The organism is Kitasatospora sp. NPDC058048 (genome assembly GCF_042885555.1).
Classification (GTDB): Bacteria; Actinomycetota; Actinomycetes; order Streptomycetales; family Streptomycetaceae; genus Kitasatospora; species Kitasatospora lactacystinica.
The window spans coordinates 1-56,835 of record NZ_JBHVRT010000040.1 but is presented as its reverse complement, the minus strand read 5'-3'; the positions used below and the strand labels follow the sequence as shown (position 1 = coordinate 56,835).

Annotated in this window: 45 protein-coding genes and 1 pseudogene (1 of these 46 only partly in view); 21 read left to right on the top strand and 25 right to left on the bottom strand. The window is 74.1% G+C overall.

Annotation, left to right across the window (positions count from 1 at the left end):
• Nucleotides 1-155: the beginning of a helix-turn-helix domain-containing protein gene (locus ACFVVA_RS32640; RefSeq protein ID WP_387694398.1), read on the bottom strand. 418 nt of this gene lie to the left of the window's left edge; 155 of the gene's 573 nt are visible here — the first part of the coding sequence; it begins with the start codon at nucleotides 153-155; its stop codon lies off the left edge, out of view.
• Between the two features lie 200 nt (nucleotides 156-355).
• Between ACFVVA_RS32640 and ACFVVA_RS32635 the strand changes: the two genes are divergently transcribed.
• The 3 genes from ACFVVA_RS32635 to ACFVVA_RS32625 all read left to right on the top strand — a co-directional run bounded on the left by ACFVVA_RS32635 (nucleotide 356) and on the right by ACFVVA_RS32625 (nucleotide 3,977).
• The gene (locus tag ACFVVA_RS32635) at nucleotides 356-1,345 is read left to right on the top strand and encodes an alpha/beta fold hydrolase (RefSeq protein WP_387694366.1); all 990 of its coding nucleotides are present in this window, start codon (nucleotides 356-358) and stop codon (nucleotides 1,343-1,345) included.
• Nucleotides 1,346-1,680: 335 nt separating this feature from the next.
• A complete protein-coding gene (locus ACFVVA_RS32630) occupies nucleotides 1,681-2,736 on the top strand; it encodes a hypothetical protein (protein ID WP_387694365.1) in 1,056 nt (351 codons plus the stop codon).
• Nucleotides 2,737-3,308: 572 nt separating this feature from the next.
• Nucleotides 3,309-3,977 carry an acyl carrier protein gene (locus tag ACFVVA_RS32625; RefSeq protein ID WP_387694364.1) on the top strand — a complete coding sequence of 223 codons (669 nt, stop codon included), beginning with the start codon at nucleotides 3,309-3,311 and terminating at the stop codon, nucleotides 3,975-3,977.
• Here ACFVVA_RS32625 and ACFVVA_RS32620 read toward each other — a convergent pair.
• Nucleotides 3,926-4,573, bottom strand: a complete 648-nt coding sequence (locus ACFVVA_RS32620; protein ID WP_387694363.1) for a TetR/AcrR family transcriptional regulator — start codon at nucleotides 4,571-4,573, stop codon at nucleotides 3,926-3,928. The two genes, ACFVVA_RS32625 and ACFVVA_RS32620, sit on opposite strands and share 52 nt — an antisense overlap.
• Nucleotides 4,574-4,769: 196 nt before the next feature.
• Here ACFVVA_RS32620 and ACFVVA_RS32615 point away from each other — a divergent pair, with 196 nt between their 5' ends.
• Both ACFVVA_RS32615 and mca read left to right on the top strand, forming a co-directional pair.
• Nucleotides 4,770-6,215 carry an MDR family MFS transporter gene (locus ACFVVA_RS32615; protein WP_387694362.1) on the top strand — a complete coding sequence of 482 codons (1,446 nt, stop codon included), beginning with the start codon at nucleotides 4,770-4,772 and terminating at the stop codon, nucleotides 6,213-6,215.
• Between the two features lie 60 nt (nucleotides 6,216-6,275).
• A complete protein-coding gene (gene mca / locus ACFVVA_RS32610) occupies nucleotides 6,276-7,193 on the top strand; it encodes a mycothiol conjugate amidase Mca (RefSeq protein ID WP_387694361.1) in 918 nt (305 codons plus the stop codon).
• Nucleotides 7,194-7,324: 131 nt separating this feature from the next.
• Here mca and ACFVVA_RS32605 read toward each other — a convergent pair whose 3' ends face one another.
• The 4 genes from ACFVVA_RS32605 to ACFVVA_RS32590 form a co-directional block, all read right to left on the bottom strand.
• On the bottom strand, nucleotides 7,325-8,836 hold the full coding sequence (locus ACFVVA_RS32605) for a PHB depolymerase family esterase (protein WP_387694360.1): 1,512 nt from the start codon (nucleotides 8,834-8,836) through the stop codon (nucleotides 7,325-7,327).
• Between the two features lie 377 nt (nucleotides 8,837-9,213).
• Entirely contained in the window at nucleotides 9,214-10,212 is a 999-nt protein-coding gene (locus tag ACFVVA_RS32600; RefSeq protein ID WP_387694359.1) for a YdcF family protein, read from the bottom strand.
• Nucleotides 10,213-10,318: 106 nt separating this feature from the next.
• Nucleotides 10,319-11,281 carry a prolyl aminopeptidase gene (gene pip / locus ACFVVA_RS32595; protein WP_387694358.1) on the bottom strand — a complete coding sequence of 321 codons (963 nt, stop codon included), beginning with the start codon at nucleotides 11,279-11,281 and terminating at the stop codon, nucleotides 10,319-10,321.
• A 71-nt stretch (nucleotides 11,282-11,352) separates the two neighbouring features.
• Entirely contained in the window at nucleotides 11,353-12,051 is a 699-nt protein-coding gene (locus ACFVVA_RS32590; RefSeq protein ID WP_387694357.1) for a TetR/AcrR family transcriptional regulator, read from the bottom strand.
• A gap of 125 nt (nucleotides 12,052-12,176) precedes the next feature.
• On the opposite strand from ACFVVA_RS32590, the gene ACFVVA_RS32585 reads away from it, so the two are divergent.
• Nucleotides 12,177-13,742, top strand: coding sequence for an MFS transporter (locus ACFVVA_RS32585; protein WP_387694356.1), 1,566 nt, complete (start codon nucleotides 12,177-12,179; stop codon nucleotides 13,740-13,742).
• 94 nt (nucleotides 13,743-13,836) lie between these two features.
• Here ACFVVA_RS32585 and ACFVVA_RS32580 read toward each other — a convergent pair whose 3' ends face one another.
• The 9 genes from ACFVVA_RS32580 to ACFVVA_RS32540 form a co-directional block, all read right to left on the bottom strand.
• Nucleotides 13,837-14,658 (bottom strand): lysophospholipid acyltransferase family protein, encoded by an 822-nt coding sequence (locus ACFVVA_RS32580; RefSeq protein ID WP_387694355.1) that lies wholly within the window; start codon nucleotides 14,656-14,658, stop codon nucleotides 13,837-13,839.
• On the bottom strand, nucleotides 14,655-15,488 hold the full coding sequence (locus tag ACFVVA_RS32575) for a GNAT family N-acetyltransferase (RefSeq protein WP_380547933.1): 834 nt from the start codon (nucleotides 15,486-15,488) through the stop codon (nucleotides 14,655-14,657). Before ACFVVA_RS32575 ends, ACFVVA_RS32580 begins: the two co-directional genes overlap by 4 nt.
• Nucleotides 15,489-15,781: 293 nt before the next feature.
• Nucleotides 15,782-17,164, bottom strand: a complete 1,383-nt coding sequence (locus ACFVVA_RS32570; protein WP_387694354.1) for a serine hydrolase domain-containing protein — start codon at nucleotides 17,162-17,164, stop codon at nucleotides 15,782-15,784.
• A gap of 149 nt (nucleotides 17,165-17,313) precedes the next feature.
• On the bottom strand, nucleotides 17,314-18,639 hold the full coding sequence (locus ACFVVA_RS32565; RefSeq protein ID WP_387694353.1) for a M1 family metallopeptidase: 1,326 nt from the start codon (nucleotides 18,637-18,639) through the stop codon (nucleotides 17,314-17,316).
• A gap of 47 nt (nucleotides 18,640-18,686) precedes the next feature.
• Entirely contained in the window at nucleotides 18,687-22,652 is a 3,966-nt protein-coding gene (locus tag ACFVVA_RS32560; RefSeq protein WP_387694352.1) for a Pls/PosA family non-ribosomal peptide synthetase, read from the bottom strand.
• A 390-nt stretch (nucleotides 22,653-23,042) separates the two neighbouring features.
• Nucleotides 23,043-23,909 (bottom strand): NmrA family NAD(P)-binding protein, encoded by an 867-nt coding sequence (locus ACFVVA_RS32555; RefSeq protein ID WP_387694351.1) that lies wholly within the window; start codon nucleotides 23,907-23,909, stop codon nucleotides 23,043-23,045.
• A complete protein-coding gene (locus ACFVVA_RS32550) occupies nucleotides 23,906-24,502 on the bottom strand; it encodes a hypothetical protein (RefSeq protein ID WP_387694350.1) in 597 nt (198 codons plus the stop codon). The genes ACFVVA_RS32555 and ACFVVA_RS32550 overlap by 4 nt, the downstream gene beginning before the upstream one ends.
• A 115-nt stretch (nucleotides 24,503-24,617) precedes the next feature.
• On the bottom strand, nucleotides 24,618-25,139 hold the full coding sequence (locus ACFVVA_RS32545) for a MarR family winged helix-turn-helix transcriptional regulator (RefSeq protein WP_387694349.1): 522 nt from the start codon (nucleotides 25,137-25,139) through the stop codon (nucleotides 24,618-24,620).
• Nucleotides 25,140-25,196: 57 nt separating this feature from the next.
• On the bottom strand, nucleotides 25,197-26,372 hold the full coding sequence (locus ACFVVA_RS32540; protein WP_387694348.1) for an FAD-dependent monooxygenase: 1,176 nt from the start codon (nucleotides 26,370-26,372) through the stop codon (nucleotides 25,197-25,199).
• A gap of 204 nt (nucleotides 26,373-26,576) precedes the next feature.
• Here ACFVVA_RS32540 and ACFVVA_RS32535 point away from each other — a divergent pair, with 204 nt between their 5' ends.
• Nucleotides 26,577-27,182, top strand: a complete 606-nt coding sequence (locus ACFVVA_RS32535; protein WP_387694347.1) for a TetR/AcrR family transcriptional regulator — start codon at nucleotides 26,577-26,579, stop codon at nucleotides 27,180-27,182.
• An 80-nt stretch (nucleotides 27,183-27,262) separates the two neighbouring features.
• Here ACFVVA_RS32535 and ACFVVA_RS32530 read toward each other — a convergent pair whose 3' ends face one another.
• Nucleotides 27,263-27,937 carry a TetR/AcrR family transcriptional regulator C-terminal domain-containing protein gene (locus tag ACFVVA_RS32530; RefSeq protein ID WP_387694346.1) on the bottom strand — a complete coding sequence of 225 codons (675 nt, stop codon included), beginning with the start codon at nucleotides 27,935-27,937 and terminating at the stop codon, nucleotides 27,263-27,265.
• Between the two features lie 480 nt (nucleotides 27,938-28,417).
• Between ACFVVA_RS32530 and ACFVVA_RS32525 the strand changes: the two genes are divergently transcribed.
• Nucleotides 28,418-30,037, top strand: coding sequence for an alpha/beta hydrolase (locus ACFVVA_RS32525; protein ID WP_387694344.1), 1,620 nt, complete (start codon nucleotides 28,418-28,420; stop codon nucleotides 30,035-30,037).
• Nucleotides 30,038-30,392: 355 nt separating this feature from the next.
• Entirely contained in the window at nucleotides 30,393-32,015 is a 1,623-nt protein-coding gene (locus ACFVVA_RS32520; protein ID WP_387694343.1) for an FAD-binding oxidoreductase, read from the top strand.
• A gap of 121 nt (nucleotides 32,016-32,136) precedes the next feature.
• Here ACFVVA_RS32520 and ACFVVA_RS32515 read toward each other — a convergent pair whose 3' ends face one another.
• Nucleotides 32,137-32,877, bottom strand: coding sequence for an ABC transporter ATP-binding protein (locus ACFVVA_RS32515; RefSeq protein WP_387694342.1), 741 nt, complete (start codon nucleotides 32,875-32,877; stop codon nucleotides 32,137-32,139).
• Nucleotides 32,878-33,296: 419 nt separating this feature from the next.
• On the opposite strand from ACFVVA_RS32515, the gene ACFVVA_RS32510 reads away from it, so the two are divergent.
• The 3 genes from ACFVVA_RS32510 to ACFVVA_RS32500 all read left to right on the top strand — a co-directional run bounded on the left by ACFVVA_RS32510 (nucleotide 33,297) and on the right by ACFVVA_RS32500 (nucleotide 40,631).
• Nucleotides 33,297-36,617, top strand: a complete 3,321-nt coding sequence (locus tag ACFVVA_RS32510; protein ID WP_387694341.1) for an FtsX-like permease family protein — start codon at nucleotides 33,297-33,299, stop codon at nucleotides 36,615-36,617.
• Nucleotides 36,614-39,460, top strand: a complete 2,847-nt coding sequence (locus tag ACFVVA_RS32505) for a hypothetical protein (RefSeq protein WP_387694340.1) — start codon at nucleotides 36,614-36,616, stop codon at nucleotides 39,458-39,460. The genes ACFVVA_RS32510 and ACFVVA_RS32505 overlap by 4 nt, the downstream gene beginning before the upstream one ends.
• A gap of 184 nt (nucleotides 39,461-39,644) precedes the next feature.
• A complete protein-coding gene (locus tag ACFVVA_RS32500) occupies nucleotides 39,645-40,631 on the top strand; it encodes an ABC transporter ATP-binding protein (RefSeq protein ID WP_359903773.1) in 987 nt (328 codons plus the stop codon).
• A gap of 160 nt (nucleotides 40,632-40,791) precedes the next feature.
• Here the strand turns inward: ACFVVA_RS32500 and ACFVVA_RS32495 are convergent, their stop codons facing one another.
• Nucleotides 40,792-40,974, bottom strand: coding sequence for a hypothetical protein (locus ACFVVA_RS32495; RefSeq protein ID WP_387694339.1), 183 nt, complete (start codon nucleotides 40,972-40,974; stop codon nucleotides 40,792-40,794).
• Between the two features lie 166 nt (nucleotides 40,975-41,140).
• Entirely contained in the window at nucleotides 41,141-42,691 is a 1,551-nt protein-coding gene (locus tag ACFVVA_RS32490; RefSeq protein ID WP_387694338.1) for an AMP-binding protein, read from the bottom strand.
• Nucleotides 42,692-42,886: 195 nt separating this feature from the next.
• Between ACFVVA_RS32490 and ACFVVA_RS32485 the strand changes: the two genes are divergently transcribed.
• The 7 genes from ACFVVA_RS32485 to ACFVVA_RS32455 all read left to right on the top strand — a co-directional run bounded on the left by ACFVVA_RS32485 (nucleotide 42,887) and on the right by ACFVVA_RS32455 (nucleotide 50,000).
• On the top strand, nucleotides 42,887-43,492 hold the full coding sequence (locus ACFVVA_RS32485) for an AAA family ATPase (RefSeq protein ID WP_387694337.1): 606 nt from the start codon (nucleotides 42,887-42,889) through the stop codon (nucleotides 43,490-43,492).
• 193 nt (nucleotides 43,493-43,685) lie between these two features.
• Nucleotides 43,686-44,438 (top strand): thioesterase II family protein, encoded by a 753-nt coding sequence (locus tag ACFVVA_RS32480; RefSeq protein ID WP_387694335.1) that lies wholly within the window; start codon nucleotides 43,686-43,688, stop codon nucleotides 44,436-44,438.
• Nucleotides 44,439-44,668: 230 nt separating this feature from the next.
• A complete protein-coding gene (locus ACFVVA_RS32475; protein ID WP_387694334.1) occupies nucleotides 44,669-45,907 on the top strand; it encodes a styrene monooxygenase/indole monooxygenase family protein in 1,239 nt (412 codons plus the stop codon).
• A 177-nt stretch (nucleotides 45,908-46,084) separates the two neighbouring features.
• Nucleotides 46,085-46,540, top strand: coding sequence for an archease (locus tag ACFVVA_RS32470; RefSeq protein ID WP_387694333.1), 456 nt, complete (start codon nucleotides 46,085-46,087; stop codon nucleotides 46,538-46,540).
• Between the two features lie 50 nt (nucleotides 46,541-46,590).
• Nucleotides 46,591-48,018, top strand: a complete 1,428-nt coding sequence (locus tag ACFVVA_RS32465) for an RtcB family protein (RefSeq protein ID WP_387694332.1) — start codon at nucleotides 46,591-46,593, stop codon at nucleotides 48,016-48,018.
• 156 nt (nucleotides 48,019-48,174) lie between these two features.
• Nucleotides 48,175-49,170, top strand: a complete 996-nt coding sequence (locus ACFVVA_RS32460; RefSeq protein ID WP_387694331.1) for an ABC transporter ATP-binding protein — start codon at nucleotides 48,175-48,177, stop codon at nucleotides 49,168-49,170.
• The gene (locus ACFVVA_RS32455; protein ID WP_387694330.1) at nucleotides 49,167-50,000 is read left to right on the top strand and encodes an ABC transporter permease subunit; all 834 of its coding nucleotides are present in this window, start codon (nucleotides 49,167-49,169) and stop codon (nucleotides 49,998-50,000) included. The genes ACFVVA_RS32460 and ACFVVA_RS32455 overlap by 4 nt, the downstream gene beginning before the upstream one ends.
• Before the next feature lie 20 nt (nucleotides 50,001-50,020).
• Here ACFVVA_RS32455 and ACFVVA_RS32450 read toward each other — a convergent pair whose 3' ends face one another.
• Nucleotides 50,021-50,602: a TetR-like C-terminal domain-containing protein gene (locus ACFVVA_RS32450; protein ID WP_387694329.1), complete on the bottom strand. Its 582-nt coding sequence runs from the start codon at nucleotides 50,600-50,602 to the stop codon at nucleotides 50,021-50,023.
• Nucleotides 50,603-50,669: 67 nt separating this feature from the next.
• Here ACFVVA_RS32450 and ACFVVA_RS32445 point away from each other — a divergent pair, with 67 nt between their 5' ends.
• On the top strand, nucleotides 50,670-52,004 hold the full coding sequence (locus ACFVVA_RS32445; RefSeq protein ID WP_387694328.1) for an alpha/beta fold hydrolase: 1,335 nt from the start codon (nucleotides 50,670-50,672) through the stop codon (nucleotides 52,002-52,004).
• Between the two features lie 115 nt (nucleotides 52,005-52,119).
• On the opposite strand, the gene ACFVVA_RS32440 is transcribed toward ACFVVA_RS32445, so the two are convergent.
• From ACFVVA_RS32440 to ACFVVA_RS32430, 3 genes are all read right to left on the bottom strand, one after another.
• Nucleotides 52,120-53,463, bottom strand: a complete 1,344-nt coding sequence (locus ACFVVA_RS32440) for a hypothetical protein (RefSeq protein ID WP_387694327.1) — start codon at nucleotides 53,461-53,463, stop codon at nucleotides 52,120-52,122.
• 157 nt (nucleotides 53,464-53,620) lie between these two features.
• Entirely contained in the window at nucleotides 53,621-54,319 is a 699-nt protein-coding gene (locus tag ACFVVA_RS32435) for an NUDIX domain-containing protein (RefSeq protein ID WP_387694326.1), read from the bottom strand.
• Nucleotides 54,316-54,699, bottom strand: a complete 384-nt coding sequence (locus tag ACFVVA_RS32430) for a DUF4406 domain-containing protein (RefSeq protein WP_387694325.1) — start codon at nucleotides 54,697-54,699, stop codon at nucleotides 54,316-54,318. Before ACFVVA_RS32430 ends, ACFVVA_RS32435 begins: the two co-directional genes overlap by 4 nt.
• Nucleotides 54,700-54,748: 49 nt before the next feature.
• On the opposite strand from ACFVVA_RS32430, the gene ACFVVA_RS32425 reads away from it, so the two are divergent.
• A complete protein-coding gene (locus tag ACFVVA_RS32425; protein WP_387694324.1) occupies nucleotides 54,749-55,507 on the top strand; it encodes a DeoR/GlpR family DNA-binding transcription regulator in 759 nt (252 codons plus the stop codon).
• Nucleotides 55,508-55,599: 92 nt separating this feature from the next.
• On the opposite strand, the gene ACFVVA_RS32420 is transcribed toward ACFVVA_RS32425, so the two are convergent.
• Nucleotides 55,600-56,244: a transglycosylase family protein gene (locus tag ACFVVA_RS32420; RefSeq protein WP_387694323.1), complete on the bottom strand. Its 645-nt coding sequence runs from the start codon at nucleotides 56,242-56,244 to the stop codon at nucleotides 55,600-55,602.
• Nucleotides 56,245-56,664: 420 nt separating this feature from the next.
• A pseudogene (locus ACFVVA_RS32415) lies at nucleotides 56,665-56,835 on the bottom strand (lytic transglycosylase domain-containing protein); the annotation flags it as partial.

Below are 56,835 nucleotides of genomic sequence, written 5' to 3'. Positions count from 1 at the left end.
TACGCCTTCGCCAGTTGCAGCAGCACCTCCAGGGTCGGCTTGCGCCGGCCGGTCTCGATCCGCGACAGCGTGCTCAGCGAGATGCCGGTCGCGCGGCTGACGCCGGTGAGTGTGGCGCCGTGCCGCTCGCGCGCGGTCCGCAGCCGGGGGCCCATGGCCGTCAGCGTGTCGGCTGTGCTGTCGTCCGTCACCGTCACCGTCACTGCCACCGTTGCCCCGCTCCCTCCGGCCGTGCTGCCGCCTCCACCGTTCTGTCCTGCCAGTTTGCCACGATGGCAAGGGTGTTCGCGTCGCGCGGATGCCGCGCCGCATGATCGGTGGGTAACCGCGCCCGCCCGTGAACCGAGGAGAAGCGATGCACCAGCCCGCACCGTCCGCCGACCTGCGCCACCGCACCATCGAGGCACCCGCCGGGCGCCTGCACCTGGTCGAGCAGGGCACCGGACCACTGGTCCTGCTCGTCCACGGCTTCCCAGAGTCCTGGTACTCCTGGCGCCGCCAGCTCCCGGCCCTCGCGGCGGCGGGGTACCGGGCCGTGGCGCTCGACGTGCGCGGCTACGGCCGCTCCTCCAAGCCGGCCGCGACGGACGCCTACCGGATGCTCGACCTGGTGGAGGACAACGTCGCCCTGGTGCGCGCCCTGGGCGAGGAGGCGGCGGTGGTCGTCGGGCACGACTGGGGCTCCAGCATTGCGGCGGCCTCCGCCCTGCTCCACCCCGAGGTCTTCCGCGCCGTCGGGCTGCTGAGCGTCCCCTACGCGCCGCCCGGCGGCCCCCGGCCCACCGACGTCTTCGCGCAGATGGGCGGCGACCAGGAGTTCTACGTCTCGTACTTCCAGGAGCCCGGCCGGGCCGAAGCAGAGATGGAGCCCGACCTCCGGGGCTGGCTCGCGGGCTTCTACGCGGCCATGTCCGCCGACACCATGCCCGCCCGGGGCGAGCCCGACCCGCACTTCGTGACCCGCACCGGCGGCCGGCTGCGCGACCGCTTCCCCAACGGCAAGCTGCCCGCCTGGCTGACCGAGGACGACCTCGACGTGTACGCCGGGGAGTTCGAGCGCACCGGCATGACCGGGGCCCTCAACCGCTACCGCAACATGGACCGCGACTGGGAGGACCTCGCCCAGTACGGCGGAGCCCCGATCAGGCAGCCCTCCCTGTTCATCGGCGGCGCCCTGGACGCCTCCACGACCTGGATGGCCGACGCGATCGACGCCTACCCGACCACCCTCCCCGCCCTGGCCTCCACCCACATCCTGGACGGCTGCGGGCACTGGATCCAGCAGGAGCGTCCCGAGGACGTCAACCGCCTGCTGACCGCCTGGCTCGCCTCCCTTCAGGGCTGAACCGGCGAGTGTGCCGGCCGGCCTCCGTCGCAAGGGCTTGCCGCTGTTCGTCATGGTCACCCCCGCCACACCGAGCGCGTCGACGTGACGGGCCGGTTCACCAGGCTTCATGCAGTGGGATGGTTTCGGACCGGTGCCTGTGACCGGTGGCCGACTCCGTGGAACGACCTGTGCGGGACGCGGCGTACCTCCGCCCCGGAACACCAGCGGGTCCGCCGGCCGCGGCGCGGGGTCGCCGGGTGAGCGCACGTGCCGGCCAGCGCAGGGCGCCTCCTCTCGTCCGTCAGATCACAGTCCCCGGCATCAGGCCGTCGGTGCGCACAGGAGGAACCACCATGCCCAGAACGAAGACAACCCTGGTCGGCACGGCCATCGCCGTCGTCGCCGCCCTGACAGCCCTGAGTACCGGCCCGGCGCACAGCGCAACGGGCCGGGCCGGCGACAAGGGGACCACCCCGGCAGTCTCGGTGAACAACGGCGGCCCCACCCCGGACGGGACCGCGCCCGCCCAGGTCACCTGGCCACCCGCCGATCAAATGCTGAGCGACGCCCAGCCGGACATCCTCTGGTACAACACCAGCCTCGACCAGCTCCAGATCTGGTACATGGACGACAGCCGCGTCATCGGCCGGCAGACCGTGGTCGGCCCGGACGGCAGCCCCACTGGGGCCCCGGCACCCTGGCAGATCGCCGGCGCGGCAGACTTCGACCACAACGGAACCGCGGACGTCATCACGCACCTCACCGACACCGGTGAGACCGTGATCAGATACTTGGACAGCAACGGTCGCAACCTCACCAGCCGGATCGTGCGCGACGAGAACGGCAACGCCGCGCACGCCGGAGCGCCCTGGCAGATCGCCGGCGTCGCAAACTTCAACCGGAGCGACTCATACCCGGACATCCTCTGGCACAACACCAGCACCAACGAGACCCAGATCTGGTTCATGAACGACATGAGCATCATCGGCCGAGCTGATGTGCTGGAGGAGAACGGCAGCCCCACCCGCGTCGGAGCACCCTGGCAGATCGCCGGCGTGTCAGGCCTCAACCCGTACGGAGGCCCGGACATCCTCTGGCACAACACCAGCACCAACGAGTCCCAGATCTGGTCCATGGACTACGCCCACCGCATCGCCCGACGGCAGAGCGTGCTGGAGGAGAACGGCAGCCCCACCCACGTTGGAGCACCCTGGCAGATCGCCGGCACCGCAGACTTCGACAGCGACGGAAGCCCGGACATCCTCTGGCACAACACCAGCACCGATGAGACCCAGATCTGGCACATGGCCGACAACAGCATCATCGGCCGAGCTGATGTGCTGGAGGAGAACGGCAGCCCCACCCATGTCGGAGCACCCTGGCAGATCGCCGGCATCGGGTACTTCTAGTCTCGATCCTCGACGACGGGTCGTCAGGACGGGCGCAGGTCTCGCACCGGCGTGTGGGACCTACGCCGAGTAGACGGGCGGCTCCGTGTCACCTGCCGAGGAGCTCAGACCCTCTGCCCCCGGACGGCGCCGGATCTACGGACAATCCACGGGTGCCACCGCCGCGGCCATTCAACCTCCTCCTCGCAGCGCCGATCCGCCTGTTCGATTTCTGACCTCGGCAAGCACCGTTAGGACCTTGGAACGCAGGCACTCACTGCGGATCGGGACGATCCGCCCGTGCTGAAGGTGTGTCTCTCCTGGCGCGAGGGGCGCGGCGTGGACTATCCGGTGTCGCTGGTACCTCTGCTGAACCTGAGGCTGCGCCATCTGGTCGTTCGTGGACCTCAGCGCCCGTGCCGACGCAGGAGGCCCTCGACCGCGTCGACGGGGAGGCCCGGCGCCTCAGGCCGATCCTGCGGGAGTCCCTGCGGAAGCTCGCCACCGAGGCGGGGCTGAACTCCTAGGAGGTCCCGAGGGACCTCCTCGTCGAGACCGAGCCGTTCACCCAGGAGAACGGGCTGCTCTCCGGGGTGCGCAAGCCGTTGCGCCCGGCCCTGACGAAGCGGTACGGCGAGCGTTTCGAAGCGTTGTACACCGAGTTGTCCGACCGTGAGGCCGAAGAGGGCCGGACGCTGCGTCGCACCGGCGCCGACCAGCCGGTACCGGCGACCGTGTTCCGGGCGGCGCAGGCGCTTCTGGGGTTGGAGGAGGGTGCCGTGGAGCCCGGCACACGCTTCCTTGAACTCGGCGGTGACAGCCTTACGGCGCTGTCGTTCTCCCGGCTGGTGAAGGAGATCTTCCACGTCGACGTCCCCGTCGACGTGATCATCAGCCCGGTCGACCTACTGCAGCGGGTGGCCGATCACATCGAGCGGGCGCTCGCGGCGGAACACCGTCGTCCCACCGCCGACAGCGTGCACGGCCCGGACGCGACGCGGCCTTCGACAGCGGCGACCCGGAACTCGTCGCCACGACGCGGCCGGGGCGGCCGCGGCACGAAACGCCAGGGACTCCGGATCGAGGGGCTGTCCGGGCTTCGGGCGATCCGGTTGCCGTGGTGGGTGCAGCGGTCGAACCGCAATGCACGGTGTGAAGCGGCGGGGACTGGAAACGGTGCATCAGCCACCGCGCCAGCCCCCGGCCCTACTCAGGCGTCCCGGACGGCGAAGTTCCCGAGGGGGCTCTCCAGGCGGTCGTAGGCCCGGAGGGCCGAGGGGCGGACCGCGGCGGCGATCGCCGCCCGCTCCTCGCCGGCCAGGGTGCGGCGGAACACCTCGGCGAACACCGCACGGTCCACGGCGGCGAGCAGGGCGGCGGCGACCCGGCACTCGAAGCCGACGGGTCTCTCGTGCACCGCCTCGGCCAGCGTCTCGGCGAGTGCCGTCTCGCTCTGCTCGTGCAGCTCGCGCAGCCGGGCGCCCAGGGCGGGGCTGTCGAACACGGTGCGGGCGAACTCCGGGCCGGAGAAGCCGAGCCGGGCGTCGTGCCGGTCGAGCCCGGCGAGGCAGTCGCGGCGCAGCGCGGCGAGCGCCGACTCGCCCGGTGCGCGCTCGGAGACCGTTGCGGCGAGCCGGACGACGAGCTCCTCGTGCAGGTCGAAGAAGAGGTCCTCCTTGCGCGGGAAGTGGTTGGTGACGGTCATCTTGGCGACGCCCGCGGCGGCCGCGACCTCGGCGATGGTCGTGCGGTCGAAGCCCCGCTCGATGAACAGCCTGGTCGCGGCGTGCGAGATCGCCTCACGGGTGCGGCGCTTGTTGAGCTCGCGCAGGTTCGGAGTCGTCCCGGTCTCGGTCATGCCGGGAGCCTAGCGCAGGAAGCTGGGTCGAGTACAGAAATTAGATTTGACCTCATCGATGGGTCCGTCCTAAGTTCTTTCCGGGGCGGCCGGAGCGGCTGCCCGGGTGGGCGTCCGAGAGTGTGCCGGGTGAGCGTCGAAGTGGCGGCACGCGGTATCGGGGGCGACTCGCCCAAGGGCGACCAGGGGAGGGCGCATGACCGCATCCGTTGCTGCGAAGGGCCGGCGGGGAGAAGTCCGGGAGGGGGAGCCGGAGCCGATTCCGCCGGGCCTGTGGAAGATGGGCGGGGTGCTCGCGCTGGGGCCGGTGCTCGCGCTGCTGGACAGCACGATCGTCAACGTCGGCATCGACTCCGTCGGGCGCGATCTGCACGGCTCGATCGCGGAGATGCAGTGGGTGGCCACGGGGTACCTGCTGGCGATCTCGCTGACCATGCCGCTCTCGGGTTGGGCCGCCGGCCGCTTCGGGGGGCGGCGGGCGTGGCTCGCCTCGGTCGTCCTGTTCGTGCTCGGATCGGCGTTGTGCGGCCTGGCCTGGTCGACGGGCAGTCTGATCGCCTTCCGGGTGCTGCAGGGGATCGGCGGCGGGATGATTCAACCGCTCGGCCAGGCGATCATCATACAAGCGGCCGGGCCGTCCAGGGTCGGGCGGGTGATGGGCACGCTGATGCTTCCGATCAGCCTGGCCCCGGTCCTGGGGCCGATCCTCGGCGGGCTGGTGCTGGAGCACTTCGACTGGCGCTGGATGTTCCTGCTGAACGTGCCGGTCGGGCTGGTGATCCTGCTGCTCGCCGCCCGCTGGCTGCCGTCCGACGAGACGTCGGACGCACCGAAGCCCCGGCTGGACGTGACCGGTCTGGTGCTGCTCTCGCCCGGCCTGACCGGGCTGGTCTACGGGCTCGCGACGATCGGTGACGGCGCAACGGCCGGCTGGGTCGCTCTCGTGGCGGGCGCGGTGCTGGTGGCGGCCTACGGCTGGTACGCGCTGAGGGTGGGGCGCGGGGGCGTCCGGACACCGCTGATCGACCTGCGGCTGTTCGCCCGGCGCGGCTTCAGCGTGGCGACGGCGAACAGCTTCCTGCAGGGCGCGGCGCTCTACAGCTCGATGTTCCTGGTGCCGCTCTACTACCAGCAGGTGAAGCACGCCGGCGCGGTGGAGGCCGGTCTGCTGCTGGCGCCGCAGGCCCTCGGCACGGCGGTCACCGCCATGCTGGCCGCCCGGATGACCGACCGCATCGCGCCGCGTCCGCTGATCATGATCGGCATCGGCTGCTCCCTGGTCGGCACGATCGCGTTCACCCAGCTGGGCAGTGGCTCCGAACCGGCCGCCTGGCTGATCGCCGGCTCGCTGGCACTGCGCGGCGCGGGCATGGGGATGATCGCGATCCCCGGCCTGTCAGTGGTGTACGGGAGCGTCGAGAAGGACCAGGTGCCGGCGGCGGCGGGTGCGGTCAACGTGCTGAACCGGGTGGGCGGGGCGCTCGGCACGGCGGTGCTGACGCTGGCGCTCCAGCAGGCGCAGGACGGGCACCCGGGCCGGCCGGGTGCGGCCTTCGGCGAGACCTTCTGGTGGGTGCTGGCCCTGTCCGCGCTCGCCATCGCTCCGGCGCTGCTCTACCCGAACACCCGCCGGTCCGGCTGACCACCCGCCGCTCCGGCTGACCACCGGCCGGTTCCCGACCACCCAGACCTGGAGGCACCCGTGTCCATCCGTCACCCCGACGGCCTTCGCCTGCTCAGCGTCCACGCGCACCCCGACGACGAGTCCAGCAAGGGCGCGGCCACCCTCGCCCGGTACGCGGCCGAGGGCGTGGACGTCCTGGTCGCCACCTGCACCGGCGGCGAGCGCGGCTCGGTGCTCAACCCGGCCATGGACCGGCCCGAGGTCCGGGCCGACATCGCCCGCGTCCGGCGCGAGGAGATGGCGGCCGCCCGGGAGATCCTCGGTGTGCGCCAGCGGTTCCTCGGCTTCGTCGACTCCGGGATGCCCGGCCCGGACGAACCCCTTCCCGAGGGCTGCTTCGCCGCCCGGCCGGTGGAACTCGCGGCGGCGCCGCTGGTCGCACTGATCCGGGAGTTCCGCCCGCAGGTGGTGATCACCTACGACGAGACCGGCGGCTACCCGCACCCGGACCACATGATGACCCACCGGGTCACGGTGGCGGCCGTCGAAGCCGCCGCCGACCCGGGGCACGATCCCGGGTCGGGCGAGCCCTGGCAGGTGTCCAAGCTCTACTACCACCTGGCGCTCTCCCGGGCCTGGTTCCGGGCCCTGCACGAGGCCATGACGGAACGGGGCGTCCCCTCGGGGATGGGCGAGCTGCTCGCCGGCTGGCCCGACACCCCGCAGGCCCTGGCCACCACCACCCGGGTGGCGTGCGCCGAGCAGTTCGCCGTACGGGACGCGGCGATGCTGGCGCACGCCACCCAGGTCCAGCCGGGCGTGGCCTTCATGGCCCACCCGCGGGACATCGAGCGCGAGGTCTGGCCGACCGAGGACTACCACCTGGCCCGGAGCCTGGTGCCGGTGGTGGGCTCGGCGGCCGGGGAGGGCGTGATCGAGACCGACCTGTTCGCCGGGCTACGGGCGGAGGCAGGGGTGGAGGTGGGGGCGGGATGAACCGGACGACGGGCGCGGCGGGCGCGGCGGACACGGCGGATTCGACGGATTCGACGGGCGCGGCGGCGCGGGCGTTCGCGGCGTCACCCGGTAGCGCGGTGGCCACCGTCCGCTCGGCAGCGGCCGTCCGCTCAGCACTGGCCGTCGGCGAGCACGTAGTAGCCCGGGCCGGTCTGCTTCAGGGTGTGGGTGACGAAGGTGTTCCAGAGCCCCATGCTCTGGCCCGAGCCGAGCGCGTAGGTCTGGCCGCCGGTCTGGGTCGCACGGCCGGCCGAGACGTGCGCGTAGTTGCTGGCGGTGAAGCACTGGGGGGTGCCCCCGCCCGGAGTGGTCGCCGTCACCGCCGCCGACCGGGGGCCGGCGGCGCCCGACCCGTCGACCGCCGCCACGGTGTAGCGGTACGTGGTGCCGGCCGCGAGTCCGGTGTCGGTGAAGGCCGTGCCGGTCGTGCTGCCCACCTGGGTGTCATCGCGGAAGACCTGGTACGAGGAGGCGCCGCTGACGGACTGCCAGCCGAGGGCGATCGACCCGGCGGCCGCGGTCGCGGTCAGCCCGGTCGGGGCGGGCAACCCGGGGTCGGTGGGGCCGGAGCCGCCGTCCAGCCCCCAGAACTGCGCGGTGTAGTAGCCGGAGCAGATCGTGTCGAGGAAGTAGGCGCCGGTCGCCCCGCACTGGTCGGCCCCGGAGCCCGGGTCGACGGCCAGGCCGTGGCCCATCCCGCTGATCGTGAACACGGCCACCGCGGGCCTTCCGTTCGCATCGGCGTAGAGCTCCTGGATGGTGCCGCCGGGCAGGCTCCGGGTGCCGGTCGGCTGACGGCCAAGACCCTGGACGTTCGTCCACTGGTCCCGCAGCTCGGCCGCGTTCACCGGCCTGACCACGGTGTCGGCGGTGCCCTGCCAGACCGCCACCCTGGGCCACGGCCCGGTGTAACCCGGGTACGCGGCCCGGACCTTGTCGCCCCACTGGGCCGGAGTGAGCCCCTGATCGGAGTTCTGGCAGCCGGAGGCGGCGGCCTGGGTGGTGGCGCAGTGCGCGGGCAGCCCGGAGTCGATCGCCCCGCCGGCGAACACGTCGGGGTAGTCCGCCAACAGGTCGGCGGCCATCCCGCCGCCCGCTGAGAGCCCGGTGACGAACACCCGGTGGGTGTCCGAGCCGTACAGGGACTCGGCCTTGGCGACCATCTCGACCACCGACCTGGCCTCGCCGACGCCCCGGGCGGCCCTGCTCGCGTCGAACCAGCTGAAGCAGGAGAGGCTGTTGTTGACACTGCTGGTCTGCGGGAACACCACCGCGAAGCCGTACTGGTCGGCGAACTTGGTCCAGCCCGAGTTGCGGTAGTAGTCGGTGGCGCTCTGGACGCAGCCGTGCAGCGCGACCACCAGGGGAGCGTTGCCGGGCAAGCCGGCGGGGGTGTAGGTGTACATCGCGAGGTTGCCCGGGTTGGTGCCGAACCCGGTGACCTGCTGGAAGCTGCCGCTGGCGGCCGCCGCCACGGAGGATGCGGCGGAGGCTGTGACGGGGGAAACCGTGGTGGGTGGGGTGGGTGCGGTGGGGGAGGCGACGGCTGCGGAGGGCGCGGCGGTGCCGAGCGCGAGGGCGACGGCGGTGAGCAGCGCCGCGGCGGTGGGGCGCAGTGGCATGGGGACTCCAACGTGAGGGAGGAGTGGGGGCCGGTCCCGTGCAGCGTGGCGCGCCCGCAGGCCCGGTGCCATGTGACGGTCATCCGGGGTCCACTGCCCGGGCATGGCGCAGGCCGCCATGGTCCTGCGGTTCGCGGTTCGCGGCTCGCGCCCTGCGCCCCGCGCCGTGGTCCTGCGACCCGGCCGCGCGTCCTGCGGAGCGCCGAAGGCCGTACCTGCCCCGCACCGGAACGCACTTGAGGCGAGGTGACGTCGGGGACGGCGGTGTTCCAGGGCGAACCCGGGGACCACCTCCACAACCCGATGGCGGATGGGAAAGGACCGGCCCCGGCCGCCCGAGCGACCGGGGCCCGCCCGGGTGGGAGTCCCGGGGCGGCTCACAGGGCCGCGAGCACTCCGCAGAGGGCGATGAAGCCGCAGATCCCGAAGTTGACCAGCTTGTGGGACAGGAAGATCGCGGCGAACTCGCGGATGGTGGCGCTCGGCCAGTAGTACCGGGCGGTGGGAGAGCCGAAGACGTGGCCGTTGACGCCGGTCTGGCGGGCGAGCAGTGCCGCCCGGAAGGCGTGGAAGTTGTTGGTGACCACGACGCAGCGGTAGTCGGGTTTGGCCTGCTCCATGATGGCCTTGCTGAACAGCAGGTTCTCCTCGGTGGTGCGCGAGCGGTCCTCCCGCTCGATGTGCTCCTCGGGGAAGCCGCGTTCGACCAGGTAGTCGGCCATCGCGTGGGACTCCGGCAGCTTTTCGTCCGGTCCCTGGCCGCCCGAGGTGATGAGCACCGGCGGGTTGCCGCGGGCGGCCTGCTTCTCGTACACCTCGCGGCCCCGGTTCAGCCGGCTGGCGAGCAGCGGCGGGACGCGCTCGCCGCCGATCAGCCCGGAGCCGAGCACGATCACGAAGTCCACGTCCCGGCGCGGCCGGTGGCGGCTGTACAGGAAGGCGTAGCCGACGAAGCAGGTGAACAGGAAGGAGACGTAGCCGACCACGAGCACCGCGGTGCCCGCGAGCGCGGCCAGCGGCCGCGAGTGGACGATGAGGGCGGCGATCAGCAGTCCGATGACGCCGAGGATGCCCAGCCCGGCGAGCAGCGACAGCAGGTTGGCCGGCCGTCTGCCCTCCTTGCGGATCATGGTCAGGCCGTTGGCGAGCAGGAACCAGACCAGGGCTGCCGTGCCGAGGGCCGGGAGGAGGACGATGACCGCCGCCGCGAGTGTGATCACCATGCTGGGTGCCTTGCGGAGCTCGGCGAGCAGGGCGAGGGACAGGAGGGAGACGGCGATGCCGAGCAGGACGGCGTTGCTGAACTGGCGACGGTCGCGTACTACCCCGATTCCGAACAACAGGAAGAACAGGGCGGCTGGGGCATAGGCGAGCATGCGTCGTATCGTAGGGGAATCCCACCTGCACGAACCGGCCGGGCGTTCGGAGGACCCGAGGGCCCCGGTGAGCGCCCGGCGGGTGCCCCGGACGCCCGGCCGGGGTTCAGGCGAAGCGCTCGATCGCGGCCAGGATCGCGTCCCGCATCCGCGGGCTGCCGGTGTGCCCGGAGTCGTCGATGACCGTCAGCCGGGCGTCCGGCCAGGCCTTGACCAGCTGCCAGGCCGTGTCGACCGGTCCGCCGAGGTCCAGTCGGCCGTGGATCAGTTCGCCGGGGATTCCGGACAGCCGCCCGGCGTCGCGCAGCAGTTGGCCGTCCGGCAGGAAGGCCCGGTTCGAGAAGTAGTGCGCGGTGATCCGGGCGAAGGCCATCAGCGCGTCGGAGGGCCGGTCGGTGTACGCGTTCGGCTTGCCCAGCGTCTCGTGCGAGATGACCGCATCCTCCCAGGTGGCCCAGGCGTTGGCGGCGGCCCGCCGGACCGGCTCGTCGGTGCTGTTGAGCAGCCGGCTGTAGGCGGCGAGCAGTTCGAAGGTGTCCCCGTCGCGGTCGGCGGGCGGAAGGAAGTCCCGGAACGCCTCCCAAGCCGCGGGCAGGAAGCGGCTCACGCCGCGGTACAGCCAGTCGGTCTCCTCGGGACGGGTCATGGTGACCCCGCAGATCACGATCGCGGAGACCCGTTCCGGGTGGGCCTGCGCGTAGGCGAGGATCAGCGTGGAGCCCCAGGAGCCGCCGTAGAGCAGCCACTTGTCGATGCCGAGGTGCTCGCGCAGCCGCTCCATGTCGGCGATCAGGTGCGCGGTGGTGTTGTGCTCCAGGCTGGTCGAGGGGTCGGCGGCGGCCGGGCGGCTGAGCCCGCAGCCGCGCTGGTCGAACTGGACGAGGTGGTAGCGCTCCGGGTCGAAGTACCGCCGGGTGCCCGGGCTGTGGCCGGAGCCGGGCCCGCCGTGCACCACCACGGCCGGCCTGCCCGCCGGGTCACCGGAGGCGTTCCAGTGGATCAGCTGCCCGTCGCCGACGTCCAACAGGCCTTGTGCGTACGGTTCGTAGAGGGGGTACGGCTCGGGCATCGGTGACTCCTCCGTGGTCGTACGGGGTGGGCCCGGCGAGCCTACCCCGGTGTCGAATCCCGAGGAGGGGCTCAGCGGCGCTCCGGCGGGAGCAGGGCGGCCAGGCCGTCGAGGACCCGCTGGAGGCCGAACTCGAAGCGGGCGTCCATGTCCGGCGCGGTGAGGTCGTCGGCGAGGGCGACCAGGTTGGGGAAGGTCTCGGCGGGCAGAGCGCGGAACAGGTCGCCGGCGGCGTCGGCGATGTCCCGGCGGCTGGTGCCGAGGACCTCGGCGGCCGAGATCGGCGACTGTTCCTGGAGCACGAAGCCCTGGACGAAGGCGCCCAGCAGGTAGCTGGCCATGGCGGCGTCGGCGTCGGAGAAGCCGGCCGCGCGGAGCCGGTCCAGCTGGTCCTCCATCAGCCCGAGCAGGTGGGGTCCGGGGGCGAGCCGGCCGGCGACGACCTTGGCCGCGTCCCGGGTGTCGAGCAGCAGGCGGCGGTAGCGCCAGCAGTACGCGTGGAACTGTTCGCGCCAGCCGCCGGTGCGCGGCGGGGGCTCGGCGGAGCCCAACAGCGCGTCGGTGAGCAGGTCGAGGAGCTCCTGCTTGTTGCGGACGTGCCAGTACAGCGAGGCCGCCTTGACGCCGACCTCGGCGGCGACCTTGCGCATGGACAGCCCGCCCAGTCCGTCCCGTTGCAGGACGTGCAGGGCGGCCTGGGCGAGGGCGTCCCTGGTCAGGGCGGGTGTCGTGTCGTCGGTCCCGGGCGTGTCGGGGTGGTTCTGCGGCATGGGTGTGCGGACGCCTCCGGCCGTGTGGTGGATTCCCGCTTGCAATCTAACACCGTTAGGTGCAATCTGTGGCTGTCGCGCCGACCCCTAACAGTGTTAGGGGCTCATGACCGGGAGGGAACCCCATGGAGGAATCGAGCGCCCGCCGCCGACGGCTCGCGCTGCTCACGCTCTGCGTCACGATGTTCATGTCCATGCTGGACAACGTCATCGTCAACAACGCCCTGCCCCGCATCGGCCAGGAACTGGACGCCGGGATCAGCGGCCTGCAATGGGTCGCCGAGGGCTACAGCCTGGTCTACGCGGCCTTCGTGCTGACCGGTGGCGCACTCGGCGACCGCTACGGCCGCACCCGGGTGTTCCGGCTCGGCCTCGCTCTCTTCACGGTCGGATCGGCCCTGGCCGCGCTCGCCGACACGATCGGCGTGCTGGTCGGCGCCCGGATGCTCCAGGGCGTCGGCGCCGCGCTGCTCACCCCCGGCAGCCTCGCCCTGCTGCGGCACGTCTTCACCGACGAGCAGGAGCGGGCCAAGGCCATCGCCACCTGGTCCGGGGTCTCCGCGCTCGGCCTCTCGGTCGGACCGGTGGTCGGCGGCCCGATGGTCGAACACCTCGGCTGGGCCAGCGTGTTCTGGATCAACGTGCCGATCGGCGTCGCCGGACTGCTGCTCGCCGCCCGGGTGCTCCCGGACATCCCGCCGCGCGCCCGCCGGATCGACCTCGGCGGCCTCGCCCTGTCCGCCACCGGACTCGGCCTGCTGGTCTACGCGCTGATCGAGGGCCCGTCCCGGGGCTGGACCGACGCCCGGGTGCTCGGCTGCGGCGCCGCGGCCGCCGTGCTGCTGATCGCCTTCCTGCTGCTCGAACTGCGGCTCGCCGAACCGATGCTGGAGCTGCGGCTGTTCCGCGACGGCATGCTGGGCGGCGCGCTGCTCAGCGGGTTCATGGTCAGCTTCGGGATGTTCGGCGCGCTGTTCTTCCTGCCGCTGATGATGCAGGGCACCCTCGGCTGGTCCCCGGCCGCCGCGGGCTACGCGGGGCTGCCGATGACCGCGATGCTGGTGCTCGCCGCGCCGCTCTCCGGCCGGCTGACCGCCCGCCACGGGCCCCGGCCGCCGCTGGTGCTCGGCCTCGTCCTCTGCGCGGCGGGCCTCGGCGGCCTGTCACTGTACGGAGACCACGCGCACTACCTCGAATACCTGTGGACGCTGTTCGCGATGGGCCTCGGGATGGGGCTCACCTTCACCCCGGTGTCGATCGGGGTGATGCAGCGGGTCGCCCCGGCCCAGACCGGGATGGCCTCGGCGGCCATCAACACCCTGCGCGAGCTCGGCGGGGTGCTCGGGATCGCCGTGCTGGGCGCCGTCCTGACCGGACGGCTGACCGACTCCCTGACGGGCGCGCTGCACCGGCTCGGCGTCCCGCCGGACGCCGTCGGTCCGATCGCGGACGCGCCCACCGGCGCGGTGCACGGCGGTGGCGCAGCCGCGGCGGCACTGCCCGGTCCGCTCCAGGAGGCGGTGGACGGCGCCTTCATCGACGGAATCCACCTCGCCGTGCGCTGCGGGGCGGTCGCGCTCGCGGTCACCGCCGTCCTGGTCGCCATCCTGCTCGGCCGGGCCCGTCCGATCGCCCCGCCGGAGGCCGTCCGCCCGCGGCCGGCGGAGCCGGCCGAGGCCCGCTCCGCCTGATCGGCGATCCGGTCGGCGATCCGGGTCGGCGGCCCGGCCGGGCGCACGGTACGCCCGGACGCGCCCGCCGAACGGGCGCCGCACCGGCGGCCCGTCAGTGGATGCCCTCGATCGCCGCCTGCGCCCTGCGGGCCAGCTCGCGCCGGGCGCCCGCCCGGGCGGGCTGCGGGCCGGGCGGCGCGATCGGCGGCAGGAAGGTCACGTCGGCGACCAGCCCGCGGGCCGCGACCACCCGGGCGAGCGAGGTGAGCAGCCCGTCGTCCCCGATGAAGGCGGGCACGCTGGTCGGCCGTCCGTCCGCCAGCCGGTAGCGGATCGTCACCGGCTGGACGTCGGCGCCCGCCTCCACCGCCGCCTGGAACAGGGCGGGCCGGAACCGGCCGCTCTCCCGCCCGCACCAGGTCGACCCCTCCGGGAAGACGATCACCGGTTGCCCGGAGCGCAGCACCCCGGCCACCGCGGCGACGGTGTCCGGCAGCGTCCGCAGCCGGTCGCGGTCCAGGAAGACGGTGCCGCAGCAGGCGATCAGCGGGCCGAGCACCGGCCACTGCCGGACCTCCGTCTTGGCCAGTGACCGGCCCGGCCGACCGGCGGCGAGCAGTGGTATGTCCAGCCAGGAAACGTGGTTGGCCACCACCAGCACCCCGCCGTCAGCGCCGGGACCCGGTCCGTCGGGCCCGGCGAGGTGGACGGTCACCCCGAGGGCGCGCAGCACCGTCCGCGCCCAGAGCCGGACCAGCGGGATCCGGGCGCGGTACGGGAACAGCCGGACCGGCAGGCCGAGCACGACCCCCGCCAGCACGGCGGCCAGACAGGCCGCCAGCCGCAGCGCCCGCCGGGGGTGGGAGACCTCCGGCGAGGCCTCGGCCAGGCAGGTCTCGGGCCGGCAGGTCGCCGTGGGCAGCCAGACGCTCATGACGAGGCGCCCGAGGCGGGTACGCCGGACAGGAAGTGCCGCAGGTAGCGCGGGTCGGTGCGCTCCAGCGACAGCAGCACGTACAGGTCGGCGCAGTCGAAGTCCGGGTCGTACGCGGGCTCGCCGCAGACCCAGGCGCCCAGCCGCAGGTAGCCGCGGAGCAGGGCCGGCAGCGCGCCCCGCTCGGCGCGCGCCACCCCGGTGGCGTCCCAGCGGCGGTGCGGGGTGACCCGGTACTCCTCGGGCGCCAGGTGCTTGGCGCTGACGGTGTCCCAGACCCGGGCCGCGGTGGCGCCGCCGTCCGCCAGCTCGATCGAGCAGCAGCCGCCGACCCAGGTGTTGCCGGTGTCGGCCAGGTAGCGCGCGATGCCGCCCCACATCAGGTTGATGACGGCGCCGTTGCCCCGGTGGTCCGGGCGGATGCAGGAGCGCCCGAGCTCGACCAGGCCGGGGCGCACCGGCGCGAGCGCGGAGAGGTCGAACTCCCCGTCGGAGTACAGCCGGCCGGCCCGGCGGGCGGCCTCGGGGCGCAGCAGCCGGTAGGTGCCGACGACGGCGCCCTGCTCGCCCTCGCGGACCAGCAGGTGGTCGCAGTACTCGTCGAACGGGTCGACGTCCAGGCCCTCGACCGGGCTGTGCAGCACCGCGCCCAGCTCGGCGCCGAAGACCTGGTGACGCAGCCGCTGGGCGGCGCGCACGTCGTCCTCGTCGCGGGCGAGGGAGACGGTGTACGCGGCCGGGGCGGCGGGCCGGGGGCGGGGCGCGGGGACCGCCCGGGCGTCGTGGGTGGGGGCGACTGCGGACGGAGCGTACGTGGGGACGGTGGTCATGGCGGACCCTCCAGGGCAGCACGATCGGCGGTGCCGTGGATCACCAGGGCACCGTCCCGGTCCGCAGGCGGTTGGGCATGGACGCGAACCGGTCCCCGTATGTCTCTCCGAGCCGGTTGGCATTTATGTTGCGGCCCGGCGGAGCGCAGATGTGCACCTGTTGAATGGGAACACCCGTGGCCCGGCGGTCACTTGTCCTGCACCCGGCGCTCGCCCGCCGGGGGTGGACAACTCCCGCCGCAGGGGCGTACGGCCGCACCGCACGCCCCTGCGGCCCGATCGCTACGCGCGGCTCAGAACGTCCGCCAGCCTTCCGGGTCGACCCCGCCCGGGACGGCGCCGGCCGGGCCGTACGGCTCACGGGTGTACACGAAGGAGCCGATGTCGAGGTGGCTGACCGTGCCGTCGGGGTGGCGGACCACCCGCAGGGTCTCGCCCGCGAAGTAGTTCTCCACGCCGGTCCAGGTGCCGTCCGGTTCGGGCCGGAAGCGCGAGCCCCGGCCGGTGCCGGTGAGCGGGGTGAGCTCCAGCACCCGCCCGGGCCGCAGCCGCAGGGCGGCCGGCGCGGCGCCCCAGTACCAGGGGCCGGTGAGCTCCACCAGCTCCGCGTCCACCGCGGGCAGCGGGCGCCACGGTTCGGGCAGCCGGGGCTCCAGTTCGGCGGTGAGCGCGATCAGCTGCGCCGCCAGGGCCGAGGCGCTGGCGGCTCCGCTGGTGGCGTTGGAGAGGGCGTAGGCGGCCAGGCCGTCGGCCTCGCTGATCCACAGGCCCGCCGTGAAGCCAGGCATCGAGCCGGTGTGTCCGTACAGCAACCGGCCCTCGTGGCGGCGCAGTTGCAGGCCGAGGCCGTAGCCGCTGGTCCACTCGGCGTCGTCCGGGGCGACGGCCGGGCAGCGCATCTCGGCGAGGGATTCGGCGGACAGCACCTTGTCGTCGCCGGTCGTCAGGAAGGCCGCCCAGCGGGCCAGGTCGGCGACGGTGGACCAGAGTTGACCGGCCGGGCCCATCAGGCCGGTGTCGGTGAGCGGCTCGGGCAGCAGGACGTCGGCCCAGGGATGGACGGCGAAGCCCCCGGCGTGCGGGTGCTCGGGCAGCAGCGTGGTGCGGTCCATGCCGAGCGGGGCCAGCACCTCGCGGCGCAGCACCTCGCCCCAGGGCTCGCCGCGCAGCTTCGTCACCAGCGCGCCGAGCAGCGCGTAGCCGGGGTTGGAGTAGTGGTGCACCCGCCCGGCCGGGTGCTTCAGCGGCCGTTCGGCCTCCAGGAGGTTGTCGAGGCCCGGCCGCAGCGAGCCCTCGGTCCGCTCCCACCAGGGGCCGGGGGTCTCGGCGGTCAGGCCGGAGGAGTGCGCGAGCAGCTGGACGACGGTCGCCTCGTCGGCGGGGGTGCCGGGCAGGTGGCGGGAGAGCGGGTCGGCGAGGTCGAGCAGGCCCTCGTCGCGCAGCCGCAGCACCAGCACGGCGACGAAGGTCTTGGTGAGCGAACCGATGCGGTACTGGACGTCCGGGGTGGGGGCGTGCCCGTCGACCATGCTGCGGGCTCCGCTCCACACCGGCTGCCCGTCGCGCAGCACCCCGGCGACCATGGAGGGCGTGCGACCCTCGGCCTGGGCGACGGCGAGCCGGTGCAGCAGTGCGCGGCGGGTGGCGGGCAGCAGCTCGGCGGGCAGGTCGGTCATGTGGGCTTCTGGACTCATCGACATATGCACGGACAGTAGCCCAGCCCGGGCCCGGGGCCGACCGATTAACCAGGCCCACACCCAGGCCCCGGCCCAGGCCCACGCCCCGGCCGCGGGCGAACCGCGCGGCGCCGGGCCGGGTGGAGCGCTCAGTCCGGCAGCGGCGGCAGTTCCGGCCGCTCCAGCCAGGCCTCGAAGAGCGGGCCGAGCGGAGCGGTGGTGTACCGGGCGGCGTGGGCGCGCAGGTCGGAGGTGGCGACCACGCCGTGCCGGTTGGCGCCCGTCCAGTCCCGCAGCATCGCGAAGAACGCGTCCTCGCCGAGCGTCCGCCGCAGCGCGTGCACCACCAGTCCGCCGCGCTGGTAGAGCCGGTCGTCGAACATCAGCTTCCGGCCCGGGTCGTCGAGCCGGAGGTCCTGCGGCAGCCCGGCCAGCAGCCGGTGCGCGGCGGCGGCGTGCACGGCCGCGCCCGGGCCGCCGGCGTGCTCGGACCAGAGCCACTCCGCGTACTTGGCGAAGCCCTCGTTGAGCCAGATGTGCCGCCAGTCGGCGATCGTGACGCTGTTGCCGAACCACTGGTGGGCCAGCTCGTGCGCGATCAGCCGTTCGTGCTCCCAGCCGGCGCCGAGGTGGTTGGTGCCGAAGGTGGCGACGCCCTGCGCCTCCACCGGGACGTCCAGTTCCTCGTCCGCGATCACCACCGCGTACTCGCCGAACGGGTACGGGCCGAAGACCTCGCCGAAGTACGCCGTCATCTCCGGCTGCCGGGCGAAGTCCCGGGCGAACGCGGCGGCCAGCCGCTCCGGGACGTAGCCGGTCTGCGGCACCGCCGGTCGCACCGCCAGCGGCACCGGCCGGTAGTGCCCGATCGACACCGTCACCAGGTACGTCGGGGTGGGCGCGCTCTGCTCGTACACCCAGGTGGTGCTGGACGCCCTGGTGGTGCGGGTCAGCAGCCGGCCGCTCGCCACCACCGTGAACGGGGACGGCGTGGTGACGGCCAGCTGGTAGGTGGCCTTGTCGGCGGGCCGGTCGTTGCACGGGAACCAGGACGGTGCGCCGACCGGCTGGCTCGCCACCAGCGCGCCCTCGGTCAGCTCCTCCCAGCCCAGGCCGCCCCACGGGCTGCGCACCGGGCGCGGGTTGCCGGTGTAGTGCACCTCGACGGTGAACGCGGCGCCCGGTGCGAGCGCCCTGGCCGGGCGGATCCGCAGCTTGCCGCCGCGGTGGGTGTAGCGGGCGGCCCGGCCGTCGACCAGCACCCGGCCGATCCGGAACTCGGCGAGGTCGAGTGCGAACTCCGCCAGCGCCGCGTCCGCCACCGCGCTCAGCCGGGCCGAGCCGGCCAGCCGGTTGGGGCCGGGCCGGTAGTCCAGCGCCAGCTCGTAGCGGTGCACCCGGTAGCGGTGGTCGCCGCTGTTCGGGAAGTACGGGTCCGGGGCACCGGCGGCCGCGGGGACGTGCTTGGGCTTCACGGGGGCGTGCGCTTCCTGCGGGCCGGGACGGGGGGACGGGGAGGTGGTCACGACGTGGTCTGCCACGCCTCGATCGGGTTGCCCAGCCACCGCGTGTCGGCGGGGACGGACTCGGCGCGCATCACCAGCGAGGCCGGGCCCAGCGTGCTGCGCGCGCCCACCGTGCTGCCGGGCAGCACGATGCCGCCCGGGCCCAGGGTGGCGCCCTCGCGGAGGACCACAGTATCCATCCGCATGATCCGGTCGTGGAAGAGGTGCGTCTGCACCACGCAGCCGCGGTTGATGGTGACCCCGTCGCCGAGGGTGACCAGGTCCGCCTCCGGCAGCCAGTAGCTCTCGCACCAGACGCCGTGTCCGACGTGCGCGCCGAGCGAGCGCAGCCACAGGTTCAGCACCGGGGTGCCGGGCACCGCGCCGACCAGCCACGGCACGGCCAGCATCTCCACGAAGGTGTCCGCCAGCTCGTTGCGCCACACGAAACCGCTCCACAGCGGGTGCTCCACCGCGCGGAACCGCCCGACCAGCAGCCACTTGGCCGCCACCGCGACCGCGCAGGCCACCGCGCCGGCCGCCAGCAGGACCAGGCCGGACAGCAGCGCGGCGGTCAGCGGCGAGCCGGCCGCCAGCCAGGACAGCGCCGCCACGGTCAGCAGACCCAGCGCCGCCGAGGCCAGCACCGGCACCAGCCGGCCCACCTCGACCAGCCCGCGGGCCCACAGCAGCCGGGCCGGCGGCTCGTAGGTCAGGCTCTGGTCGGCCTGGTCCGCCGAGCGCGGCAGCCGCATCGGCGGCATGCCCAGGTACGACCCGCCCTTCTTCGCCTTCGCCGGCGTCGCCGACAGCACGCCCACCAGGCCGCGCTTGGGCACCGAGCGGCCCGGCGCGGTCATCCCCGAGTTGCCGAGGAACGCCCGCTCGCCGACCTTCGCCTCGCCGAGCCGCACCCAGCCGCCGCCCAGCTCGTACGGGGCCATCAGGGTGTCGTCGGCCAGGAACGCGCCGTCGCCGACCGTGGTCAGGCTCGGCAGCGCCAGCACCGTGGACACCTCCGCGCCCCGGCCGACCCGCATCCCGAGGGCGCGCAGCCACAGCGGCGTGACCAGTCCGGCGTAGAGCGGGAACAGCACCTCGCGGGCCCGGTCCATCAGCTGGGTGACGGTCCACGCCTGCCAGCCCACCCGGCCGTGCAGCGGGTGCGTCCCGGGCACCAGGCCGGTGCTCAGCAGCCGGACCAGCACCACCAGCTGCGCCGCGTACACCGCGCCGAACGCCAGTGTGGCGGGCAGCAGCCCGAGCAGTGCGCCACCGAGCGCCGGACCGAGGGCCGCGCCCTGGTCGACGAAGCGGGAGAGCACGGCCAGCGCGGCGAGCGCGGGCAGCACCGGGAGCAGGCCGAGCACGGCACCGCTGGCGCCGTACAGCGAGGCCCAGCGGGCCCGGCGGACCGGGCGGTCCTTGGGCCAGGTGCGCTCGGCGCGGCCCAGCTTGACGGCGGGCGCGCCGCCCCAGCGCTGGCCGGTCGGCACCTGGCCGGTGACGCTGGAGCCGGCCGCCACCTGAGCGCGCTTGCCGACCCGGGCGCCGGGCAGCAGGGTCGAGCGGGTGCCGACCACGGCACCGGAACCGATCTTGACCTGGCCGATCAGCAGCCGGTCGCCGTCCAGCCAGTAGCCGCACAGATCCACCTCGGCCTCGACCGCGCAGCCGCGACCCAGCTTCAGCATCCCGGTGACCGGCGGCAGCGAGTGCAGGTCCACCTCGGGCGCCACCTTGGCGCCCAGCACCCGGGCGTAGCGCACCAGCCAGGCGCCGGACAGCGAGTCCGCGCCGCTCAGCTCGGTGAGCCGCTCGGCGGTCCACAGCCGCAGGTGGACCGAGCCGCCGCGCGGGTGGCTGCCCGGGCGCACGCCGCGCAGCAGCAGCCGTGCGCCGCCCGCCGCGAGGGCCAGCCGCCCCGGCGGGGTGTACAGCGCGAGCACGCCCGCGCCGACCCACCACCAGGAGGCGGTGGGGGCCCACGGGAAGTCGCCGAGGTGGGTGAGGAGGTTCCCGGCGGCCAGCAGGGCGACCGTCCAGCGCAGGCCGACCACGGTGAACAGCGGGACCAGCAGGAACAGCTGGAGCAGCTTGGCCCTGGTCGGCACCAGGGCGACGGTGCGGGCCTCGGTGCTCTCGCCGGCGGTGCGCTCCAGGTGCCGGGCGAGCTTGCGCAGCGTCGGGTGCTGGTAGATGTCCAGCACGGCCGCGCTCGGGTAGCGGGTGCGCAGCAGGGTGGTCAGCCGTGCGGCGGCCAGGCTGCCGCCGCCGATCGCGAAGAAGTCGTCGCGCGGGCCGCCGACCCGGACGCCGAGGATCTCCGACCACTGCTCGGCCAGCCAGGCCTCGGTGCCGTACAGCTCCTCGCCCGGGCCGGCACTCTCCAGTTCGGGCAGCGGCCAGGGCAGGGCGTTGCGGTCGACCTTGCCGGAGGTCCGGGTGGGCAGGGTCTCGACGGTCGCCAGCAGCGGCACGAGGGCGGCCGGCAGCTCGGCGCGCAGCCGCTCGACGGCCTGCTCGCGGTCGAAGCCGTCCTGGATCACCAGGTAGCCGACCAGCAGCTGGTTGCCGCCGCGCGCGGTCCGCACGGCGGCCGCCGCGCCCGCCACACCGGGCAGGGCCTGCAGGGCCGCGTCGACCTCGCCGAGCTCGATCCGGCGGCCGCCCAGCTTGATCTGCTCGTCGGTGCGGCCGAGGAAGAGCAGGCCGGCCGGGTCGGCCTGGACCAGGTCACCGCTGCGGTAGGCGCGCTCCCAGCCCAGCGAGGGCAGCGGCGCGTACTTCTCGGCGTCCTTCTCCGGGTCGAGGTAGCGGGCCAGGCCCACGCCGCCGATCACCAGCTGCCCGGTGCCGCCGGGGGCGACCGGCACACCGGCCTCGTCCACCACGGCGAGGTCCCAGCCGTCCAGCGGCAGGCCGATCCGCACCGGGCCCTCGCCGGTCAGCAGGGCGGCGCAGGCGACCACGGTGGCCTCGGTGGGGCCGTAGGTGTTCCACACCTCGCGGCCCTCGGTGACCAGGCGCTGTACCAGCTCGGGCGGGCAGGCCTCGCCGCCGAAGATCAGCAGTCGCACCTCGTTGAGCGCCTCGGCCGGCCACAGCGCGGCCAGGGTCGGGACGGTGGAGACCACGGTGATCTCCTGCTCGGCCAGCCAGGGGCCGAGATCGGCGCCGCTTCGCACCTGGGAGCGGGGGACCGGCACCAGGCAGGCGCCGTGCCGCCAGGCCAGCCACATCTCCTCGCAGGAGGCGTCGAAGGCGACCGAGAGGCCGGCCATCACCCGGTCACCGGGGCCGATCGGCTCCTCCTGGAGGAAGAGCGCGGCCTCGGCGTCCACGAAGGCGGCGGCGTTGTGGTGGGTGACGGCCACGCCCTTGGGCTTGCCGGTCGACCCGGAGGTGAAGATGATCCAGGCGTCGTCGGCCGGGGTGGGGCGGCGTTCCAGGGCGGGAGCGCGCTCGCCGGTGGTCGCCAGGCCGCGCTCGGCGCCGAGCACGGCGGCGACGGCGGCCTCGCCGAAGACCAGCTCGGCGCGCTCGTCCGGGTCCTCGGCGTCCACCGGGACGTAGGCGGCGCCGGCGGCGAGCACCGCGAGGATCGAGACGTAGAGGTCGTTGGTGCCGGAGGGCACGCGCACGCCCACCCGGTCGCCCGGGCCGATCCCGGCGGCGCCCAGCCGGCGGCGCAGCTGCTCGACCTCGGCGGCCAGCGCGCGGTAGCTGAGCACGGTGTGCCCGTCGTCCAGGGCGGGCTCGTCGGGGTGGGCGCGCACGGTGGCGTCCAGCACGTCGACCAGGGTGCGCGGGGCGGCGGCCGGGCGGCCGGGGAACAGGGCGCGTGCCTGCTGCGGCTGCGGCTCTGGTTCCGGCTGCGGCTCTGGTTCCGGGTCCGGCTGCGGTGGCGCGGGCGGTGCGGCCTGGGTGGGCTGCTGCGGTGGCGTGGCGTACTGCTCAGGGTGGCTCGGTTCAGCTGTCATGGCAGCCGTGCGCTCCTCGTCCTTGCCCCGTTCCGACCGATGCCCGGCCCCTGGGGCGGTGGGAGCACCGCCTGATCGGGTGACCCCACTCCGGGGCCGGAGCGGACAACCTGACCGATGGTAGCCCCGGGGCGGCGAGCGGAAAGGAGCGGACACTCGGCCCAACTGGCGCCCAAATGGCCGAATCTGACAGAACGTCAGTCAAGAACTGACGCTTCTTGATGTAGAAGTGATGGGGCGTCAGGGGAATTGACGGATCGTCAGGTCGATTTTCCGACCGTGATCCATGCCACAGCGATTCCTGCTCCCTTCGGGTGGCGGGAGGTGGCGGGCCGGGTCTCCCGGGCCGATTTCTCCGGTCCGGGCCCGGCCCGCCGTCCTGCCCGGTGGTCAGCGGAACCGGTGCAGGTTCTCACCGAGGAAGGCCTCCAGGGTACGCGGGGCGCGTCCGGTGAGGCCGAGGAAGGAGCCGTCCGGGGTCTCCTTGCGGACCACCGCGAGCTGCTGGATCTCCACCACGTGGGTGGCGAGCCAGGGCGGCATCCCGGCCCGGCCGACCAGGTGGGCGTGCAGGTCGGACGGGCTCAGGTCGAGGTAGCGGACCGGCCGGCCGAGCAGCTCGCCCAGCAGTGCGGTGAGCTCCGGGTAGCTGTAGGCCCGCCCGCCGGTGAGCGGGTAGGTGCCGCCGGCCAGCTCGGGACGGGTGAGCACCTCGGCCGCGGCGTCCCCGATGTCCCGGGCGTCCACGTAGTTGCACCGTGCCTGGCCCATCGCGCCGTGCACCACCCCGGCGGCGGCGATGCCGGGCGCCAGGAGCAGCAGCTTCTGCATGAACGCGTACGGCCGCAGGACGGTGGTGGTGATGCCGCAGGAGCGCAGCCGCTCCTCGATCAGGTGGTGGCCGCGCGAGACGGCGACGGGGGAGTCCGGCTCGGCGGCGGGCGCGGAGACCTTGACGATGTGCTCCACGCCGCAGTCCACCGCGGCCTCGATCGCGTTCAGCTCGTACCGGACCTGCTGCGGGCCGTTGGCCATGGTGAGGAAGAGCTGGTGCGCACCGCGGAACGCCGTACGCAGGGAGGCCGGGTCGGCGGCGTCGGCCGGGAGGGTGGCGGTCCGGGCGAGCGTGTGCTCGTCGAGGGCGGCGGCCAACCGGGCGGGGTCGCGGCTGAGGGCGCGGCTCGGTGCGCCGAGGGCGGCGAGGCTGCGCAGGGTGGCGCCGCCGGTGGCGCCACCGGCGCCCATGATGACGATCATGACGTCTGCCTTTCGGGATGGGGTGCGATTCCGGGGTGGAGCGCGGTTTCGGGGTGGAGCGCGGTTTCGGGCTGGGACGCGACTCCGGGCTGGGACACGGCTCCGGGTCGGGGCGCGTTTCCGGCTTGGGGTACGGCGGGGAGCCGGTGCTGCGCCGTGCGGGCCGGGCGGCTGCCGCGCCAGTGCCAGGTGGTGATGGTGGCGGCGATCGCCGAGGAGACCGGCAGGTCGATCGGCAGCCGGCGCGGCCAGGGGCTGTCGGCGAGGGCCGGGACGTGCGGCAGCCAGCGGGCGGCGGCGAGGCCGACCGCGAGGCCGAGGGCGGCGGCGACCAGGCCGAGGGCGGCGGCCGCGAGCGGGCGAGGGGTCCGGGCGGGCCGGGTGCGGACGGGGCGGCGGCGCAGAACGGCGCCGAGTGCGGCGGCCACCAGGGCGGAGGTGCCGCCGATGGTGGTGAGCGCGGCGGTCACCAGCTGCGGCTGGCCGGTCACGGCTCCGCCTGTCCCGGCCATGGCGGCGGGCATGACGTAGGCGACCAGGACCTCGCGCCACAGGACGAAGGGCGGGGGAGCGCCCGGGGCCTTCTTGCTCATGGGGTCGGTTCTTCCTCTCGCTTATGGTTAGGTGCCTAAGTATTTGTGCTTAGGTGCCTAACTATTGGGGCTGAAGGGAGGCGGGCCGTCATTCGGCGGCCCGCCGGGGGGTGGATCAGTCCTCGGTGAGTGCGTCCATGCCCGCGACCACCCGGGCCAGCAGGTCCAGGAAGGTGGCGCGCTCCTCGACGGAGAGGCCCCCGACCAGTGCCTGCATCCGGGCGAAGTGCGCGGGGGCCAGCTCCCGCAGCTTGTCGGCGCCCCGCGCGGTGAGGATCACCACGTTGCCGCGGCCGTCCTCGGTGGACGGCCGGCGGGCCACCAGGCCCTCCCGCTCCAGGCCGTCGACCAGGCCGGTCACGGTCGCCCGGGAGACGCCGAGACTCGCCGCGAGCTGGGAGGGCGACTTCTCGCCGCCGTGGTCCTCCAGGTCCGCCAGCAGCCGGTAGCGGCCGGTGGAGAGGCCGAATCGGCCGAAGTGCACCTCGCCGGCCTGGCCGATCCTGGCGCCCGCCGCCATCAGCCGGGCCGCGACCAGGATCGCCTGCGGGTCGGCCGCGAGGCCGTAGCGGGCGATCTGGCGGCGGGCCTGATCGAGGCTGGGGGCCGTGGGGCCACCCTCGGGTTGCTGGGTCACAAGAAGTAATATGGTGCCTAACCTGATTCCCGGTCAAGTCGAACCACGGACTGATGCCTAGGCGGCACGGGGAGCGATCCTGGGCGGCGTCCAGTCGGCGTGCCGCAGGACGGTCCGGACCATCGCGCCGGGCGGGGTGAGCCGGACCGCGGCGTTGCGCAGGCCGACCGCCAGCGGGTGGGCGAGCTGCTGGCCCAGCCGGCCGGCCCGGCGGGCATCGCGGGCCACGGCCTGGCTGCGCGGGCGCCGGGCCGCGTCGTAACGCGCGAGCGCGCCCTCGACCGTCCGGGTCCCGGTGAGCAACGCCGCCAGGGTCACCGCGTCCTCCAGTGCCTGGCAGGCGCCCTGGCCGAGGTGGGGCGTCATGGCGTGCGCCGCGTCGCCGAGCAGTGCGATCCGGCCCGACACGTAGGACGGCAGCGGCGTGGCCAGCTCGTTGACGTCATGGTGCAGCACCGCCTCCGGCCGGGTCGCGGCCAGCAGTGAGGGGATCGGCTCGTGCCAGCGTGCGAAGCGGCGGCGGACCTCGGTCAGCGGGTCCCGGTAGCGGACCCCGGCCGGGGCGTTCAGGACCGCGTGCCACTCGGCGGTGCCGTCCGGGAACGCGATGTGGCCGAACTCGGCGCCGTGGCCCCAGGTCAGCTCGAAGTCGGCCTTCAGGCCGTCGACCGGACGCTCGGTGATCGCCCGCAGCACCGTCGAACCGCTGTGGGTGGCGCCGGGGTGGCCGGGGAAGAGGCGGTGCCGGAGACGGCTGTTGACGCCGTCGGCCGCCACCAGGAGGTCGGCCTCCAGTGTCGTGCCGCCGAAGCCGGCCCGGACCCGGAACGGCCGGCTCGTGTCCACCTCCGTCACCTCGGAGCCGACGACCAGGGAGGCGGCGGGCAGCGCCTCGCGCAGGATGCGGTGCAGGGCCGCGCGGCGGATCCCGACGATCGGGGCGCCCAGTTCGCGCTCCAGCGCCGCGCCGTCCATCGCGGCGAGCCGGCGGCCGTCCGGGGTCCGGGTGCCGCCGGTGTACTGGCGGCGGGCGGCCGCCTCGACCGCCTCGCCGACCCCCAGGGCCGCGAGCGCGCGCATCCCGTTGGCGGCCAGGGAGATGCCGGCACCCGCATCCTCCAGGACGTCCGCCCGCTCGACCACGGTCACGTCCCACCCCGCCAGTCGGAGCCCGATGGCGGCCGCCAGTCCGCCGATGCCGCCCCCGACCACCACCGCGCTGTTGCCGCTCATGCCCGGTCCCTCCCGTGTCGCCGTGCCGTCTTCTACAGCTGCAGAAGGAGCGTACTGCGGGGCTGTCGGTGGACGGAGGCGGGCCGGAGTGGCGGGGGCTGTGGGTGGCGCGGTGGCGGGCCGGCCGCGCGGCCGCTTGGTCGTAGGGGTGGCCCGGACCGAGGCGGTGCGCGGCGGGTGACCCGGCCCCGGTAGAAAGGAGGGATGCGGCGAAACGAGGACCAGAAGCGGGACGATGCGGGACGGCCGGACCGGCGCACGGTACTGGCGGACGCCGCGATCGGCGTGCTGGCGGACCTCGGCGTGCGCGGACTGACCCACCGGGCGGTCGACGCGGCGGCCGGGCTGCCGCTCGGGACCACCTCGGCCTACCTGCGGACCCGGCAGGCCCTGCTCACCGCGCTGGTGCGACGGCTGGTGGAGCTGGATCAGGGCGAACTGCACGCCATGGGGGAGCAGGCGCCGGTCCGTTCGGCGGCGGAGCTGTCTGACGGGATCGCGGAGTTGGCGCGGCGCCGCCTGTCCGGGGACGGGCGGCGGCGTTCGCTCGCCCGGTACGCCTGCGCGGTGGAGAGCGTCCGCGATCCCGAGCTGCGCGAGATCCTCGTCCCGCGGGAGAACGCCGGGCGTGCCGCCGTCCGTGACTTCCTCGCCGCTCAGGGCGTGGCCGACCCCGACGGGCGGACGGCCGTGCTGCTGGCCTGCATCGACGGCCTGGTCTTCGAGCACCTGGTGGGTGGCGGCGAGCCCGGGGCGGACGCGGTCCAGGGGCTGGTGGCAGCCGCCCTGCGGGGAGCGGTCGCGAGCTGAGCCTCGCCGGCCCTGGTCGCGCCTCGTCGGCGCGACCAGGGCGGGGCTGCCGGGAGTGCGTCCGGCGGTCCGTCGCCCGATCAGGAATCGGGTCCGTGCGGGTGCCTCAGCTCGGAGGCGTAGCCGGCGAGCAGGATGCGCAGCGTGCGATGGAAGCACTGCTCGGAGTCGAGCCCTTCTCCGGTGGTGAAGGCCTGCGCGAGGTGGGGGTAGGCCTCCCGGTCCAGGGCGGCGAACTGTTCGGGCCGGGGCTCGGTGCACGCGTGATGGGGCGTCTCGCCGGCCTCGCCCAGCGTGTGCCCGATGGTCCACCGGACGACGGAGTTGAGTACGTCGAGCGCGTCGCCGAGTGGGACGCCGTCCGCGTGGAGCACGGCGATGCCGCGCTCCAGCAGGGCGAGGGCGACCGGCGTGGCGACCGGGCGGGTGGCCAGCACGGTGAGTATGGCCGGATGGTCGAGCAGCAGTCGGCGCAGCTCGACGGCGAAGTCCCGGACCGCCTCCGTCCACGGGCCGTCGGGCTCGCCGAACAGGCTTCCCGCCGACAGCTCCAGCAGGCGCTCCACCATGCCGTCGAGCAGGGCGGCCCTGCTGGGGACGTAGTAGTAGAGCGTCATCCCCTCGACACCGAGCGCCGCACCGAGCTTGCGGTTGGAGAGCGCGGCGAGGCCGTGTTCGTCCACGTAGGCGAGTGCGGCGTCGATGACCTTCTCGCGGGTCAGCCCCGTCCGTGGGCGGGTACGCCGGGTCGGCATCGGTTCCTCCTTCACCCCAATGGGCTCCACCGGGGCTGTGCGGCCCGGGCCCTGGCGAGTCTTGCAGTGCAAGAGAACCACACTCGACGTCAGCTTCTTGCGCTGCAAGAAGTCTCTGGGGAGGGTGTCGTGCAGCTTGTCGCCGTGATGGTCCGCAGGCTCAACGAGGACGTGGAGTACGGAGGGTTCCGCAGGGCGTGGATCCCGGAGGGCCCGTCGCGGCCGGTCGCACAATAGCGGCGCTCCGAGGGAGGTGGTCGCCCGGGGTATCCGAGGCTCTGCCCGGTCCCGCCGAACCCAGGCCGACCGACGACTTCGAGTGACAAGGCATCAGGTCAATCAACCGTCAAGTTGGTTCATTCACAGAATATTTCGCGAAGCGTTCTGTGTCGGGTGGATGATTTACGCCGCTCTAAGGTCTTCCCACGGAGATCTCCGGCTGACAGGCTGGGGCCGCCCTTTCAGTACGGAGGAGGTTCCTTGTCCCGCATATCCACGCTGGCCGGAGCGGTCACCTGCGCTCTCGCACTTGTCACCGGCACCGCCGTCGCCGCGTCGGCGGCGCCCATCGACCAGGCCCCGGGTCTGGCCGAGGCGAAGGTCGACCCTGTCGCCTGGACGCCGTGCAACCCCGACCCGACCAAGCCGGACCCCGGCATCTACGACTGCGCCGTTTACCCCGTGCCGCTGGACTACGACAACCCGAAGGGTGAGAAGGTCGGCATCGCCATGATGCGGCGGCGGGCGAGCGACCCGTCGAAGCGGATCGGCTCGCTGTTCCTCAACCCCGGCGGCCCGGGCGGCAGTGGTTACCTGTGGGCGACGACCGCCCGCTTCGGTGCCGAGGTGCAGTCGAAGTTCGACCTGGTCGGCTTCGACCCGCGCGGTGTGGCCCGGAGCAACCCGCTCAAGTGCTTCAAGACCCAGGAGGACGCCGACGCGGTCACCAACCGCATGGTCGGCGTGCCGGTCACCAAGGCCGAGATCAACGAGACGCTCGACGCGGATCAGGACTACACCGACGCCTGCAGCAAGAACGCCGGCCCCCTGATCGAGCACATGTCGACCATCAACGTGGTGCGCGACCTGGACCGGATGCGCCGCGCCGTCGGTGACTCCCAGCTCACCTTCGCCGGGTTCTCCTACGGCACCCTGATCGGTTCGACGTACGCCAACATGTACCCGAACAAGGTGCGCGCGATCATCGTCGACGGCAACGTCGACCCGGACCTGCGCCTGCACAACGGCCTGGAGTACGACCGCCAGCGGGCGAACGGCTTCGAGATCGCCCTGGACGAGTTCCTCAAGCGCTGCCAGGCCGCCGGCGCCCCGCGCTGCGCCTTCGGCGACGGCGACACCCGGGCCAAGTTCGACCAGCTCCGCGACCACCTGCGGACCAGCCCGATCACGCTGCCGAACGGCTCCAAGGTGACCCTGAGCACCTTCACCGGGGAGGTGGCCAGCGCCCTGTACTCGCAGGCCAAGCTCGCCCCGCTGGCCAAGTCGCTCCAGGCGACCTACCAGGTGTTCCAGAAGCCGGCCGCGACCGCCCTGCTGGCCCCGCAGGCGAACGTTTCGGACGAGGACGCCAACCTGCTTTCGGTGGAGGTCCCGCGGGCGGCCCTGCGGGAGGCCCCGGTCGACTCCGAGTACACCGCGGACGACTCCTACCTGGCCGTCAACTGCCAGGACAAGCCGTACCCCTCCAACGACCGGGTGTTCGCGAACGCGGCGAAGGCCTGGGAGAAGGACATGCCGACCTTCGGTCGCTACCAGGCCTTCGACGCGCCGGCGTGCGCGAGCTGGCCGGCCCCGGCCCGGGACGCCGAGCGCTTCACCGGCCCGTGGAACAAGAAGACCTCCAACACCGTGATGGTGATCGGCAACCTCTACGACCCGGCCACCCAGTACAAGTTCGCCCAGCGGATGCAGCAGGAGCTGAGCAACGCGGTGCTGGTCAGCGTCGACTCGATCGAGCACTGCGCCGTGGGCCGCAGCCAGGCGCTGAACAAGCTGGTCACCCGCTACCTGGTGGACGGCACCGCGCCGGCCGCCGGCCAGCTGCTGAAGCCGGACGCGGAGATCTTCCCGGCGGTCTGACGGAACGGCCCCCGGTGACCCGGGGGAGGAGTTGACGGTCGTGGTGGTCGGCGGTGCTGCCGGCCACCACGATCGTGCTTTACGGGCGATTTCCCGGAGCGCCCGAAAGGCCTGGGGAATGAGGCAGTGGATCGTCATCGAACCTCCGGTGGAGCGGATTCCTGCGAGTCGTCGGCGACCGTAGCCCATGCCACTGACAATCGCGTTCCGGTGCGACCGTGAAGGTCACAGCCGGTAAGGGGTACGGAAAATGACGTACTGTCACACTATTCAATAACCAATTCCCGCGCCCGGGCATCCGTGTTAGCGTGCGGGCCGCCGGCTTCTCTCGAACTCGGGAAAGTGAGGGCGGGCCATGCAGGACGAATTCTCCCGGCGGGGTTTCCTGGGCGGTGCCGGTGCGGCGGCCGCCGGGATCACCGCCGGTTCCACGGGCGCGGCAGCGGCCGGGGGCGCGCACCGGGAGCTGCCGCGGGGGCGGTCGGTGCTGCCGGGCGATCCCCGCTACCGGACCCTCGCCCAGGGCTTCAACCAGCGGTGGAGCAGCACCCCCGCGTACATCCGGCTGGTGGGCAACGAGGCGGACGCGGTCGCCGAGCTGAACCGCGCGCTGGACGCCGGGCTACGGCCGACGGTCCGCGGCGGCGGGCACTGCTACGAGGGTTTCGTCGACAACGACGGGGGCGTCATCCTCGACCTCAGCACGATGCGCGGCGTCGCCGCCTCGACCGACAAGTTCGGCCGGCCCACGTACGGCGTCGAGGGCGGCGCGACCAACTGGGACGTCTGCACCACGCTGTTCCGCGAGTACGCCGTCGCCCTGCCCGCCGGGTCCTGCTACTCGGTCGGCGCGGGCGGGCACATCTGCGGCGGCGGGTACGGCCTGCTCTCCCGACGGCACGGGCTCACCGTCGACCACCTCGTCCAGGTCGACGTGGTCACCGTCCGGGGCGGCCGCGCGGTGGTGACGCAGGCGCACCGCGAGGACGCGCAGGGCTCGCCCGAGCAGGACCTCTTCTGGGCCCACACCGGTGGCGGGGGCGGAAACTTCGGGGTGGTGCTCCGGTACCACTTCGCCTCGGACGTACCCCGGCCGCCGCCCCGGGTCTGGCTGAGCAGCGTGGCCTGGCCCTGGGCCGAACTGCTCGCCCGGCCAGAGGACTTCGAGACTCTGGTGGCCAACTTCGGCGCCTTCATGGCCGAGCACAGCGGCCCGCGGGAGCCGGTGTACCAGGGGCTGTTCGCGATCCTCAAGCTCACCCACCACTCCAACGGGAACGTCGTCCTGTTCAGCCAGTGGGACGGCGAGGACCCGGGCCCGCTCGACGCGTTCGTGGCGGCGGTCGAACAGGGGATGACGACGCGATCGACGGTGCAGACCCGGGCGGCCGGCGGGCTGTTCCTGCCCTACCCGGACAAGCGGCGCCAGATGCCCTGGTTCCAGGCGACCATGACGCTCAACCCCTCGGGCGACAACCAGCGCGGCAAGTACAAGTCGGCCTACCACCGGGAGCCGTTCGCGCCGGAGCAGATCGCCGCCTTCCGGGACTGGCTGATGCGCGACGTCGAGGGGGCGGACCTCTCGAACACGCTGGTCCAGATCGACTCCTACGGTTGCCGGATCAACACCCGCCGTCCCGAGGAGACGGCCGTCCCGCAGCGCGACTCGATCATGAAGCTGCAGTACCAGACGTACTGGACGGACCCGGCCGAGGACGAGAAGCACCTGGCCTATCTGAGCGGGCTGTACCGCGACGTCTACCGGGGGACGGGCGGGGTCCCGGAGGTCGACACCGCGACGGACGGCGCCTACGTCAACTACCCGGACAACGACCTGGGCACCGCCGACCAGCCCGATCCTGCCTACCCGCGCCTCTATTACAAGGGCAACTATCCACGGCTGCAGCGCATCAAGGCCCACTGGGACGGGGAGGAGGTGTTCCACCACGCCCAATCCATCATCCCGGCCGAGTCCTGAGCAGTGAGCCCAGAGCAGTGAGCCCTGAGCCCGAACTCCGGTGCCCGAACCCCGGTGCCCCGGAGGCGTGGGGAGGCGCCCCGCATCCCCACGCCTGTGACACGACCCCGGGCCCGCTCCGCTAGGCAGCCCGCTCCGTCTCCTCCTCGACGATCCGTCCGTCCCGGACCTCGATCACCCGGTCGGCGAGCCCCATCAGCGTCGGGTCGTGGGTGGCGACCAGCACCGTGACGCCCTCGCTGCGCACCACCGCGCGCAGCAGCTCCATGATCGAGCGGCCGGTCTCGGAGTCCAGCTGACCGGTGGGCTCGTCGGCGATGATCAGGCTGGGCTCGTTGGCCAGCGCACGGGCGATGGCGACGCGCTGCTGCTGGCCGCCGGAGAGCTCGCCGGGGCGCTGGTTGGCGTGGTCGGCCAGCCCGACCAGGGCGAGCAGGGTGTGGGCGCGCTCCTCGCGTTCGGCGGCCGGGGCCTTGCGCAGTCGCATGGGCACGCCGACGTTCTCGGCGGCGGTGAGCATCGGGATCAGCCCGAAGGACTGGAAGACGAAGCCGATCCGCTCCCGCCGCAGGGCGAGCCGACCGTCCTCGTCCAGCCCGGCGAGGTCGATGCCGTCCAGCGCGATGCTGCCGCCGGTCGGCGTGTCCAGGCCGCCGACCAGGTTGAGCAGGGTGGTCTTGCCGGAGCCGGACCGGCCCTTGAGTGCGGCCAGTTCTCCGCGGCCGACGGTGAACGACACGCCGCGCAGGGCGTGCACGGTCCGCTCGCCGGTGCCGAAGCTGCGGCGGAGATCGGTCACGGCCACCATCGGCTGGGCGGTGGTGGTGGCGGTGTCGGCGGTGGCGGCCTGATGCTGCGTCATGCGGCGTCCCCCCTGTGGGCGTGGCGGCCCGGTTGTAGCCGGGTCCCGTCCGGGTCTACGGATATGTCTGCTCCGGTGGTTCACCTTCCCGGGCGGGAATCCGAGAAGAGGGCGTCCCGGGTCAAAAGGGCGCGCCGAAGCCGGAGTTGTGAAGTGTTCATGGCATTCAAGTGGGGGCATCCCCGGCCGGGATGCTATCAATGAAAGGAATTTGCTCACTGGTTACTTGATTCGCGCAAGTCCCTTCCGTTCCTGGATCGAATCTGACAGCATCGTCCGCTATCCGGCGACCGATTGCCGGTGGTCAATGCGCCGGTGTGCTCGCGATGTGTCCGTCTGTGGCCGATTTGTACTCGGGCCGGATCGATGAGCGGGGCCCGGGGATGCAACCGGGGACGTAGATCCGGGGGAGGAACTTGATGCTCGGCTTCGTCGTGCGCCGACTGCGCGGGCGAGTGCCGCTGGCTGCCGCTGTCCTGTTTGCGGTGCTGATCACCACGTCTGTGCTGACCGCCTTGGTGGCCTTCAACAGCAGCGTCGGTGAGGCCGGCCTGCGGCAGGCGCTCCAAGGGTCCGGTCACGCCCGGACCACGGTGGCGGTGACCGGTGAGCACGGGCTCGACCAGCGGTCCAAGGACGAGGCGGCGCTCGCCGCCTACCGGCAGAAGCTCTTCGGAGACCTGCCCGTCCACACCGACAGCCTGACGCGCAGCCGTTCCTACAGCCTGCCGGTCTCCGGCGCCGCTGCTGACGGCACGCCCGCGACCGGCACGCCCGCGACCGGCACGCCCGCGACCGGCAGCGGCGCGGGCAGCGCCCCCGGCGCCCCGCTCGACCTCACGGTCCTCGCCGACCTGGACCGCGGCCGGCTCCAACTGGTGGCCGGCGCCTGGCCGGGTGCCGCCACCGGACCGGTGCAGTCCGCCGCCCCGGAGGCCGCCGTCCCGCAGAGCCTGCTGCGCCGGCTCGGGCTGACCGAGTCGGCCCTGCCCGCCGAGGTCAGGCTCGTCGACCGGAACGACGGCAAGCCGCTGACCGTCCGGATCACCGGCGTCTACCGGGCCACCGACCCGACCGCCCCGTACTGGCGGATCGACCCGGTCGGCGGCCACGAGATCGAGGTCGGCGGCTTCACCACCTTCGGCCCGATGATGGTCGACCGGAGCGCCTTCGCCACGGCCGGCCTGGTCCAGGGCGGCGTCGGCTGGTCGCTGGACGCCGACTTCTCCGGCGCCGACCGGGCCACCGCGCAGGCTGTCGGCAACCGCGCCCAGCACCTCTCCGAGGAACTGCGCGGCACCGCCTCGCTCGGCGCGACCACCGACCTGCCGGACATCATGCACGAGCTGTCCGACAGCATGGTGGTCGCCCGGTCCACCCTGCTGATCGGCGCCCTCCAGCTGGCGGTGCTCGCCGCGGCGGCCCTGCTGCTGGTCGTCCACCTGATCGCCGCGCGGCAGGAGTCCGAGAACGAGATCCTCGCCGCGCGCGGCGCCTCGGCCTTCAGGCTCGGTTCCTTCACCGCCCTGGAATCGCTGCTGCTGGCCCTGCCCGCAGCGGTCTTCGCTCCACTGCTGACCCCGTTCCTGGTCCGCGCGCTGGCCGGCCTCGGCAGTTCCCGCCAGGTCGCCCTGGACACCGGCATCAGCTGGTCGCTCTGGCCGGTCGCCGTGATCTGCGCGTTCGCCTGCATCCTGCTGGCCACCGTGCCCAGCGTGGTGCGCGGCGTCGGTGCCGCGCTGCGCCGCCGGGCCGGACGCCGTCAGGCCGTGGTCTCCGGCGTCGCCCGCAATGGCGGCGACCTCGCCGTGCTCGCCCTGGCCGTGCTCGCCTACCAGCAGCTCGACCAGTACGGTGGCGGGCTGTCCCCCGACTCCACCGGCCGGCTCGACGTGGACCTGCTGCTGGTCGCCACCCCGACCCTGGCACTGTGCGCCGGGACCCTGGTGGTGCTGCGGCTGCTCCCGCTCGTCGCCCGGCTCGGCGCCCGCGCGGCGGCCCGCGGCCGCGGCCTCGGGCCCGCCATGGTCGGCTGGCAGCTGGCCCGCCGGCCCGGCCGCGCCACGGGACCCGTCCTGCTGCTCGTCATGGCCGTGGCCACCGGTGTCCTGGCGCTCGGTCAGCACGCCACCTGGACCTCCTCCCAGCGCGACCAGGCCGCCTTCGCCACCGGCGGAGGCCTGCGCATCTCCGGTTCGCACAACGCGCCGATGGGCCAGGGCGGCCGCTACGGCAGCCTGCCCGGCGGCGACCGGCTGGTCGCGGTGGTGCGCGACGAGCAGCCGCTGCCGGGCGGCGCCGGCCAGTTGCTGGCCGTGGACGCCGCCGCCTTCGCCGACCGTGTCCCGGTCCGCTCCGACCTGCTCGACGGCCACACCGGCAAGGAGGTCTTCGGCACGCTCACGGCCCCCGCCCCCGTCGGCATCCCGCTGCCCGGCTCCCCGCTGCGGATCGACGCCGACATCGCGGTGAGCCAGCAGGACCAGGCCAAGTGGATCAGCAGTGCGGTCCACCCCGAGGTCCGGCTGCTGCTGCGCGACCGCTTCGGCCTGGTCCACAAGGTCCCGTTCGGCGATCTCCCGCTGAAGGGCGATGTCCGTTCCTCGATCCGGCTCGACGCGCTGGTCGACGCCCCGGTGGGCTCGGTCGCCGCCCCGCTGACCGTGGTCGGCGCCACCGTCGCCTTCAGCGACCGCAGCGACGGAGATGTCGTGGTGCGGAACCTGGCCGTCGCGGAGACCGCCGACGGACCCTCCACCGCCGTCCCGGTGCCGGCCGGCACCGGCTGGAACCTCAAGCCCCCGGCCTCCCGCAACCCCTCGGACAGCACGCCGGTGGCCGCGCTCGACTCCGGAGCGGCCGCCGCCGACAACCTGTTCACGGTCCGCTACCACTCCGCCCGCGGCATCGGCGACTCCGTGCGCGCCGTGCTGCTCCCGACCGGGCCGGCCCAGCCCGCCGCCGTCAACGGCGTCGCCACCCGCGACTACCTGAAGGCCGTCGGGGCCTCGGTCGGCGACACCCTCCAGGTGCCGCTCAGCGGGGTCGTCGTCCCGGTGAAGGTGACCGGCGCGATCGAGGCGATGCCGGTGGCCGGCCGGCGGGCGCTGGTGATGGACCTCGACTCGGCCGCCCGGATGCTGTCCGCCCAGGACCGCAACCTGCCGACCCGCACCGAGTGGTGGCTGCCCGCCACCGGGCCGGGCGACCGCGCCCCGGCCGAGGCCGCCGCCGCCCTGCGCGCCGCCCCCGGAAGCCAGGACCTCGCGCTCTACGACGAGGTCGCCGACGGGCTCCTCGGCGACCCGGTCGGCGCCGCCCCGCAGAGCGCGCTGATGGCCATCGCGATCGTCACCGCCGTGCTCGCCGCGATCGGCTTCGCCGCCGCGGTGGCCGGCTCCGCCCACGAGCGCTCCCGGGACTCCGCGCTGCTGCTCGCCCTGGGCGCCCCGCGCAAGCAGGTCACCCGCACCGTCGCCGCCGAGAACGCGGTGCTGGTCGGCCTCGGCGGGATCGTCGGCCTCGCCCTGGGCGCCCTGCTCGTCCGGCTGATCGTGCCCTTCGTGGTGCTGACCCCGGCCGCCCGCCGCCCGGTGCCAGAGGCCCTCGTCGAGCTGCCGTACGGTCAGGCGCTGCTGTTCGCGGCCGCGATCGCCGCCGTTCCGCTGCTGTCGGCCTTCCTGCTCGGGCGCCGGCGTCGAGACGTGGCTTCCCGGCTGCGCCACGTGGAGGAGATGTGACCACCAAGGCCGGCACCACCGTGCCCACCCCCGCGCCGGGGCCCGCGTCCGGGCCCGGGCGCGCCCACCGGCCCGCGCCCTGGGTCCGCACCCGGCTGCGCGCGATGCCGCTGGCCGCGCTGCTCACGGCGGCCCTCGCCTTCGTCACCGTGTTCCTGGCGGCGGCCTTCCCGCGCGTCGCGGACCGGAGCGCGGACACCGCGCTCCAGGAGTTCACCCGAAGCCTGGGCACCGGCGTCACCAACCTGGAGTTCACCGCCGAAACGGGCCGCGCGGACACCGGGGCGGACCTGGACGCCATCCAGGGGAAGCTGGGCGAGCGGATCGGACGGGACCTCCCGCTGGGCTCGTCGGCCCAGGCGTACGGCACCCGGGTCAAGACCGGGCGTCAGATGTTCAACCCGGAGTACACCCGGCTCTCCGAAAGAGCCACCCCGGCGCTCGGCCTGTACTACCTGCACGGACTCGCCGACCGGGCGACCCTGACCGCGGGCACCTGGCCGGGCCCCGCCCCGGCCGACGGCCCGCTGCCGATCGTGCTGAGCCAGCAGGCCGCCGAGGCCGTCAACATCAAGGTCGGCGACGTCATCGAGAGCGGCACCGACGGACCCGTCGTGCTGCGCAGCACCGTGGTCGGCCTCTACCGGGTCAACGATCCCCAGGACCCGTTCTGGGAGGGGCTCGGCTGTCCGGCCAGGGCCTGCCTGGGCCTCAAGGGCGATGACGCCTGGTACTGGACCAGCGGCTTCGTCGACGGCGGCAGCCTGACCGCGCTGGCCCGCTGGGGTTCGAGCGGCCAGAACTTCTGGCGGCTGCCCGTCGACCCCGACGCACTGCACGCCGACCAGCTCGACCGGACCCGCGCGACACTCGCCTCGTACATGGCCGGCCCCGGCATGACCGCACTGGTCGACTCGACCCTCCGGGCCGACCTGCACGCCACCTCGCTGATGCCGGACGTCCTCGCCCGGGCCGCCGACCGCTACCAGGCCGCCGGTCCGCTGGGCGCCATTGGGCCCGCCGGGGTCGCCGGCGTCGCGGTCGTGGTGCTCTGTCTGGCCGCGGCGCTCAGCACGGACCGGCGCACCGCCGAGATCCGCTTGCTCCAGGCCCGCGGCGGCTCGCGCGGCGCAGTGCTGCTGCGGCTGCTCGCCGAGGGCGCGGTGACGGTGCTGCCGGCCGCCGTGCTCGGCACGGCCCTCGCGCTGGTGCTGCTGCCCACGTCGCGCTGGGGCAACTCGGTGGTGCTCGCACTCGCCGTGACCCTGTTCGCGATCCTGGCCTTCCCGGCCCGGGCCGCGCTGCTCTGGGCGCGTCCGCGGGCGGCTGGCGGCTGGCGCCGGGTGATCGGCGAGCTCGCCGTGCTGGCCGTCACCGCCGCCGCCGTGGCCGAGGTCCGCCGTCGCGGCGTCGGCCACCCGGGCAGTGCGGTGGACCCGCTGCTGGTGGCCGCCCCGCTGCTGCTCGCCGTCTCCGGCGGGCTGCTGCTGGCCCGGATCGAGCCGGTCGTGGTCGGCTGGCTGGCGGCACTGGCCGGCCGCGGCCGCGGACTCGTCGGCTTCCTCGGTCTGGTCCGGGCGGCCCGCGACAACTCGGGGCGCCGCCGGCCCTCCGCACTGCCGCTGCTGGCCCTGCTGATCGCCGTCACGGCCACCGGCTTCGGCGCCACCGTGCTCACCGCGGTGGACCAGTCCCGCACCCGTGCCGCGCGGATCACCACCGGTGGCGACGTGTCCGTCAGCGTCCCGGTCTACGCGACCCTGCCGGAGGCCTTCACCAAGGCGGCCGGCGAACTGCCCGGCGTCCGGGCCGCGACCGGCGCCTGGATCGAGGAGCGGGCCACCTTCATCGGCGGCGACCGGGGCACCACCGACGCCATCCTGGTGGTGGTCGAGCCCGAGGCCTACGCGGAGATCTCCCGTACGGCCGGGGTCGGCCAGTACGACCCGGCCGGGCTGGCCGCCGCTCCGGGCGGCAAGGACAGCCCGGTGCCCGCGCTGTTCAGCCGGGACCTGGCCGAGCGACTGGCCACGGGCGCGCCGCAGGTGCGCACGCCCGGCGGCAGCCAGATGGCCACCACCGTCGCCGGGGTCGTCACCGCCACGCCCGCCCTGCCGGACCCCGGCAAGCCGTTCGTCGTGGTGCCGGTCGGCCCCGCGACGGAGCACCTGCCGGAGCTCAAGCGGGCGACCAAGGTGAACAAGTGGTTCGCGGTCGGCGACGTCGACCCGGTCCGGGTCCGCGCCCTGCTGATCGAGAGCGGAATCGGCGGCGGCGCGAATCTGGGGAAGCACGCCAAACTGGTCAACGAAGAGGCCAAGGCGGCGGGAAAGACCTCCGGTGGCCTGCCTCCCGGCTACGCGGTGCACAGCAGCCGCGACAAGATCGCCGAGCTGGCCGCCGACCCGGTGCAGCACGCGGCCGGACGGCTGTTCTGGTACTCGGGCTTCGCGGCCGCCGGGTTCGCCCTGCTGGCCGTGCTGCTGACGCTGCTGCGGGCCGCGCCGGACCGCACGGCGGTGCTCGCCCGGCTGCGCACCATGGGCCTGCGGCCCAGGCAGGGCCTGGCACTGATCGTCGCCGAGTCGCTGCCGCAGACCCTGGCGGCGGCCGTCGGCGGCGGCCTGGTCGCCCTGGCCGCGGTCGCCCTGCTCGGGGGCGCCTTCGACCTCTCGGCCCTGGTCGGAGCCAAGGTCGCAGAGACTCTGGCCCCGGCGGTGATGCCGGTGCTGCTGCCCACCGTCGGTCTGACCCTGGTGGTCTGCCTCGGTGTGGTGGTGGAGACGCTGGTCGCCGGCCGGCGCCAGATCGCCACCGAACTGCGCGCGGGGGAGCGGCAATGAGGCCGGGAACGGCGGCGGCCGCGAGCGCGGCCGTGCGGCCGGAGACAGTGGCGGCCGGCGGCGCGGCGGGAAGGCCGCGACCGGCGGCCGGGAGCGGTGAACGGGCCGTGACAGCGGCGCGGGTCGCCGGGACAGTGGAGAGCGGTGCGATGAAGCAGACAGTCGAGACAGGAGACGAGCGGTGATGAGCACTCCCCAGGAGCGGACGGTCGTCGAGGCCCCCAGCCTCCAGGAGCTCCAGCAGCGGGCCCTCGCCGCCGCCTCGCCCAAGGCGTACGGCGAGGGATCGGCCATCGTCTGCGACCGGCTGGTCCGGATCTTCAGCGCGGAGGGGGTCGAGGTCCAGGCGCTCCAGGGCCTGGAACTGACCATTCGCCAGGGCGATCTGGTCGCCCTGGTCGGCGCCTCGGGCAGTGGCAAGTCCACCCTGCTGACCATCCTCGCCGGGCTGGACGTGCCGACCGCCGGCACCGCCACCGTGGCCGGCTGCGACCTGCTGGAGATGTCGGTCAAGGAGCGGCTGCGCTACCGGCGCGAGGTGGTCGGATTCATCTGGCAGCAGACCGCCCGCAACCTGCTGCCCTTCCTCACCGCCGCCGAGAACATCGCGCTGCCGATGCAGCTGCGCGGCCGCCGTTCCGGCGCCGGCGGGGCGAAGCAGCAGGCGGTCCGGGTGGCCGAGCTGATGGAGGCGCTGGAGATCGGCGAGCTCGCCCACCGCAAGCCCAACGAGCTCTCCGGCGGCCAGCAGCAGCGGGTGGCGATCGCGGTGGCGATGGCCAACAACCCGCCGGTGCTGCTCGCCGACGAGCCCACCGGCGAGCTGGACTCGGAGACGGCCGGGATCATCTTCGAGTCCTTCCGCACCGTCAACCGCGAACTGGGCGCCACCGTCGTGATCGTCACCCACGACCCGATGGTCGCGGGCGAGGTCCGCCGCACGGTCGCGATCCGGGACGGGCGGACCGCCAGCGAGGTGCTGCGCCGCACCGTGACGGACGAGCACGGCGAGGAGTCCGTGAACGAGCGCGAGTACGTGATGCTGGACCGCAGCGGCCGGGTGCAGCTGCCGGTCAAGTTCCTGGAGTCGCTCGGCATGGAGCACCGGGTGGCGGTCGACCTCGCGGCCGACCACATCGAGGTCCGGCCGGACGACATCGCCGGGCACTGACCCGGGAGCGCGTTGCAGGCCGGGGGCGCGCACTGATCGGAGCGCGCCCACCCGGGGCGCGTTGCTGACCGGAGCGCGCACTGCCCGGAACACACCCGCCCGGAACACATCCGCCCGGAGCGCGCCGGTCCCGGGAGGCGGTCGCCGCCTCCCGGGACGGTCAGCCGTCGCCGCCCATCCGCTGGAAGAGGCCGCTGCCCTCGGCCTCGGTACGGAGGTCGGGCGGTGCCTCCTGCGCGGCGCGATCGCCGCGTGAGGTGGCGGTGCAGAGGGCGAAGACGATCAGGGCACTGGCCGCCACGGCGAGGATGCCCAGCGCGGTCAGGACGCGTAGCCAGGTCAAGGTAGTGCCTCCTGGGGGACGGTGCGGCCCGCACTGACCTGCACGACGCCGCCGGGGATGTATCGGCAGGCCGGGCCGCACGGTCGAGTGCCCACGGACGGTTCTTCCCGCCGGATGGTGCACAAGAGGTCGCCCACGTGGGCGCTCGAAGCACTTTCAGGGCGTGTCAGACCCCGTCGCGCGCCCCCACGGTGGCGGCCGCCCGTCCGGTGCCGCCGTCTATCTGGGCCCGCAGGGCGACGAGGTCCGGCTTCCCGAGCCCGTTCAGCGGGATCGCGGGCAGCAGCAGGAGTGTGTCGGGGGCGCATCGGCCGAGGCCGCGCGCCCGGCACCACCGGTGCAGCTGCTCGGCCGTCAGCCGCGAGCCGGGGGCGAGGGCGACGGCGGCGTGCACCCGCTCCAGGCGGTCCGGGTCGGTGGTCGTGAACATCACGGCCTCCCGGACCTCCGGGTGGGTGCGCAGCGGCTCCTCGATCTCGCGGGGGAACACATTGTGCCCCTCGATGATCGCCATCGGGTTCCGCCTCCCCGCCACCGTCAGATAGCCGGCCGTGTCCAGGCTGCCCAGGTCGCCGGTGTGCAGCCAGCCGTCCCTGAACACCCGCTCGGTCAGCTCCGGGTCGCGCCAGTAGCCCGCCATGGCGGTCGGCGTGCGGACGCAGATCTCCCCGGTCCGGTCCGGCGGCAGCTCGGCGCCGTCCTCGTCCAGGACGCGCAGCCCGGTGTCCGGGTACGGCCGGCCGGCGGTGGTCAGCAGCCGCGGTGCCAGGTGCTCGTCCGGGCCCAGCCGGGCGACCGGCCCGCACTCCGTCAGACTGTAGGTCTGGTGCAGCACCCGGCCCAGTCGCCGGGTCGCCTCGGCGAGGCGCCGCGGCGAGGCCGCGCAGCCGGTGTAGCCGACCCGGCGCAGGCTGCCGGTGTCGGTGGTGGGCAGCAGCGGGTGGTCCAGCAACCGGTACAACAGGTGCGGCGGCAGGTACATCCGGGACACCCGGTCCCGCTCGACCGCCGCCAGCACGGCCCCCGCGTCGAAGCCGTCCTGCATCACCACCGTGCCGCCCGCGGCCAGCGCCAGATCCGCCGTGGTGCCGCCGCCGTGGCAGAGCGGAGTGCACAGCAGGAACACCGACCCGGACAGCAGCCGTGGGCGCGGCGGACGGGCGAAGCGGCGCAGCACCCCCTTCGGACGCCCGGTGGTGCCGCCGGTGAACCGCACCGCCATCACGTCCTCGGGCCGGTAACGGGGTTCGAACGGGGCGGGGGAGCAGGCCGCGGCGAGGTCCAGCAGGTCCGTGCCGAGCCCGAGCGGCGCCGGGCCCAGGGAGAGCAGAGCGGCCGAGGGCACGGCCCGGGCGATCCCTTCGGCCGCCGCCGCGCACCGGACCGGGTCGAAGACCAGCGCGGAGGTCCCGGCGAACTCCGCCAGCGCCACCTGCTCCGCGACCGGCCCGTCCGGGAACGGCATCGCGACCCGGCAGCCCAGCAGGTTCGCGGCCAGCCGCACCAGCAGCGCCTCCGGCCGGTTCCCGGCCAGCACCGTCACCCCGTCCCCGCGCCCGAGCCCGGCCCGCTCCAGTGCCCGTGCGGCGCGGTGGACCAGGTCCAGGCACTGCTGCGCGCTCCACGCCCCGTCCCCGGACCGGATCGCCACCCGGCCGGGATCGCGCGCCAGCCCGTCCAGCACCAGCGCGGTGTACGTCGGAGCCGCCTCCGCCATGGCCCGCCCTCCTGTCTGACGGCGTGTCAGCCTAGTGGATGTCCGGCCCCACGGATGCACTGCGGTCGACCGGGGCCCCACCGGCACCGGCGCGCGGGCGGGGGCGGGCCGTGGCCGGGGGCGGGGTTGTTGTTAGGGTTCCCGCTCGGACGTGAACGGGGGCTCGGGCTGGTGGGCGGCAGGGTGGACGCGGTCGTGGCGCCGTACGGAGTGGTCGATCTGCGGGGCGAGGCCGGGGCGGGCTTCGTCACCGCCTACCCGGCCGACGCCGTCGTGGTGGTGTCCGGGCTGCCCGGGGCCGGGAAGAGCACGCTGCTGCGCCGCTGGTCCGGGGCGGCGGTCCGGGTGGTGGACCCGCGGACGGTGCACGAGGCCTGCGAGGCGGTGATGCCCGCCGCCCTGCCCTACGCGGTGTACCGGCCGTGGGCCCGGCTGGAGCACTTCCGGCTGCTGCGCTCCTCGGTGCGCGGCGGGGGTCCGCTGCTGGTGCACGACTGCGGCAGCCGGGCCTGGATGCGGCGCTGGCTTGCCCGGGAGGCGGGCCGGCAGGGCCGCGAACTGCACCTGGTGCTGCTCGACGTCGGCGCCGCCACCGCGCTGGACGGTCAGCGGGCCCGCGGCCGGCATGCCTCCGCCAGGGTCTTCGCCCGCCACCGGCGCGGCCTGGAGGGGCTGTTGGCCGCCTTCACCCGGCACGTGCGCTCCGGCGGCCCGATGCCGACGCCGGAGGCCTCGTCCGTGCTGCTGCTGGACGCCGTCTCCCGCGCCCGCGCCGAGACGGTGCGCTTCGGAGCGGGCTGACCGTCGGCCGCGGGCGGGCCCGGCCGGCCGGGTGCCGCAGGCGGGGCCGCCCGGCCACCGGCCGCGAGCGGGCCCGCGACGGGCGAGAATCGGCCTACCCGGGGACCATGATCGCCGGATCGGCCCGCGGCCGCCCCCGGCACTGCCAGACTGAGGCCGGCAGAGTCCGTCACGGAGAGAGGTCGCACCCCGCATGTCCAGCAGCGCCGTCGTCGAGAATCCGTGGTTCCGCAGGTTCAACCCGTCCGACTCCGCGCCCGCCCGGATCGTGATCTTCCCGCACGCCGGCGGCTCGGCCAGCTACTACCTGGAGTACGCCAACGCGCTGGCGCCGCACGCCGATGTGCTCGCCGTCCAGTACCCCGGCCGGCAGAACCGCATCGGCGAGCCGACGATCGGCTCGGTGACCGGGCTCGCCGAGCAGCTCGCCCGGGAACTGCGGGAGTGGGCGGACCGGCCGCTGACCTTCTTCGGGCACAGCATGGGCGCGGCCGTCGCCTTCGAGACGGTCCGGTGCTTCGAGCGCGACGGCGTGAAGGGGCCCGAGCGGCTGTTCGTCTCGGCCGGCCGCGCGCCCTCGCTGCCCCGCACGACCAGGATCCACCAGCTGCCGGACGACGAACTGCTCGCCGAGATCTCCGCGCTCGGCGGCACGGACGAGCGGGTCCTCGCCCTCTCCGCCCTGCGCGAGCTGATCCTGCCGAGCCTGCGGGCCGACTACACGGCCGTCGAGACCTACCGCAGCGCCCCGGACGCGACCGTGTCGCTGCCGATCACCGCCCTGGCGGGGGAGTCCGACGCGCACGCCACCGTCGACCAGGTCGGCCAGTGGGAGCGGCACACCACCGGCGCCTTCGACCTGCGGGTCTTCCGGGGCGGGCACTTCTACCTGGCCGACCGGACCGCGGACGTGGTGGAGGTGATCACCGCGCACCTGCGCGGCTGAGCCGGTCCGGGCGGGCACCCGGAGCGGCGGCCCGGCCGCGGCGACCCCGCGAAGGTCCTGTGGTGACCCGGCGGGGTCCTGCCACGGCCCGGCGGCGGCGCGAACGGGCGGCGCGAACCGGACACCCGGCCGGCCCTCGAACCGACCGTGCCCGAACCGGTGACCGGAGCGCTCCCGCTCGACTACTGTGCCTGGTTGACGGCCCATCAGCAGATCATCGGGAGGCAGCCGTGCGCCGGATCGCCGTTGTCGGAGCGGGTCAGGCCGGCCTCCAGCTCGCGCTCGGGCTGGTGGCGGACGGGTACCGGGTGACGCTGGTCGCCGAGCGCACCCCGGAGCAGCTGCGCGCCGGCCGGGTGCTGTCCACCCAGGCGATGTTCGGCCCCGCGCTGCGGATCGAGGCGGCCGCCGGGCTGGACCTCTGGGCGGACCGGGCGCCGTCCGTCTCCTCGGTGGAGGCGGTGCTGGCGGCGCCCCCGGGCGTGCGCGCGCTGGAGTACACCATGACGCTGGACGAGCCCGCCCAGTCGGTGGACCAGCGGCTCAAGCTGGCCGGCTGGCTGGAGCTGCTGGCCGAGCGCGGCGGCGAGATCGAGTACCGCACCCTGGACCGCGCCGGACTGCACGAGCTGGCCCGACGGCACGAGCTGACCGTGGTCGCCGCCGGGCGCGGCGCCCTGTCCGGGATCTTCGAGCGCGACGCCGTCCGCTCGCCCTTCGACCGGCCGCAGCGGGCCCTGTCCTGCCTGTACGCGCACGGCGTCGGCTCGCCGGACCCGGCCGCCGGCCCGAGGGCCCGGATGAACGCCCTGCCGGGCCTCGGCGAGCTGTACCTGCAACCGGCGCTCACCCTCTCCGGCCCCTGCGACATCCTGCTCTGGGAGGCGATCCCCGGCGGCCCGCTCGACGCGTTCGGCGACGCCCCGCCGCCGGACGTCCAACTGGCCCGGATCCGCGAGCTGTTGGGCGAGTACCTGCCCTGGGAGGCCGAGCTCTGGACGCAGGCCGAGCCGACCGACGCCGGGGCCGGGCTGTTCGGCGCCGTCACCCCGGTGGTCCGGCGTCCGGTGGCCGAACTCGGCTCGGGCGTGGAGGCCGTCCACGTGCTGGGCCTCGGCGACGCGGTGGTGGTGACCGACCCGATCACCGGCCAGGGCGCCAACAACGCCGCCCGGGCGGCCGAGGCCTGCCGCCGGGCGGTCGTCGAGCACGGCGACGCCCCGTACACGGCCGACTGGATGTGCCGCAGCGCGGAACGGTTCTGGCAGCAGCAGTCCCGCCACAGCGTGGAGTTCACGGCCGCGATGCTGACCGTCCCGGAGCACCTCCAGGCCGTGTTCGCGGCCGCCGCCGAGCACCCGGAGGTCGGCCGCCGGCTGGCCAACACCTACGCCGAGCCGAGCGACCACGCCGCCTGGCTGGCCACCCCCGAGCTCACCGCCGCCTACCTGGCCTCGGTCGGGGCGTAACCGAGGCCGGGTCGTAACCGAGGTCGGGGCGCAGCCGAGGTCGGGGCCTAACCGAGGTGGGGTTGCAACCGAGGTCGGGGCGCAGCCGCACTCGGGCGCGGCGGCCCGCACTTGCCGCCGGGCGGTCCGCGGGACGACGCTGGAAGGGAACGGCAACGAGCGCGGGAGGCGTCGCCCGTGGACGGACACGAGCCCGCGGGCCGGTCCGCCGTCGGCCACCGGAGCGTGCCGCACACGGCCGACCTGCAGGTCGAGGCCTGGGCACCGACGGCCGAGGGCTGCATCGGCGAGCTGGTGCGCGCCGTCGTCGCCGGCTTCGCCGACCTCGGCGGCGCGCGGATCGTCGGCGAGCGGGACTGCACCGTCCTCGCGGTGAGCGACCCGGACCTGCTCGCGGGCGTCCTGGAGGAGGTCGTCTACCGGATGGACGCCGACGGCGAACTGCCGGTGGCGGTGGCGATCGGGCCGATCGAGGGCCTGGACGGCGCCCGCCGGGTGACGGTCCGCTTCCGGATGGCCGACGCCGCCACGGCCACCCTCGTCGGCGCCGTGCCGAAGGCCGTCGCACTGCACGACCTGGACCTGAGCGCCGGACCGGACGGCTGGACCTGCCGGGTCACCGTGGACGTCTGAGCCCGGCCCCGAGCGAAGCGGACCGGACCTGCGGGAGCGGGGTGAGCGAGGTGGAGATCGCACTGGTCGAGGCGGGCCGGAACCGCTGGCGGATCGAGCCGCGCCCGCCGATGCGGGTGCCCGGCGTGGTGTTCGCGACCGCCGCGCTGCTGCCGCAGGCCGCCGGGGACAAGGCCCTGGAGCAGGTGGCGAACGTCGCGACGCTGCCCGGGATCGTCCGCGCCTCCTACGCGATGCCCGACGTGCACTGGGGCTACGGCTTCCCGATCGGCGGGGTCGCCGCCACCGACGTCGAACGGGGCGGGGTGGTCTCGCCCGGCGGGGTGGGCTTCGACATCTCCTGCGGGGTCCGGCTGCTGGCGTCCGGCATCGGCCGGGACGAACTCGACCGCGAACGGCTCGACCGCCTGATGGACCTGCTGGACCGCACCGTCCCGCGCGGCCTGGGCCGGGGCGGCCTGTGGCGGCTGTCCGGGGCGGAGGAACTGGACGAACTCCTGCTCGGCGGCGCCCGCTACGCCGTCGAGCACGGCCACGGCGTGCCCCGCGACCTGGAACGCTGCGAGGACCGCGGCGTGCTGGCCGGTGCGGCCCCCGGCGAGGTGAGCACCCGGGCGGTCGAGCGCGGGCTGCAGCAGGTCGGCAGCCTCGGCTCGGCCAACCACTTCCTGGAGGTGCAGGCCGTCGACCGGGTGCACGACCCGGGGACCGCCGCCGCCTTCGGACTGCGGCCCGGGCAGATCTGCGTCATGATCCACTGCGGCTCGCGCGGCCTCGGCCACCAGATCTGCACCGACCACGTCCGCGCCATGGACCGAGAACTCCACCGCTACCGGATCGAGGTCCCCGACCGCCAGCTCGCCTGCACCCCGGTCGACTCCCCGCGCGGCCGGGCCTACCTGGGCGCCATGACCGCCGCCGCCAACTACGGCCGGGCCAACCGGCAGCTGCTCTCGGAGTCGGCCCGCCGGGCGTTCGCCACCGTGCTCGGGGTCGGACTGGAACTGGTCTACGACGTCTCGCACAACCTCGCCAAGCTGGAGACCCACGAGGTGGACGGCGAGCTCCGGACGCTGTGCGTGCACCGCAAGGGCGCCACCCGGGCCCTGCCGCCCGGCGACCCCGACCTGCCCGCCGACCTGGTGGCGGCCGGGCAGCCCGTGCTGGTGCCCGGCACCATGGGCACCGCCTCGTACGTCATGGTCGGCCTGCCCGGCAACGAGGCCTTCCGCTCCGCCTGCCACGGCGCCGGGCGGGTGCTGAGCCGGCACCAGGCGCTGCGCACCGTGCGCGGTGAGCGGCTGAAGAGCGAGCTGGAGGCACGGGGCATCGCGGTGCGGCCGGCCTCCTGGCGGGCACTGGCCGAGGAGACGCCCGAGGCGTACAAGGACGTCGACGCGGTGGCCGCCGTCACGGAGGCCGCCGGGCTCGCCCGCCAGGTCGCCCGGCTGGTGCCGTTGGGCGTGTGCAAGGGGTGAGCCCGGGGGAGCGAGGGGTGAGTTCGCCGCACCGGTCCGGGCGCGTCCCTCGACTCGCCCGGCCGGGCGCGCTTTGATGTCGGACGCGTCCGTCACCGGAGCGCATCCGTCACCGGAGCGCGCCCGTCACGGGAGCGTCCGTCACAGGAGGTGGTCATGCCGGGGAACCCGGAGCCAGCCGTCGACCGCCGGGGCGCCGCCGACGGCCCGGTGATCGAACTGCGCTCGCTCACCAAACGCTACGGCGGCACGGTCGGCATCGAACGGCTGGACGTGTCGGTCGAGGCCGGCGAGGTGTTCGGCCTGCTCGGCCCCAACGGCGCCGGGAAGACCACCACGCTGCGCTGCCTGGTCGGCCTGCTCAGCCCCAGCGACGGGCAGGTGCGGGTGCTCGGCCTGGACCCGGTGGCCGACCACGGCCGGCTCGCCCCCTCGATCGGCTACCTGCCCGGCGAACTGCGGCTCTACCCCGAGCTCACCGGACAGCAGACCCTCGACCTGCTCGCCGCCCTCCAGGGCGCGCCGGTACCGCGCCAGCAGGAGCTGTGCGATCGCCTCAAGCTCTCCCGCGCCGATCTGGCCCGGCCGGTGGGGCAGTACTCGCGCGGCATGAAGCAGAAGCTCGGGCTCGTCCAGTCGCTCCAGCACCGGCCGCCGGTGGTGGTGCTGGACGAACCGAGCGAGGGACTCGACCCGCTGGTCCAGGAGACCTTCTACGAACTGCTCGCCGAGGAGACCGCCGCCGGGCGGACCGTCCTGCTCTCCAGCCACGTGCTGCCCGAGGTGCAGCGGACCTGCGGCCGGGTCGCCATCGTCCGCCACGGCCGGCTGGTCACCGTCCGCTCGGTGGCCGAACTGCGCCAGGCCCGGGCCCGCCGGGTCCGGCTGCTCCTCGACGACGGGCGCGGCGCCAGGCCGCTCGGCACCGCGGAGCGCTGGTCCCCGCGCTGGGACGGCCCCCGGGTCGAGCTGCTGGTGCCACCGGACGAGGTGGTCGCCGCCGTGCGCGACCTGCTCGCCGAACAGCCGGTGGCCGACCTGACGGTGGAGGAGGCGGGCCTGGACGAGGCCTTCCTCGACCTCTACCGGTCCGTCGGGGCCGAGGAGCACGCGAACGGCGGCAGCCCGCCGGAACCGGAGGAGCGGCCGTGAAACCGGGCACCGTCAACCGCCGCCTCCCGCTGGTCTGGCTCGCCCTGCACCGGCGGCGCCGGATGCTGCTCTCCCTGCTGTTCGGCATGGTCGTCTTCGAGACCCTGATCGTGGTGATCGCCGGGACCGTCCCGACCGGCGACCTGTTCGGCGAACGCCGCACCCCGCCCGGCGCGTTCAAGGCCTTCAGCGGCTCCAACGGCGACGTCTCCATCGCCAGTTACCCCGGTCTGCTCGGCGCCGGACTCACCCACCCGTTCTGGATCGCCCTCCAGCTGACCGTGATCGGCTCGCTCGGCGCCGCCGCCGTCGCGGCCGACGTCGAGTCCGGGACCATCGAGCTGCTGATGACCCGCCCGGTCTCCCGCCGCCGGCTGCTCGCCGAACGGGCCGGCGCCCTTATCGCCGCCACGGTGCTGCTCAACGCCGCCGCCACGCTGACCCTCGCGCTCGGGGTGGCGGCCTCCGCCCCCCTGCGTGCCGCCGTCCCGCTGAGCGCGGTGTTCACCGCCGGACTGCTCGGCTGCGCCCTCGCGTTCTGCCTGACCGGGCCGGTGCTGGCGGTCTCCGCGATCAGCCGGCGGCGAGCCCACGTGATCGGCGCGGCCGTCGCGTTCGGCGCGGTCGGCTTCGCGCTCAACTTCGTCGCGCTGGCCTGGTCCCCGGCCAGGCCGCTGCGCTACCTCAGCCCGTTCCACTACTACGCGCCGGGCGACGTGCTCGGCCACGGCGGAGTGCCGTGGGCGGCCTTCGGCGTCCTGATCGGGGTGGGGCTGCTCGGGCTGGCGGCGGCCTTCCGGCTGCTGGAACGCCGGGACCTGGCGGCCTGAGGCGGGCCGCCCGGCCGGCCTCAGGCGCGGGTCGTCCATCCGCGCAACACGGCGTGGATCGCCGGTCGGAACGCGGCCTCGGCCGTGGCGGGGTCGAGGGCCCCGGCCAGTTCGAGGGTCACCAGCCCGTGCAGGGTGGCCCAGATCGACAGGGCGATCGACGCTGCCTCGCCGACGAGGACGGACGCCTCCAACGCGCGATCGATCGCCGCGAGGAGCGGGCGGATCGGGTCACCGGCACCGATCTCCCCCGACGGGTCGAAGGACTGCACACCGCCGAACAGCACCGTGTACAGGTGGCTGTGCCCGCGCCCCCAGTGACGGTAGGCGACGGCCAGCGCGTAGAGGTCGGCGAGCGGGTCCGCGGAGGTCGGCGCCGTCGACAGGTCGTGGAACAGGCCGGCGACGGCTCTGTCGCGCACCGCACCGATCAGCCCGTCCTTGCCGCCGAACAAGGAGTACACCGCCGTCGTCGATGCCTCGGCGGCCGTGGCCACGGCGCGGACCGTGACCGACTCCTGCGGACGGGTGGCGAGCAGTTCGGTCGCGCACTCCACGAGTCGCTCTTTGACGGTCGCGTCGTTCGTTCTCGGTCTACCCATGACGAGAAGCCTAGCGCATTTGATAACGTCGTTTTGAAACAGTGTTCCGAAACGATGGAGGTCTGCCGTGCCCACGTTCGCCCCACCCCTCGCCCGCTTCACCGGACGCCTGTTGCGGGCCCTGGCCGCCATCGCGACGCTGGTCGTCGTCTTCCTCGCCACGATCGTCCTCACGGACGGAGCGGGATCGGGGCTCGGCGCATGGCTCACGACCCTGGGAGCCGGGGGCGCCGCCGCACTGTGGCGGGGCCGGCGCCGCACCCGGGCGGCGCGGCTCGGGCCGTTCCTGCCGGTGGTCGTCGCGGCGGCGTTGACGGCGCCGGTCCTCATACCGACCGTGCCCACGGACCGGCGGCATCCGCCCGCCCTGCCCTTCGTGGCCACCCAGCACTGGAGCCTGGCCACAGGCAGCCGGGTCGCGGTGTACCACTACCCGCCCGCGAACGCCGGCACCCGGTACCCCACACCGCTCGTCTACCTCAACGGCGGGCCGGTTCGCGGTATCTCGCTCCTCGATCACCGGTTCCTGCAGCTCCTGGCGGGACAGGGCTACGACGTCTACGCCTACGAGCCGGCCGGTGCCGGGCGCAGCGACCTGCTTCCCATGGGCCAGTACACGATCGACAGGTCGGTGCGCGACCTGTCCGCCTTCGTCGACCGCCTGGACCAGGGCAAGGTCGACATCCTCGGATTCTCGGCAGGCGCGGTCGTGCTCACGCGAGCCCTGGCCGACCCGGGCGCCGCCGAACGCCTGCACCGGGCGATCATCGCCGAACCCGGACCGGTCGACGGCCCCGCCGCCCGCATCGAGGGGCCCGAGGGCCGACCGTCCGCGCGCGGCCTCGCGCCGGACATGACCGGACCGCGGTCGACACACATGCCGCGCTACGCAGCAGCGTTCGGCCTCATGCGACTCGGACTCCTCACCCCCGACACCGGGCTCATCGGACAGGCCGAGGGCGACAACGCGTTCACCGCCGCCGACCTCGGCAGCGACACCGCATCCGCCTACTGCGCGCGCGACGCGCACCGCATCCCCGTGGAGGACACCGCACAGAACTTCTCCTTCAGCCCCGCCGCCAGCCTCCGGATCCAGCAGACGGTCAAGGACTCGCCCTCCATCGCACCGCGACTGCGCCAGTCCCGGACCCCCGCGATGCTGATGATCGCCGAGTGCTCCTCCCAGGTCCGTCAATGGGAGACCGCCGTCCTGGCCGATGACCCCGCCGTCCAGCGCACGCAGTACCTGCCCGGAGTCGGACACCACATGTGGAACGGCCTGGACGACAACAACGACCGAGCCGCCGCCGTCATCACCGCGTTCCTCCAGGACAAGCCGGCGCCCCTGCCGAACTACCCGACCCGCGACGAGATCCCCGCGTTCCTGCGCGACCGCAAGTGAAGGCCTCGCGGCCCCGGGCGACACCCGGAGGCCGCCTCCAGCACCGGGCCGGGCGGCCGCCGCGTGTGCCGCGCCTCGTTCGTCGGCCGCTGATCAGCCGCCGCCCGGCCGTCCGTCACCCGTGGGTCAGCGAGCGGACGTAGACGTGCCAGTCGGAGCCCTCGCCGCCCGGGAGCAGGTTCGGGCTGTTGTCGCCGAACAGCACCGTCCTGCCGTCGTCGGTCACGAACGGCCCGCTCGCGGCACCGTCCTGCGGCGCGCCGTCGGGAGTCGTGGTGAGGAGCTCGGTGCGCCCGGTCCTGAGGTCCTGCCGGTACAGGTCGTGGCGCGCCTCGCCGGCCCGGATGATCGTGTCGGAGCAGCCGCCGGAGAAGTAGATCCACCGGTCGTCGGCGGTGACGGCCGCCGACGGGTCCGCCCAGCAGATCGCGTCCGGGTTGGCGGACGTCCTGATGCTCAGGACCCGGCCCGTCCGCAGATCGTGGATGAAGAGCTCGGTGCGGGACTTGCCGCCCGGCAGCGGACTCGCACCGAGGGCGTAGGCGGCGTAGCGGCCGTCGCGGCTGAGGCGGAGGGTCGCGTCCGCCGCGCCGGGCGTCCCGTCGGCGGCGAGGCCCGCGAGGACGGTGGTGCCGCTGTGCAGGTCGGTGGCGTAGAGGGTGGTGTAGCGCGGCCGGAGCAGGCCGGCGGTGCCGTCGTCCGTGGCAGGCAGGAGGTTCGTGGCCCGGGAGGCGAAGCCGACCGTCCTGCCGTCCCCGCTGATCGTCGGGTGCTCCGAGGCGCCGTCGGCAGCGTGCCCGTCGGCCCCGAGGCTGACCAGGCGGGTGGCGCCGGTGGCGCGGTCGGTGACGTAGAGGTTCCGCGTGTCCGGGGTGACGGGAGCCCCCGGCACGACGTCGTCGCGGGCCGACATGAAAGCGATGCGCCGCCCGTCGGCGCTGATGACCGGCTGGTAGGAGCCGTGGTCGCCCCCGCCCTCGGCGGACGCGGTTCCCGTGGTGACGGGGCGGGTGTGCCCCTTCACACGGTCGCGGACGTAGACGTTGAACACCCCGTTCGCCTCGGCGGAGAACACGATGTAGCGGCCGTCGCCGCTGATCCCCGCCGTCTCGGTGATCGAGGTCAGCGGGGTGCCGTCGTCGGTGCGGCTGACGAGTTCCGTCCGGCCGGTCCGCAGGTCGCGGACGTACAGGCCGTAGCCGAGGTTCGCGGCCTCCGGCACCAGGTTCGTCGCGGAAGAGCCGAACAGCGCGTAGCGGCCGTTGCCGCTGATGCCCAGGCTCGTGGAGTGCCGGTTCGCCAGGGCGCCGTCCACGCCGAGGTCGACCCGGGAAACGGGGCCCCAGGACGGAGCCGCCTGGGCCGGTGCGGCGGTGACGGTGACGACGGCGGCCACCGCGAGAACGCCGGCGGCGCGCGCCAGCCGACGCGTGCGGGTCGTTCGATTCGTCGATTGCATGGTGATGCGTCCTCCCCGGATGGCTGGTCCGGCCCGCCTCTGCTCCCCGTGTCGGCGGGCCCGGAGGAGAGCCAAGCGCCGCACGCCGCCCACGGTCAACGGTTCGGGCGGAAACCGATCGAGAATACGTCGCCGGGCAGGGCGCACGGCCCGTGACTCACGAGCCCTCGGCCGCTCCGGACCGGACGGCCGGCGCGGCGGCGAAGGGCCCGTCCAGGGCGGCCCACTGCAGGAGCAGGATGGTCTTGCCGTCGGTGATGCGTCCGTCGCGGACCATGGCGAGAGCGTCGGCGAAGGGCAGTTCGAGCACCTCGATGTCCTCACCGTCCTCCTCGAGTCCGCCACCGCTTCCGGTGCGGTCGGCCGGGGTGTAGGGGGCGGCGTAGAAGTGCAGGCGCTCGGTGACGGAGCCGGGGCTCATGTAGGCGTCGAGGACGTGGGTGAGCGGGCCGAGCGTGACGCCGAGTTCCTCGGCGCTCTCGCGCCGGACGGCGGCGAGCGGGTCGTCGCCGTCGAGCAGCCCGGCGGCGGCCTCGACGAGCATGCCGTCCGGGTGGTCGTTGACGTAGGCCGGGTAGCGGAACTGGCGGGTGAGCAGCACCAGGCCGCGCTCGGCGTCGTACGGCAGGACGACCGCGCCGTTTCCGCGGTCGTAGGTCTCGCGCTGCTGGGTGACCCAGCGTCCGTCGTGGCGCCGGTAGTCGAAGGTGGTGCGGCGCAGGACGTGCCAGCCCTGCGAGGTGAGCTCCACGTCGCGCACCACGACGTCGGGGTTGCGGGTCAGGTCGCGTCCGGCGCGGTCGAGGCCGGTGCGGCCGCGGTGGTCCGGGATGTCGGTCCCGGGGCGGGGGGTCACGCCGTCCCCTGCGGGACGTGGCGCGGGAGGTCGGCGACGTCGTGGTAGACGGGCAGGCCGCGGCTGCGGGCGGTGGCGACGTCCTGGTCGGCGCCGGCGGAGTCGCCGGGAAGCCGGAGCACGGCGTCGCAGTGGGCGAGCAGGCGGTCGGCGGTCGGGTAGAGGACCTGGTCGGCGAGGGGGTCGGTGGGCCCCGCACCGGCGGAGCGCAGCACGGGCAGAGCGATCCATTCCCCGATCACCGGGACGTGGCCGGCCGCGAAGACCGGCCAGGCCGCTGCTTCGAGGCGGGCGAGGTTCGCGGCCATGGCCTGTGGGTCGCCGTCGGTTCCGGAGCGGTACGGGCCGGCGATGAGGACGAGCATGGGCTTCTCGGTCATGGCGCGCTACGATACACGCAGAAACGTGCAAGAACAGGAGAAAGTACGGATGCTGGCTGCCGAGAGACGTGACCACCTGCTGGGCCTGCTCGCCCGCGAGGGCAAGATCGTGGCCAAGGACGTCGCCGCGGGCCTCGGCATCTCCGAGGACAGCGTGCGCCGCGACCTGCGCGACCTGGCCGCCGAGGGACTCTGCCAGCGCGTCTACGGCGGGGCCCTGCCCGTCTCCCCGGCCGTCGCGGACTACGCGGCCCGGCAATCGGTCACGCCGGACGGCAAACGGCTGGTCGCCGCGGTCGCCGCCGCGCTCGTCCGGCCGGGCGGCGCCCTGATCCTGGACGGCGGCACCACCGCGCTCGCCGTCGCCCACGCCCTCCCGCCGGACCTGGCCTGCACCGTGATCACCCACAGCCCGACGATCGCGGCCGCGCTGCTCGACCATGCCCGGGCCGAGGTCTTCCTGCTCGGCGGCCGCCTCTTCAAGCACTCGGCGGTCACCTGCGGCGCCGCCGCCGTCGAGGCCGCCCAGAACGTCTCGGCCGACCTGTGCCTGCTCGGCGTCACCGGCGTGCACCCCGAAGCCGGACTGACCACCGGCGACGCGGACGAGGCCGCGATGAAACGCGCCCTGGCCGCACGGGCCGCGGACACCTACGTCCTCGCCTCGTCCGAGAAGATCGGCACCGCCTCCCGGTTCCGCGTCCTGCCCTGGGAGGACATCAGCGGACTGATCACCGACGCCGATCCCGGCCACCCGGTCCTCGGGCAACTCGCGACGCGCGGTGTGGAGATCCTGGCGGCCGGCTGACAGCTACGGAGCGAACACCGGATCGCACGCTCGGCCGGGGGCCGGAGGAGTCCGCAGGGGCGTGCACGTTCGTTCGCGTTCGTTCACGTTCGTCAACGCAGCGCGAGGACCTGGCCGGGCAGGAGCAGGTCGGGGTCGTCACCGATGACCTCGCGGTTCAGCTCGTGGAGGGCCGGCCAGTCGTCCGGGACGCCGAGGGTCTGGGCGATACCGCTGAGGGTGTCGCCGGGGCGCACGGTCCAGGTGTCCGAATCGTCGTTCACGTCGTCCGAGGCGTCGTCGTCGGCGCGGAGCAGGGGCGCGGGGGAGTGGGGCCGTGCCTGTGTCGGGCGGTGGTCGCGGGCGGCGTGCTCGACGGTGTGGTCGCCGCCGTTGGCGGCACGCCTTCCGCAGGCCGGCCACGGGGCCAGGCCGCGGCGTGCGGCGAGGTTCTCGGCCACGGCGATCTGCTGCTCGCGGGTGGCCTGGTCGGCGCGGGGCGCGTAGCCGAGGCCTCCGTTGGAGCGCCAGGTCGCCGCGTCGAACTGCAGTCCGCCGTAGTAGCCGTTCCCGGTGGCGATGTTCCAGCGCCCTCCGCTCTCGCACCGGGCGAGGGCGTCCCAGTCCACGCCCGTCCGGACTCCCGTGGCGGCGCCCGCGGCGGACGACGCCGTGGCGCTGCCGACGACTCCGGCGAGAGCGAGCAGGGGAAGCAGGAGGGCGAGGACCAGGCGACGGACCACGGACAGCGGTGACATGAAAGCTCCGCACCTTCGGGAACAGGGACCGGGCATCGGAATGCCCTCTCCACCCATGCACAAGGCGGGGCGCCGACAGGTGCCGACAGGGCGGGATCTCGTCCGGGCGGCGGTTCGACACCACTCGAACGCCACCCCCGGCCGCGTACCTCCACCGGGTGGGCAGTCAGATCGCCCGTACCGGTGGGGAGGTGGGCGAACGTCAGATCTCGGGGAGCCGGCCGACCACCGGGCCACCATCAACGGGCCCGGTGCGAGGCGGCGGTCGTGGGCCGGTTCTTCCGGTCGGGGTGTGCGGGGGGTCGTGAAACGGGCACGAGGGCCTGCGTCCGCGCGGGAGGCGCGGGCGCAGGCCCTCGTGGGTCACTCCGGTGGTCCCTGTCCGGCCCCCGGGGTGAGGGGGGAAGCCGGTGTGTCGGCTTAGTACCAGTGGTGGGACTGCCAGAAGTTCCAGGCGGCGTTCGGGCTGCCGTAGCGGGTGTTCATGTAGTCCAGCGCCCACTTGATCTGGGTGGAGGGGTTGGTCTTCCAGTCCGCGCCGGCCGAGGCCATCTTGGAGGCCGGCAGTGCCTGGCCCAGTCCGTAGGAGCC

What these genes read in the sequence shown, in the direction of transcription:
- ACFVVA_RS32635 (WP_387694366.1), top strand. Translation starts at nt 356, where the DNA reads ATGCACCAGCCCGCACCGTCCGCCGACCTGCGCCACCGCACCATCGAG.
- ACFVVA_RS32630 (WP_387694365.1), top strand. Translation starts at nt 1,681, where the DNA reads ATGCCCAGAACGAAGACAACCCTGGTCGGCACGGCCATCGCCGTCGTC.
- ACFVVA_RS32620 (WP_387694363.1), bottom strand. Translation starts at nt 4,573, where the DNA reads ATGACCGAGACCGGGACGACTCCGAACCTGCGCGAGCTCAACAAGCGC.
- ACFVVA_RS32615 (WP_387694362.1), top strand. Translation starts at nt 4,770, where the DNA reads ATGACCGCATCCGTTGCTGCGAAGGGCCGGCGGGGAGAAGTCCGGGAG.
- ACFVVA_RS32605 (WP_387694360.1), bottom strand. Translation starts at nt 8,836, where the DNA reads ATGCCACTGCGCCCCACCGCCGCGGCGCTGCTCACCGCCGTCGCCCTC.
- ACFVVA_RS32600 (WP_387694359.1), bottom strand. Translation starts at nt 10,212, where the DNA reads ATGCTCGCCTATGCCCCAGCCGCCCTGTTCTTCCTGTTGTTCGGAATC.
- pip (WP_387694358.1), bottom strand. Translation starts at nt 11,281, where the DNA reads ATGCCCGAGCCGTACCCCCTCTACGAACCGTACGCACAAGGCCTGTTG.
- ACFVVA_RS32590 (WP_387694357.1), bottom strand. Translation starts at nt 12,051, where the DNA reads ATGCCGCAGAACCACCCCGACACGCCCGGGACCGACGACACGACACCC.
- ACFVVA_RS32585 (WP_387694356.1), top strand. Translation starts at nt 12,177, where the DNA reads ATGGAGGAATCGAGCGCCCGCCGCCGACGGCTCGCGCTGCTCACGCTC.
- ACFVVA_RS32580 (WP_387694355.1), bottom strand. Translation starts at nt 14,658, where the DNA reads ATGAGCGTCTGGCTGCCCACGGCGACCTGCCGGCCCGAGACCTGCCTG.
- ACFVVA_RS32575 (WP_380547933.1), bottom strand. Translation starts at nt 15,488, where the DNA reads ATGACCACCGTCCCCACGTACGCTCCGTCCGCAGTCGCCCCCACCCAC.
- ACFVVA_RS32570 (WP_387694354.1), bottom strand. Translation starts at nt 17,164, where the DNA reads ATGACCGACCTGCCCGCCGAGCTGCTGCCCGCCACCCGCCGCGCACTG.
- ACFVVA_RS32560 (WP_387694352.1), bottom strand. Translation starts at nt 22,652, where the DNA reads ATGACAGCTGAACCGAGCCACCCTGAGCAGTACGCCACGCCACCGCAG.
- ACFVVA_RS32555 (WP_387694351.1), bottom strand. Translation starts at nt 23,909, where the DNA reads ATGATCGTCATCATGGGCGCCGGTGGCGCCACCGGCGGCGCCACCCTG.
- ACFVVA_RS32550 (WP_387694350.1), bottom strand. Translation starts at nt 24,502, where the DNA reads ATGAGCAAGAAGGCCCCGGGCGCTCCCCCGCCCTTCGTCCTGTGGCGC.
- ACFVVA_RS32540 (WP_387694348.1), bottom strand. Translation starts at nt 26,372, where the DNA reads ATGAGCGGCAACAGCGCGGTGGTGGTCGGGGGCGGCATCGGCGGACTG.
- ACFVVA_RS32535 (WP_387694347.1), top strand. Translation starts at nt 26,577, where the DNA reads ATGCGGCGAAACGAGGACCAGAAGCGGGACGATGCGGGACGGCCGGAC.
- ACFVVA_RS32530 (WP_387694346.1), bottom strand. Translation starts at nt 27,937, where the DNA reads ATGCCGACCCGGCGTACCCGCCCACGGACGGGGCTGACCCGCGAGAAG.
- ACFVVA_RS32520 (WP_387694343.1), top strand. Translation starts at nt 30,393, where the DNA reads ATGCAGGACGAATTCTCCCGGCGGGGTTTCCTGGGCGGTGCCGGTGCG.
- ACFVVA_RS32515 (WP_387694342.1), bottom strand. Translation starts at nt 32,877, where the DNA reads ATGACGCAGCATCAGGCCGCCACCGCCGACACCGCCACCACCACCGCC.
- ACFVVA_RS32510 (WP_387694341.1), top strand. Translation starts at nt 33,297, where the DNA reads ATGCTCGGCTTCGTCGTGCGCCGACTGCGCGGGCGAGTGCCGCTGGCT.
- ACFVVA_RS32500 (WP_359903773.1), top strand. Translation starts at nt 39,645, where the DNA reads ATGAGCACTCCCCAGGAGCGGACGGTCGTCGAGGCCCCCAGCCTCCAG.
- ACFVVA_RS32490 (WP_387694338.1), bottom strand. Translation starts at nt 42,691, where the DNA reads ATGGCGGAGGCGGCTCCGACGTACACCGCGCTGGTGCTGGACGGGCTG.
- ACFVVA_RS32480 (WP_387694335.1), top strand. Translation starts at nt 43,686, where the DNA reads ATGTCCAGCAGCGCCGTCGTCGAGAATCCGTGGTTCCGCAGGTTCAAC.
- ACFVVA_RS32460 (WP_387694331.1), top strand. Translation starts at nt 48,175, where the DNA reads ATGCCGGGGAACCCGGAGCCAGCCGTCGACCGCCGGGGCGCCGCCGAC.
- ACFVVA_RS32450 (WP_387694329.1), bottom strand. Translation starts at nt 50,602, where the DNA reads ATGGGTAGACCGAGAACGAACGACGCGACCGTCAAAGAGCGACTCGTG.
- ACFVVA_RS32440 (WP_387694327.1), bottom strand. Translation starts at nt 53,463, where the DNA reads ATGCAATCGACGAATCGAACGACCCGCACGCGTCGGCTGGCGCGCGCC.
- ACFVVA_RS32430 (WP_387694325.1), bottom strand. Translation starts at nt 54,699, where the DNA reads ATGACCGAGAAGCCCATGCTCGTCCTCATCGCCGGCCCGTACCGCTCC.
- ACFVVA_RS32425 (WP_387694324.1), top strand. Translation starts at nt 54,749, where the DNA reads ATGCTGGCTGCCGAGAGACGTGACCACCTGCTGGGCCTGCTCGCCCGC.
- ACFVVA_RS32420 (WP_387694323.1), bottom strand. Translation starts at nt 56,244, where the DNA reads ATGTCACCGCTGTCCGTGGTCCGTCGCCTGGTCCTCGCCCTCCTGCTT.